A 53,611-nucleotide genomic window follows, 5' to 3' on the forward strand; every position below is an offset into this window, starting at 1 on the left:
AGGCGGTCGCCCTCGACGACACCGCCCGACAGGACCAGCCGGGCGCCGGCCAGTGCGATGCCCTCGGGCCGGGCCGCCGATTCGATTCGCGCGGTGGTCACGCGGTCACCTCCATGGAGAGCAGATCCCAGGCGAGCAGGCCCGCGCCCAGGGACGCGGCGGTGTCTTTGAGCATGGCGGGTACGACCTCGGGGGGCATCTGGAAGGTCAGCCGCTCGGAAACCGCTGCGCGCAGGGGAGCGAAGAGGGTGTCGCCGGCCTCGGCGAGCCCGCCGCCGACGATCACCGTGGACGGGTCGAGCAGGCTCTGGGCGAGCACGATGCCGTCGGCGAGGGCGTCCACCGCGTGCTGCCAGACCGCGACCGCGCGGGGGTCCCCGGCGTCCACCGCGACGGCGCAGGATGCCGCGTCGGCGTCGGGGTCCCCGCTGGCCCCGGCCCAGGCGCGGGAGACGGCGGAGGCGGAGGCGAGGGTCTCCAGGCAGCCCCGGGCGCCGCAGCCGCACTGCGGGCCGCCTGGGCGGACCACGACGTGGCCGATCTCGCCGCCGTAGCCGTGGGCGCCGGCCTCGATCCGGCCGCCGATGCCGATGGCGCCGGCGATGCCGGTGCCCAGCGCGATGAACAGGAAGCGTTCCACACCCCGCCCGGCGCCGAGGCGGCCCTCGGCGAGGCCGCCCGAGCGCACGTCGTGGCCGAGGGCGACCGGCATCGCGGTGCCGCCCGCCCCGGCCAGGCGCTCGCCCAGCAGCTTGCGCAGCGGCAGGTCCCGCCAGCCGAGGTTGGCGGAGAAGACCGCGATGCCGTTCTTCTCGTCGATCGTCCCCGGGACGGCGACGCCCGCCGCCAGCGGGGCGACGCCGAAGCGGCTGCGGCCCTCGTCCGCCAGATCGGCGGCGAAGTCGAGGATGGCGGCGACGACGGCATCAGTGCCGTGCTCCCGCCCGGTCGGTCGGCGTGCTTCGAACAGCACGGAGCCGTCCTGGGCGAGCAGCGCGGCTTTCATGCCGGTGCCGCCTACATCGAGTGCGATGACGTGCTTCACGGAGGACAGTTTCCCTTGGCTGGGTCGGAGAGGTCTAGTCCAGTTGTCGGATTGGTCTGGTCCAAAGTAGGTGAGCTTTGTCGCAGAACCATGTGGTGTGCGGCACTTTGCGCGGGCCCGGCGCGGGCGGTTTTCACGCCGTTTCATTGCGCATCGTGCAATGACCTCCGCACTTCGATAACTACCCGGCGGGGACGGCCCACAGGTGTGGACCACTGTGCACTGTGTTTGGCAGTGTTGCCGCCTCCCCCCTGCCGGATCCCCCCGTCCGGCTCCCCCGCTTCCTTTCACCCCCCGAAGGCGGTACCCGCGTTGATCAGACGCGCCCAGGCCCCCACCCGGCTGCTCGGCACCGCGCTGGCCGGAGCGCTGCTGCTCACCGGCTGCGGCGGCCAGGACGACAAGACCGTCACGCTCAAGCTGGTGGCGGCCGACTACGGCGAGGACGCGGCGACCAGCTCCAAGCTGTACTGGGACGACGTCGCCCGGCGCTTCGAGACCGCCAACCCGGGCATCAAGGTCGACGTCGAGGTGGCGAGCTGGACCGACATCGGCAAGCGGGTCGACGACCTGGTGGCCGCCGGCAAGTCGCCCGACCTGCTGCAGACCGGCGGCTTCGCCGACCAGGCCGTGGCGAACCGGCTGTACCCGGCCGGGGACGTGCTCTCGCTGGAGACCCAGGCCAACATCATGGAGTCGTTCGCACACGCCGGGCAGGTGCTCGGGACGCAGTACGGCATTCCGTTCGTCTCCTCGTCCCGGGTGCTCTTCTACAACAAGGCGGTCTTCCAGAAGGCCGGGATCACCCAGCCGCCGACCACCTGGAACGAGCTCCGGCAGGCCGCCGAGAAGATCAAGGCCAAGGTGCCCGGGGTCACGCCGTACGGGCTGCCGCTCGGCCCGGAGGAGGCCCCGGCCGAGTCGATGCTGTGGACGCTGAGCGGTGGCGGGAGCCTCTCCGACGACGTCGGCAACTACACCATCGACAGCGTGGAGAACCAGGCCACCTTCAACTGGCTGCGCACCAACCTGGTCGACACCAAGCTGACCAACCCCGACCCGGGGAAGACCAACCGCACGCCGATGTTCACCGACTTCGCGGCGGGCAAGGTCGCGATGCTGAACGGGCACCCGACGCTGCTGCGGATGGCCGCCAAGGGGAAGATCGACTTCGGGACGGCGCCGATCCCGAAGAAGGACGGGCTGGCGAAGACGGGCAGCCTCGGGGTGGCCGACTGGATGATGGCGTTCAAGGCGAACGGGCACCGGAACGAGATCCGGAAGTTCCTGAGCTTCGTGTACGCCAAGGACAACCAGCTCAAGTTCGACGAGACGTACAACCTGCTGCCGGTCACCCAGGACGCCTTCACCGAGGTGACCAAGGGCGGCAGGCACGAGGACCTCAAGCAGTTCGCGGCGGGGCTGACCAACGCGAGCTTCTACCCGTTCGGTGACCCGGCCTGGGCGGACGTCAGCAACCGGATCAAGACGGGCATCGGCGGGGCCGTGACGGGCGACGCCAAGCAGGTGCTGGAGGGGCTCCAGGAGTCCGCGGTGAAGGAGGCGGCCCGGGTCCGCAAGTGACGGATCCCGGGCCGGCCGGCGGGTGCGGCGGACGTCAGAGGGTGATGGCGTAGGCCTTGCGGAGGGTCTCGTGGACCGTCCAGGTGGTGCGGTCGCCGGCCCGCAGCACGGCGCAGTCGCCCGGACCGACCTCCAGGGTCGGGCCGCCGTCGATCTCGATGGTGGCCCGGCCGCTGAGCACCACGAACATCTCGTCGGCCTCGACGTCGGTGACCACGCCGGGGGTGATCTGCCAGAGACCGCGCAGCTGGCGGCCGTCGGGGGACTCGGAGAGCACGCGGCCGGAGACCTCGGGGGTGCCGGAGACGATCTGGGCCGGGTCGAGCGGGTCGGGTTCGAGGTCGGCGGTCGGGACGTGCACGGCGAAGCTGGGCGTCATGGGGCTGACGCTAACCCGGGCCGGCACCCGGCGGGGGGCGCAAGGTGTGTCCGGTCCCCGGGGGAGAATGACACTCCGTAGTGGTGGACGGAGGTGGGCGCGGATGGGTGCGGGCACGGACGGGCTCGACGAGCGGGACACGGCGGTGCTGGAGCTCGAAGGGCGGCAGTGGCGGACGGCCGGGGCCAAGGAGCGGGCGATCCGGGAGGAGCTGGGGCTCTCCAGTACGCGGTACTACCAGCTGCTGAACGCCCTGCTGGACCGGCCTGAGGCGCTGGCGCACGCGCCGGTGCTGGTGAACCGGCTGCGGCGGGTGCGGGAGGCGCGCCGCGCGGCCCGCTAGCCGGCGCGGGCCGTACGGCGCGGGCACGGGGCCGGCGACGGGGCCGGGGCGCGCGGCCGTTCGGGCGCGCGCGGGAGGGTCGGGCCCGGGAGGCTGGGTAGGGTCCCGGCATGGCTCTTGAGGAGATGGCGAAGCCGGGGACCGAGGCCGGGCGGACGGGGTTGGAGGCGATCCTCCGGGCGCCCCGGGAGGCGGTGGTGGCGCTCGATTTCGACGGGACGCTGGCGCCGATCGTGGCGGATCCGAGCGCGGCACGGGCGCATCCGGGGGTGGCGGGGGCGCTGGCGGGGCTGGCGCCCAGGGTCGGGGCGATCGTGGTGGTGACCGGTCGGCCGGCGGCCCTGGCGGTGGAGTACGGGGGGCTCGGCGCGGTCGAGGGCGTGGTGGTGCTCGGGCACTACGGGGCCGAGCGCTGGGAGGGCGGCGAGCTGACGGCGCCACCGGCGCACCCGGGAGTGGCGCAGGCACGGGCCGCGCTGGACGGCGTACTGGCGCGGGCCGGGGCGCCGGCGGGGACGTGGGTGGAGGACAAGGGGCGCTCGCTGGCCGTCCACACCCGGCGGACGGAGGCACCGGAGCAGGCGTTCGAGCTGCTGCGCGCGCCGGTGGAGGCGCTGGCCACCGAGCACGGGCTGGTGGTGGAACCGGGGCGGCTGGTGCTGGAGCTGCGGCCGCCGGGGGTGGACAAGGGGGCCGCGCTGACCGGTTTCCTGCGCGAGCGGGGCGCCCGGGCGGTGCTGTACGCGGGGGACGACCTGGGGGACGTGGCGGCCTTCGCGGCGGTGGAGAAGCTGCGCGGGGAGGGGCTGGCCGGGCTGCTGGTGTGCAGCGGGACAGTCGACGGCGACGCGCCGGTGCGCGAACTCGCCGACCGGGCGGACCTGGTGGTCGCGGGCCCGGCCGGCGTGGTGGAGCTGCTGACGGAGCTGGAGGCGGCGCTCGCCCGGCGGTGACGGCGCGGTGACGCGCGGCACCGGCCGGCGGCCCGCCGGCCGGTGCCGCGGCCGTCAGCCCAGTGCCGCCAGCTGGTCGAGGAACCACTGCTGGGGCGGCAGCGCCGTCGCGGCGGCGGCGAGGCGCTTGGTGCGGTCGGCGCGTTCGTCGGCCGGCATGGTGAGCGCCGTGTGCAGGGCCTCGGCGGTGGCGATGACGTCGTACGGGTTGACGGTCAGGGCGTCGTCGGCCAGCTCGGCGTGGGCGCCTGCCTCGCGGGAGAGCACCAGGGCGCAGCCGTGGTCGGAAACCACCGGGACCTCCTTGGCGACCAGGTTCATCCCGTCGCGGATCGGGTTGACCAGCGCGACGTCGGCCAGCCGGTAGGCCGCGAGCGAGCGCGGGAAGTCGTCGTTGACGTGCAGGATCAGCGGCTGCCAGTCCGCGGTGGCGAACTCCGCGTTGATCTCGGCGGCGAGCCGCTCCACCTCGGCGGTGTAGGCGCGGTATTCGGCGAGGTCGGTGCGGGACGGGTAGGCGAAGGCGATGTGGACGACGCGGTCCAGCCACTCGGGGCGGGTGCGGAGCAGGTGCCGGTAGGCCTGGAAGCCGCGGACGATGTTCTTGCTCAGCTCGGTGCGGTCGACCCGGACGACGGTGCGGCGCCCGCCGACGGCCTCGCGCAGGGTGGCGAGCCGTTCGTCGACGTCGGGGCGGTGGGACCGTTCGCGCAGGAAGTCGGCGTCGGCCCCCAGGGCGTGGACGCCGAGCCGGGTGGTGCGGCCCGCGTGCGTGACGGTGAGGGCGTCGCGGTCGACGGCTGCGCCGAGGACGGCCGCGCAGCAGTCGGCGAAGGCGAGGGCCCAGCGGCGGGTGAGGAAGCCGGCCCGGTCGGCGCCGAGGATGCCGGTCAGGACGCTCTCGGCGACGTCGTCCGGCAGCAGTCGGAAGTACTCGGGCGGGGCCCACGGGGTGTGCGAGAAGTGGCCGATGCGCAGGTCGGGGCGGGCGGCCCGGAGCAGGGCCGGGGCCAGCGAGAGGTGGTAGTCCTGGATCAGCACCGCGGCCCCGGGCGCGGCCTCGGCGGCGAGGGCGTCGGCGAAGGCGGCGTTGTAGGCGGTGTAGGCCTGCCACTCGACGCGGAACTCCGCGCCGAAGGAGGGGGCCGTCGGGGTGGCGTAGAGCAGGTGGTGGACGAACCAGAGGGTGGAGTTGGCGACGCCGTTGTAGGCGCGGGCGAAGGTCTCCGGAGCTATGTCGAGCATCCGGACCGCCTGCCCGCCGACCTCGTGGCCGGCGCGGTCCAGGCGGCCCTGGGGGGCCTCCCGGGCGGCCCGGCGGTCGGCGTCGCCGAGCGCCGCGCAGACCCAGACGGCGTGCGGGTCGTCGATCGCGGAGAGCCCGGACACCAGCCCGCCGCCGCCTCGGCGCAGGGTCAGGGTGCCGTCGTCCGCCGTGCCGAAGGACACCGGTCCCCGGTTGGAGGCCACCAGGACGGCGGCGGAACCGGTCGCACTCGAACGTTCGGTCGTGAGATCGCCCATGGTTGGCATGTTGCCGTGGGTCCGGGTCGGCAAACCCCCGCCCGGCCCCCGGACCTAACCGCCGTGGCGGTTCGCGTACTCGGGGACGGTGTGCATCGGGGGCCGTTCCACCGCGGTGACCGGGTGGGTGTGGGCGGTGAAGGCGCGGGTCCGCGGGTCGCGGGTGAACTGGGTGAGCAGCGGGTGGACGAGGTCGGCCGAGGCCTTCAGCCGGTGGGTGCGGTCGAGGCGTTCCAGGGCGGTGCGGTAGATGGTGGCGGCCATCCGGCCGAGTGCCTGGCCGTCCTGGTGGCGGTGGTGGCGTACGCCCACGTCCACCTGGGCGAGGGCGTCCAGGCCGGCGAACTCCAGGGCGTCCACCAGGAGGCCGAGCTCGACGCCGTAGCCGGTGGGGAACGGCAGCCGTTCGAGCAGTGAGCGGCGGGCCGCGTACTCGCCGCCGAGCGGCTGAACGAAACCGGCGAGTTCCGGCCAGTGCAGGTTGAGCAGCGGGCGGGCGACCAGCTCGGTGACCCGCCCGCCGCCGGAGGGGACGATGGCGGCGTCGCCGGTGGCGGAGCCGCTCGACGCCACTTCGAGCGGGCGGTCGTACATGGCCTTGACCAGCTGGATGTCCGGCTCGGTGAGCAGCGGGCCGATGATCCCAGAGACGAAGGTGGGGTCGAAGGCCCGCAGGTCGGCGTCGACGAAGCAGACGATCTCGCCGCTGGTGACCAGCAGCGAGCGCCAGAGCACCTCGCCCTTGCCGGGGGCGGCGGGCAGCCGGGGCAGGATGTCGTCGCGGTGGACCACCCGGGCGCCGGCCGCGGCGGCCGCGGCGGCGGTGCCGTCCACGGAGCCGGAGTCGACGACGACGAGCTCGTCGACCAGGGGCAGCTCCTCCATCAGCTCGCGGCGCACGGTGCGGACGATGTCGCCGACGGTGGCCTCCTCGTCCAGGGCGGGCAGCACCACGCTGACGGTGCCGGCCGGGCCCGCCGCCTGCTTGGCCTCCAGCAGGGCGCGCACCGGGCGGTCGGCCGCGCTCCAGGAGCGGCGGCGCAGCCAGGACGCCGCCTTCGGGAGGAGCGCGGGTGTCGGTTCGGCGGGCACGGAACTCTCCTCGGCGGATCGGGGTGGGACAGGGCATCTCGCGTGGCGGACGGTCCCGTTCAGGGTTGACGCCTTCGGATACAGTCTTCGTACAGCGATCGGACCTTCGCACGCCGGGGTCACCGCTGAGCAGGACCACAACTTCACAGAGCTCATCCAGAGGGACTGAGGGAACGGCCCGTTGACGTCCCGGCAACCTTCTCGCACGGCAGGCCTCGGGCCCCGGCGGGACAGGTGCCAATTCCGTCCTGTGGCGCGCCCGCGTCACGGGGAAGATGAGGAGAGAGGCCTCCGCCATCATGGCTATCGACACCGCCGCACCCGCACCCGCCACCGTTGATCTCGGCCCCGCCGTCGCACTGTCCTGTCGCGAGTGCGGTACCCGCTTCCCGCTCGGTCCCAGCTTCGCCTGCCTGGAGTGTTTCGGGCCGCTGGAGATCGCCTACGACTTCGGGAGCGAGGGCGCGGAGGAGCTCCGCAAGCGGATCGAGGCCGGTCCGGCGTCGATCTGGCGCTACGCGCCGCTGCTGCCCGTCCCGGCCGACGTCGCCGGCAAGCCGAACCTCAACCCGGGGTGGACCCCGCTGGTGAAGGCGGACAACCTGGGCCGCGAGCTCGGGTTCACCGCCCAGCTGCACGTCAAGGACGACTCGGGCAACCCGACGCACTCCTTCAAGGACCGCGTGGTCGCCTGTGCGATCGAGGCGGCGCGGGCGTTCAACTTCACCACCCTCTCCTGCTCCTCGACCGGCAACCTGGCCGGTGCGGTGGGCGCGGCGGCGGCCCGGGCCGGCTTCAAGTCCTGCGTGTTCATCCCGCACGACCTGGAGCAGGGCAAGGTCGTGATGGCCGGTGTCTACGGCGGCGAGCTGGTCGGCATCGAGGGCAACTACGACGACGTGAACCGCTTCTGCTCCGAGCTGATCGGGGACCCGGCCGGTGAGGGCTGGGGCTTCGTGAACGTCAACCTGCGCCCGTACTACGGCGAGGGCTCCAAGACGCTGGCGTACGAGATCTGCGAGCAGCTCGGCTGGCGACTGCCGGAGCAGATCGTCATCCCGATCGCCTCGGGTTCGCAGCTGACGAAGATCGACAAGGGCCTGCAGGAGCTGATCAAGCTGGGCCTGGTCGAGGACCGGCCGTACCGGATCTTCGGCGCCCAGGCGGCCGGCTGCTCGCCGGTGTCGACGGCCTTCAAGACCGGCCAGGACGTGATCCGGCCGGTCAAGCCGAACACCATCGCCAAGTCGCTGGCGATCGGCAACCCGGCCGACGGCCCGTACGTGCTGGACATCGCCCGCCGCACCGGCGGGGCCGTCGAGGACGTCACCGACGCCGAGGTGGTGGCCGCGATCAAGCTGCTGGCCCGGACCGAGGGCATCTTCGCCGAGACCGCGGGCGGGGTGACCGTCGGCGTGCTGAAGAAGCTGGTGGAGACCGGGCAGCTGGATCCGGCCAAGGAGACCGTCGCGATCAACACCGGTGACGGTCTGAAGACGCTGGACGCCGTCTCCGACTCCGGGATGACCGCCGTCATCCGCCCGACGCTGGCCTCGTTCCGCGACGCCGGCCTCGCGTCCGCCTGACCCACCCGCAGCCCCCCGCAGCCCGGCCGTTGCGCCGTTGCGCCGTTCCGCCCGAGGAGACCCCCATGAGCGCCACCGTCCGCATCCCGACCATCCTGCGCACCTACACCGGCGGCACCGCCGAGGTGACCGCCGAGGGCGCCACCCTGGGCGACGTCATCGCCGACCTGGAGAAGAACCACGCCGGGATCGCCGCCCGGATCCTGGACGACGCCGGCAAGCTGCGCCGGTTCGTCAACGTCTACGTCAATGACGACGACGTCCGTTTCGCGGAGGGCCTGGCCACCGAGATCAAGGACGGCGCGAGCGTCTCGATCATTCCCGCGGTGGCCGGCGGCTGCTGACCCGCCCCTTTCCGACCAGGTCGTTTATCGGCCGGGTCGTTTCCGACCAGGCCGTTCGCACGTACGGAATTCCGCTCTCCGTACGTGCGAGCGGCCCGTCGCATTCCGGCGGGAATATTTTTCGGTCCGGGGGAGTAGAGTGTCGCTCGTCCGGGAAGAGGGCATCCCCTCCCCCCTCGCTTCCGGTACTCGAATCCGTCCGCGCCCGTACTGCCGGTGTCTGTCCGGCCGCTGAGACCGGCGCCGGGGCCGTGACCGTGAAACATGTCAGGCAGATGTCAGAATTCTCGAAGGCATTTGGGTAATTCGTCCGCTATGTCCGGCGTGAAATGCCGATTTCCTCCCGCTTTGGCCTGGCCTGTCCCTTGACGGGCCGAGTGAATTCCCGGCGGTTGACCCTGTTGCAGAGGGCGTCGATCCGGATACATTCAGCCGCGGTCGACGCAATCACCCGCTCACCGGATGCCTTCCGGTGGTCTCCGCGGACGATTGTGGCGTGCACGGCTGCGCCCAGGGGGGGTTCCCCGGGCCGGCCTCAAACCAGACCCGGGCCCGCGACCTGCGGGCGCGTGAAGGGCCAGCACAGCACTAGGGGAGTTCGGAATGGCTCAGGGCACCGTCAAGTGGTTCAACGCGGAGAAGGGCTACGGCTTCATCGCGGTCGACGGTGGTGCGGACGTCTTCGTCCACTACAGCGCGATCCAGATGGACGGCTACCGCACCCTTGAGGAGGGCCAGCGGGTCGAGTTCGAGATCTCTCAGGGGCAGAAGGGCCCGCAGGCGGACATGGTCCGCGCCGCGGTCTGACCTTTCCGACCCCAGGAGTTCGGCTCGGCCCAATCGGCTGGTGCACCTCTTGCTTCACGACGGGCCCGTACGACATATGTCGTACGGGCCCGTCGGCATGTCCGACGAGGGCCGGCGCGGGCGGTCGGCGGAGGGCTCCGTGGCGGGTCGGCGGGGGGTTCGGCGAGGGCGCGGCGAGGGTCCGACGCGGGGTCGGCGCGGGGTCGCCGACGGGCCCGCGGGGGCGGCCCGCGGGGGCGGACGCGGCTCGCGGGTTGGGCGATTGGGCTTGCACTCGCCTACCCGGAGTGCTAATCATTGGCGTTAGCACTCACAGTGTGAGAGTGACAGCGGACCGGGTCGGTGAGGCCCCCGGGAGCGGTAGGGGAAAGGACCCCCGCACACCAGGGCCGTCCGTCGCGGGCACCCCTTGGTCCGAGCAGTCGACCGTGTCCCGGAGGACCACTTCTGATGGCCAAGATCATCGCCTTTGATGAGGAAGCTCGCCGCGGCCTTGAGCGTGGCATGAACCAGCTCGCCGACGCGGTGAAGGTCACGCTCGGCCCCAAGGGCCGCAACGTCGTGCTGGAGAAGAAGTGGGGCGCTCCCACGATCACCAACGACGGTGTCTCCATCGCCAAGGAGATCGAGCTCGAGGACCCCTACGAGAAGATCGGCGCGGAGCTCGTCAAGGAGGTCGCCAAGAAGACCGACGACGTCGCGGGTGACGGCACCACCACCGCCACCGTGCTGGCCCAGGCGCTCGTTCGCGAGGGTCTGCGCAACGTCGCCGCCGGCGCCAACCCGATGGCCCTGAAGCGCGGTATCGAGAAGGCCGTCGCGGCCGTCTCCGACCAGCTGCTGGCCCAGGCCAAGGACGTGGAGACCAAGGAGCAGATCGCCTCCACCGCCTCCATCTCGGCCGCCGACACCCAGATCGGCGAGCTCATCGCCGAGGCCATGGACAAGGTCGGCAAGGAAGGTGTCATCACCGTCGAGGAGAGCAACACCTTCGGCCTGGAGCTCGAGCTCACCGAGGGCATGCGCTTCGACAAGGGCTACATCTCCGCCTACTTCGCCACCGACCTGGAGCGGATGGAGGCGACCTTCGAGGACCCGTACATCCTCATCGCCAACTCCAAGATCGGCTCGGTCAAGGACCTGCTCCCGCTGCTGGAGAAGGTCATGCAGAGCGGCAAGCCGCTCGTCATCATCGCCGAGGACGTCGAGGGCGAGGCCCTGTCGACCCTGGTCGTGAACAAGATCCGCGGCACCTTCAAGTCCGTCGCCGTCAAGGCCCCGGGCTTCGGCGACCGCCGCAAGGCCATGCTCGGCGACATCGCCATCCTCACCGGTGGCACCGTGATCTCCGAGGAGGTCGGCCTCAAGCTGGAGAACGCCGGCATCGACCTGCTGGGCACCGCCCGCAAGGTGGTCATCACCAAGGACGAGACCACCATCGTCGACGGTGGCGGCGACAGCGACCAGGTCGCCGGCCGCGTGAACCAGATCCGTGCCGAGATCGAGAACAGCGACTCGGACTACGACCGCGAGAAGCTCCAGGAGCGCCTCGCCAAGCTGGCCGGCGGCGTGGCCGTCATCAAGGCCGGCGCGGCCACCGAGGTGGAGCTCAAGGAGCGCAAGCACCGCATCGAGGACGCCGTTCGCAACGCGAAGGCCGCCGTCGAGGAGGGCATCGTCGCCGGTGGTGGCGTCGCGCTGCTGCAGGCCGCTGTCGCGTTCGACAAGCTGGAGCTGGAGGGCGACGAGGCCACCGGTGCCAACATCGTCCGCGTGGCGCTGGAGGCCCCGATCAAGCAGATCGCGACCAACGCCGGCCTCGAGGGCGGTGTCGTGGTGGAGAAGGTGCGCAACCTCCCCGCCGGTCACGGTCTGAACGCCGCGACCAACACCTACGTCGACCTCATCGCCGAGGGCATCATCGACCCGGCGAAGGTCACCCGCTCCGCGCTGCAGAACGCCGCCTCCATCGCGGCGCTGTTCCTCACCACCGAGGCCGTCATCGCCGACAAGCCGGAGAAGGCCGCCGCGGCCGCCGGCGGCGGCATGCCGGGCGGTGACATGGACTTCTGATCCTCTCCGGATCGGTCGATTCCTGATCGCACGGGCGGTTCCCCTCGGGGAGCCGCCCGTGCGGCGTTGTGTCCGGCCCCGGTTTGGGACAATGGGCGGATGGCTGCCACCGCTGACGACATCGAGAACGCCCTGCACAACGCGCGGGCGCTGATCCTGGCCGACCTGACCGCGCGGGACGTGGCGGACGCCGCCGTGGTGTCGCTGGTGGAGAACGCCGTGACGCACCGCCGGTGGTGGCTCGAACAGTGGCCGGACGGCGCCGACTACGTGCTCGGTCTGGTCGCCCAGGACGTCCAGGACGCGCTGCTGGAGGCGTACGGCCGCTGGCCGCTCTGCACCTCCTGCGCGGCCGACGGGGACCCGCACGCGCTCGGTGTCGAGCCCGAGCTGGGGCCGGAGCCGCACTGGGTCTGCGGCAAGGCGGGGGTGGTGGTGGCGCCCGTCGGGGAGCTCGCCTGATCGTGACCGGCCCGGCTCCGGCGCTCCGTGCGCCGGGCCGGGCCTTTGCGTTCGATGCGTTCGTCGGCCGGGACGCCCCGAGCGGCCCGGTCAGCCGTCGAGCCGGCCGAGTTCGGCCGCCAGGTTGGCGCGGGCGGCGGCGTCGAAGCGCTCGTGGGCGGTGGGGGTGCGGTAGAGCGCGGGCAGTGCCAGGAGCCGGCGCAGGACGTCGGCGCGCCCGGCGCGGAAGTCCGGATCCGGGACGAAGGCGTACTCCTCGCGGACCGCGGCCGCGTACGCGGTGTAGGCCTGCGGGGCGCCGCCGAGGACGGCGAGGTCCGCGTCGCAGAGCACCTCGCCGTCGCGGTCGCCGGGCTCGGGACGGTGCGTGACGGTGAGCCGGACCAGCCGGGCGACCTCGGCGGTCCGCCGCTCGGACAGCCCCGCCTCGGTGAGCGCCCGGACGGCGAGGGCGGCGCTGCGCTCCTCGTTCTCGGAGCGGTCCGGGCGGTAGACCGCGTCGTGGAACCAGGCGGCCAGCCGGACGGTGTCCGGGTCGTCGGCGTGCGCGGCGAGCGCGTCCACGTGCCCGAGCACCGCCCGCAGGTGGTCGGTGATGTGGTAGCGGCGCTGCGGTTCGGCCCAGCGGCCCAGCAGGTCGCGCCCGTAGGGCGCGGGGTCGGCTGCGGCGCCGCAGCGCCGGAGCAGGGCGGTCCAGTCGGCGAGCAGGTCGGCGGGCGGCCCGGCGGGCAGGTCGGCCGGGACGGGGGCGGCGGGCTGGTTCGGCATGGGCTCATTCTGGCGGCTCCCGGGCGCGGAACGGCCGCGGATCGGCGGGCCCACTGGACCGCATATGTAGTTTGACGATATATGTAGTTCCATGACAGAACGAGCCATGCAGGAGCCGACGCTGCTTCTGCTCACCGCGCTGGCCGATGCGCCCAGACACGGCTACGCGCTCATCCAGGAGGTCACCGCGATCTCCGACGGCCGGGTGAAGATGCGCACCGGCACCCTCTACGGCGCGCTCGACCGGCTGCTCCAGCAGGGCCTGATCGAGGTCGCCGCCGAGGAGGTCGTGGACGGCCGGGCCCGGCGCACCTACGCGCTGACCTCGGGCGGCCGCGCCGCGCTGGCGGCCGAGGCGGGGCGACTGCGCGCGGTCGCCTCCGAGGCCGAACGCCGGCTGTCCATCGTCCTCTCCAGGGTCAGGGGGACCTTCGCGTGAGCATGCAGACCATCGGCCGGCCGATCGCCCTGCGGGCGGCGCTCCAGCTCTACCCGGCCCACTACCGCCGCGAGCGTGGTGAGGAGCTGGCCGCCGTCTTCGCCGACAGCACGGCGGAGGCGGACAAGCCCACCCTGATCCGGGAGGCGCTGGACCTCGCCGCCTACGGTCTGCGGATGCGCGCCCGGCTGACCTCGGCCTCGGCTGCCGGGCGGCTGCTGGCGCTGGCCGTTCCGCTGGTGGCCGGTACCGCCGCGGGCGTCGGCCTCCACCCGTGGGTCAGCGACCCGGACCTGATCGCCTGGCAGCTCGACGGCCCGCGGTCCTCGCTGCTGATGGTGCTGGCCCTGTTCGCGGCGCCGGTGGCCACGCTGCTGCTGGCCGTGGCGGCCGCGCTGGGGCAGTGGACGGCGGCGCGGGTCCTCTCGGCGGCGGTGATCGGTGTCGGTCTGCTGAACCTGGCGGACTCCCTCTCGATCGGGCACCCCGACGCGTGGTGGGTCCTCTACAGCTCCACGTCCGCGCTGCCGTTCGTGCTGTCCGGTCTGCTGGTGCTCCTCGCGCCGGGCGATCTGCTGGGCCGGCCGACCTGGCGGACCGGGGCGCTGGTGCCGCTGGGGGTGGTCGGCGGTCTGCTGGTGGTCGCGGCGCAGGGTGGCTACGACACCCGCTACCTGATGAACGACCCGTGGGCCGGCCTGCTGCTGATGGGTCCGCTGCTGCTGGTGGCCACCGCGGCGCGCGGGTGGCTGGTGCCGGCGGCGATCGGCCTGGCGGTGCTGCCGCTGACCGTCGCGTTCAGCCTCTTCAGCCTCTGGGAGTCGGCCGGTGGGATCTGGAACCTGTTGGCGGTCGGCGGGGCCGGCGCCGCGTTCGTGGCGGTGGCCGGGCTCGGCTGGCGGGGTCTCGAAAGCATGCGCCGGTCGGAGGCGTGACCGATCGGCCGCGCGGGTCTCGCCCGGGGCTTCGGGATGTGGCAGGCTGTCTGATATGTCTAGACCAATTTTCGAAGTCATCGCGCTGACGCCCCAGGACGCCCAGGCCGCCGAGTCGGGCGGCGCCGACCGGCTCGAACTGGTCACGGACATGGCCGCGGACGGGCTCACCCCGTCGATCGAGGACTTCGCCAAGATCCGCGCCGCCGTGGAGCTGCCGCTGCGCGTCATGCTGCGGGTCCGGGACGGCTTCGCGCCGGGTGACCCGGACGAGCTGCGGGCCCGCGCCGCGGCCCTGCGGGCCGAGGGCGCCGACGAGTTCGTCTTCGGCTTCCTGACGGCCGACGGCGCCGTCGACCTCGCGGCCACCGCGGCCGTCGCCGACGCGGTGGCGGGCTGCCGCTGGACGTTCCACCGGGCGATCGACCACAGCGCCGACCGGGCCGCCCTCCGCGCGGCCGTCGGCGCGCTGCCCGGGCTGGACACCTTCCTCACCTCGGGCGCGGCCGCCGGCGTGGACGCGGGCCGGGACGTGCTGCTGGCCGAGCTGGCCAGGGCCGGCGAGCCCGGGTACGGGCAGCGGATCCTGATCGGCGGCGGCCTGCGGGCCGAGCACCTGCCGGGCCTGCGGGCGGCGGGCTTCGACGGCTTCCACGTCGGCGGTGCGGTGCGGGTCGACGGCTGGCAGTCCCCGGTGGACGCCTCCAAGGTCGCCGAGTGGCGGTCCCTGATCGATGGCTGAGCGTGAGAGCGCCGACGGCTGAGCGATCGGCGGCCGGCGACTCGGCACGAAGAAGGGGACCGGCGGTATCCGCCGGTCCCCTTCGCGCTGCTCAGCCCAGCTGCTCGGGCAGCGGCTCGGCGTGCAGCACCGCCAGCCCGGAGACGGCACGGGTGAGCGAGACGTACAGGCGGCGCAGGCCGGTCCGCTCGTCCGGCTCGCCGGCCACCACCGCGGCCGGCTCGTCCAGCACCACGTAGTCGTACTCCAGACCCTTGGCCAGCGAGGCCGGGACGAGGGTCAGCCGGGCCTCGGCGCTGGTCTCGGCGCCGGGGGAGAGGTACGGCAGGCCGGCCGCGGTCAGGGCCTCGGCGAGCTGCGGGACGCGGGCGTCGGCGGCGATCAGGCCGGTCGAGCCCTCGTGCTCCAGCGCCCGGTGACAGGCCGCGACCACCGCCTGCACCAGCTCCCCGGCCGCGATCCGGCGGATCGTCAGCGAGCCGGGCGCCTCACGGACCGAGCTCGCCGGGGCGAGACCGGGGGCGATCGCGGGCAGCAGCCGGGAGGCGTAGGCGATGACCTCCTCCGGCACCCGGAAGCCCTTGGTCAGCTCCTCGATGTGGGCGGCCGGTTTGCCCAGGTGGTGCAGGGCGTCCGGCCAGCTCGCGGTGGCCCAGGGGGTGGTGCCCTGGGCGAGGTCGCCGAGGACGGTCGCCGAGCCGGTGGTGCAGCGCCGGCCGACCGCGCGGTACTGCATCGGCGAGAGGTCCTGGGCCTCGTCCAGCACCACGTGGCCGAGCGAGGGCGTGCGCTGCACCAGGTCGGTCGTCTCGTCCACCAGGACGGCGTCGGCCGGCGTCCAGCGGGCGGTCTTCACCGAGCGGCCGGGCTTGGTCCAGAGCACCGCCCGCTGCTCCTCGGGGGTGAGCACGCCCTCCGCGCACCGCGCCAGGAACTCCGGGTCGGAGAGCAGCCGGTGCACCAGCTTGGCCGGCTCGACCAGCGGCCAGCACTCCTTGACCACCGCCTTGACCGCCGCGTTGCGGGCCACCGCGTCCTGCACCCGGTCGTCCGGGGCCTCGCCGCCCTGCTCCATCTTCACCAGCACGGCGTGCGAGATCCGCTGCGGCAGGGCGTCCCGGGCCGCGCCGTAGCGGATGTCGCGGCCCTTCAGCTCCTCGACGATCTCGCCGAGCTCGTACACCGGCACGCGCCAGCGGCGGGAGCCGCGGACCACCACGCAGGGCTCGGTGGGCGTGGTGATGCCCGAGCGCACGGCCCGCCGCAGCACCTCGGCCATCCGGGCGTCGCCCTTCAACCGGGCCGCCTCGGCGCTGTCCTCGCCGCGCACCTCCACGTGCCCCACCAGCTGCTGCACGGTGGCCTGGGCCACCTCCAGCTCGCCGAGGGCGGGCAGCACCTGCTCGATGTAGGACAGGAAGGCGTTGTTCGGACCGATCACCAGGGTGCCGGTGCGGGCGAGCCGCTCGCGGTGCGCGTACAGCAGGTACGCCACGCGGTGCAGGCCGACGGCGGTCTTCCCGGTGCCGGGGGCGCCCTGGACGCAGACCGTGCCGGTGATGTCGGCGCGGACGATCTCGTCCTGCTCGGGCTGGATGGTGGCGACGATGTCGCGCATCGGGCCGACGCGGGGCTTCTCGATCTCGGCGGCGAGCAGCGCGGAGGAGGTTTCCGTCTCGGCCGGGTCGGTGAGGTGCTCGTCCTCGTAGGCGGTCAGCTCGCCGCCGGTGTAGCCGAAGCGGCGGCGCCGCTCGACGTCCATCGGCTCGGTGCGGCTGGCCCGGTAGAACGGCTGGGAGACCGGCGCGCGCCAGTCGATCACCATCGGGTCGCCGTCGGCGTCGTGGACGTGCCGGCGGCCGATGTAGAAGTTCTCCCCGCCGGAGCCCTCGGACATCTCCTCGCTGATCGCGTGCAGGTAGTCGAGGCGGCCGAAGAAGAGCGGGGTGTGCGAGAGGTCGGCCAGGGCGGCGATCCGGGCCTCGATCTGGTTGTGCAGGACGACGGCGGTGACCCAGGTACCGGTCACGTCGCTGATGTCCAGGGACTCGACGTCCTCGCGCATCGCACGCAGCGCGGAGCGGGAGGCGGCCAGGTGGTCGCGTTCGCGCTGGAGGGGGTCGGTGGTGGGGGTGGCGGGCACAGCGAACCTTCCCGGCTGCCCCGGACGCGGGTGCAGCGGATCGTTGGAGCTCACGGTGGGTACGGCCGACCGGTTGCCGAACGGACGGCGCCTCCCCCGGCTGCCTGCGTGACTCAGCAGGTACCACGGTTCGGGAGGGGGCAGACGGATGATCCTAGACCCGCGGGCCCCGGGGTTCCACCCCCGAGGCCCGGGGGGTGGCCCTCAGGGCCCGCGTACACCTGGAGGACGACCTACGTCCTGCTCGATACGGCCTTTGGGGTGATGTGTCCGGCGCGCCCGGAAACTACCGTGGAAGACATGAGCACCGTACACATCACGGCGCCGCGAGTGCCGTCCCAGAAGTCCACCCCCGGGCTCCCCGCCGGGGCCACCGCCGCGGCCGGCCCCGGCCGCCACCGCAGCCCGCTGACCAAGGCCGTCCGCAACGTCGGCATCGCCCTCGACACCGCCGCGCGCGTGGTCTTCCTCGGGCGCGACGGCGTCAAGTACTGAGCGTTGCCGGGAGCTACAGCACGTCGTCCGCGTCGATGATGCGGTAGGCGTAGCCCTGCTCAGCCAGGAAGCGCTGGCGGTGGGCGGCGAAGTCCTGGTCGACGGTGTCGCGGGCCACCACGGAGTAGAAGTGCGCCGAGTGGCCGTCCGCCTTGGGGCGCAGGACGCGGCCGAGCCGCTGGGCCTCCTCCTGGCGGGAGCCGAACGTCCCGGAGACCTGGATGGCGACGGTCGCCTCGGGCAGGTCGATGGAGAAGTTGGCGACCTTGGAGACGACCAGGACGCTGATCTCCTTGGTCCGGAAGGCCTCGAACAGCTTCTCGCGCTGGGCGTTGCTGGTCTCGCCCTTGATCACCGGCGCGTTCAGCACCTCGCCGAGCTCGTCGAGCTGGTCGATGTACTGCCCGATGATCAGCGTCTGGTCCTTCTCGTGCTTCTTGACCAGTGCCTCCACCACCCGGCGCTTGGTCGCGGTGGTGGCGCAGAACCGGTACCGCTCCTCGGGCTCGGCGGTCGCGTAGGCGAGCCGCTCGGAGTCGGTGAGGGTGACTCGGACCTCGCAGCAGTCGGCGGGCGCGATGTAGCCCTGCGCCTCGATCTCCTTCCAGGGCGCGTCGAAGCGCTTGGGGCCGATCAGCGAGAAGACGTCGCCCTCGCGGCCGTCCTCGCGGACCAGGGTGGCGGTCAGGCCGAGCCGGCGGCGCGCCTGGAGGTCGGCGGTGAACTTGAAGACCGGCGCGGGCAGCAGGTGGACCTCGTCGTAGACGACCAGGCCCCAGTTGCGGGCGTCGAAGAGTTCGAGGTGGGCGTAGACGCCCTTCCGCTTGGTCGTCATCACCTGGTAGGTGGCGATGGTGACCGGGCGGATCTCCTTGCGCGTCCCGCTGTACTCGCCGATCTCGTCCTCGGTGAGCGAGGTGCGCTTGACCAGCTCGTGCTTCCACTGGCGCGCCGAGACGGTGTTGGTGACCAGGATCAGCGTGGTCGACTTGGCCTCGGCCATCGCCGCGGCGCCGACCAGCGTCTTGCCGGCGCCGCAGGGCAGCACCACCACCCCCGAACCGCCGTGCCAGAACCCCTCGACGGCCTGGGCCTGGTAGGGGCGCAGCTGCCAGCCGTTCTGGTCCAGCTCGATGGGGTGCGCCTCGCCGTCCACGTACCCGGCGAAGTCCTCGGCGGGCCAGCCGAGTTTGAGCAGCACCTGCTTGATCTGGCCGCGCTCGGAGGGGTGCACGACGACGGTGTCCGGGTCGACCCGGGCGCCGACCAGCGGGGCGACCTTCTTGGAGCGCAGCACCTCCTCCAGCACGGGCCGGTCGGTGGTGGAGAGCACCAGCCCGTGGACCGGGTGCTTGGTGAGCTTGAGCCGGCCGTAGCGGGCCATGGTGTCGGCCACGTCCACCAGCAGCGCGTGCGGCACCGGGTAGCGGGAGTACGTGACCAGGGCGTCGACCACCTGCTCGGCGTCGTGCCCGGCGGCGCGCGCGTTCCAGAGCCCGAGCGGGGTGACCCGGTAGGTGTGCACGTGCTCGGGCGCGCGCTCCAGTTCGGCGAACGGCGCGATGGCACGACGGCAGTCGGAGGCCCTGGGGTGGTCGATCTCCAGGAGAAGAGTTTTGTCGCTCTGGACGATGAGCGGTCCGTCGTTCACGCGGGGAAGCCCTCCACTGGCTGACAGGTCTGTCGGGACGCAGACCCTCCAGTGTCGCGCATCGCGCGGTGAACCCGGGCGGCTACTTCCACTCGTGCACCGTGACCTTGCCCGTGCCGCTGCCGTCGGTGTCGTACTCGAAGAGCCCCACGGTGTCGTTGAGCTGGACGAAGGACTCGGACTGGCTCTCGAAGAAGACCGCCCCGCGCCAGGCCATGGCGCCGCCGGGGCCGGTGAAGCGGCCGATGCCGCTGCCGTGCCAGCTGTAGGTCTCGCCGCTCTCGCTCATGCCCACGCCCTGGCCCTCGCCGAACAGCGTGCCGTCCGAGCGCAGCTGCGACTCGTAGGTGGCGAACTCCTTGACGCCGACGCCGAGTACGTCGCCGGTCGCCTCGAACGAGACCTCGACCACGGGGTGCACGCCGTCCGTGGTGGCCAGCACCCGCCGGCCGGTGTCCGTGGTGGTCTGCGTGACTATCTGGTTGCCGAGCACGATGGCTCCCTTCGTGATCCCCCACCTTCCGGAGTACGCCGGGTACGACCGACTCGTCAACCGGTCGGCAGTGACCGGTGGGCGGATCGGTCGTTGTGCCGGGCATGAACAAGTCGAAGCGCGCCCTCACCGCTCTCGCCCTCCTCGGTTCGGCCTTCGCCGCGACCGCCTCCTCCGCCGGCTCCGCCCACGCCCTCGCGGGCATCGGCGAGGGCCCGGGCGGGCTGCTGGCCGCCCCCGCCTTCCTGCTCGCCGACACGGCCGGCGGCGGCAGCCTGCCGATCGGCCAGGGCGACATCTCGAAGCTGGCCGACAAGGCGATGGAGGAGAAGGCGAAGGAGCAGGCCGCCAAGCAGGGGCACTGACCGGGAGCGGGCGGTAGCCGCCGCCCTAGTCCTCCAGCTCCGCCACACCGGTGATCCGGTGCAGGGCGAACGTCCGGAGTTCGTCCGCGTGGTGGTCGAAGGCGGTGACGAAGCCGCCTTCGACCTTGACCGGGTCGATGATGCGCTGGCTGGCGATCCCCTCGGCGTTCAGGTAGCCGATCCACATCCGCTCACCGAGCAGGACGGCGGTCTGCAGCGAGGCGAGCGTCTCGGCCGCCGCGGTGCGGGGGAGCCGGCGCGGGTCGGGGGCGGGCTCGCGGCGGACGGCGGTGGCGGCGCGGTCGCCGGCCCGGATGGCCTTGATGGCGGCGGCGAGCAGGGTGTCGTCCGGTGTCGGCGGGCCGTCCGGCACCGGGGCGGGGGCCGAGCGCGGCGGGGTGCGGTGGCTGTCCGGGCGGGTGATCAGGACGTCGCCCTCGGCGGATTCGGCCGCGGGCGCGTAGCCCATGGTGCGCAGGGTGGCGAGCAGCACGTCCGGCGGGGCCTGGGAGGCCAGCACCGTCGGGGCGAGCAGGCGCAGCCGCAGGTCGGCGGAGCGCCGGTCGGCCAGGACTTCGCCCAGCAGCGCCGGGTCGTCGCAGCGCAGGTACGAGGACGCGGCGCCGACCCGCAGGATGCCGTGCCGCCGGGCCACGTCGTCGATCAGGTAGCTGAGCGGCTGCGGGACGGGCGTGCGCGAGTGCTGCTCCAGGAAGGCCTGGAGGTCGGCGGCGCTGCGGCCGGCGTCGAGGGCGCGGCGGACCGACTCGGGGGTGAACCGGTAGACGGTGGCGCCGCCCTTGGACTCGATGTCGGCGCAGAGCGCGAGCGCCTGGGCGAGCGGGGTGAGCAGCGGGCCGGGGGCGATCGCGGTGAGGTCCGGCTGGAGGATGACGTGGTCCAGCGGCTGCGGCAGCAGCGGGGCGAGCACCTCGGCGGGGTCGGCCTCGGCGGTGAGCAGCGCGCGGGCGGGCGCGGCCAGTGCGCCGCGGCCGGTGATGCCGAGCAGCTCGGCCTCGGCGAGGGTCCAGGCCGTGAGGTCGTCCCGCAGGTCGCGTCCCTGGCCGGTGGCCGTGGTCGCCCCGGTGCTGGTGGGGTGCCCGTTGGCGGCGGGCGGCGCGGTGACCGGTCCGCCGCGCAGCGGGCGCTGCCACCGCAGGGTGGGCAGCAGTTCGTCGGCGGTGGCGGGGGTGCCGGGCGGCAGCTCGGCGAGCAGCGCGAGGGCGGCGCGTCGCACGGACGGTGCCAGGGTGCGGTCGAGTTCGGGGCCGAGGGCGGCGCGCTGCTTGCCCTTGCCGTCCGGGCTGCCGGTGAGGCCGGGGACGCGGGTGGCGGTGAGCCAGCCGGCCGCCAGCAGGGCCCAGCGGTCGGCGGTGTCCTGCTGGAGCCAGCCGTCGAACGCCGGGGTGGGGCACCAGCGCTCGTCGGCCTCGCCGTCGGGGGCCAGCAGGCCTGCGGTGTAGGCGAGTTCGAGCCAGAACGCGGTCTGCTGCTCGGTGCTCTCCAGGGCCTGCGCGGTGCGCTTGAGGTCGCGGACGCCGAGCCCGCCGGCGCGCAGGGTCGGCGGCGGGTTGAGGCCCCAGAGGTCGAGCAGCTCCTCGACCGTCCGGACGGCGGTGTACGCCTGCCCGGCGGCGGCGCCGTCCACGGCCTGGGGGTCGCGCGGGGCGCCGGCCGGGGCCGGTTCGGGCTGGACGGGCTCGACCAGGCGGTGGGTGCGGCCGCCGCGCAGGTGCAGGGCGAGCTCCCGGGGCAGCACCACGCTTCCGGGGCTGCTCGGCAGCAGCAGGCCGCGGGCCAGCAGCCACTCGACCGGGCTCTGCGCGTCCTCCGCGGTGACCGGGCGGGTGGCGTCCGGGACGGTGCCGGTGGGCGGGCCCCAGACCAGGCGGTCCAGCAGGCGCAGGGCCGGCTCGGGGGCGGTGGCGAGCAGGGCGTCGCACCGGGCGCGGTCGGTGAACAGGTCGCAGAGCGCGGCGACGGCGGTGACCGGGTCGGGGGTGGCGGGCTGCCCGGCGGAGACCAGCAACTGCTGGATCCGGGCCGGGGACATCCCGGCGGTCGCGTCGGCGAGGGTCGGGCCGAGGCCGGTGCGGCCCGGGTTGGCGGCGGTCGGCGCCAGCGCCTCGCGGGCCGCGATGACCAGCCGCAGTCCGTTGTCGGGGCCCCAGAGCAGTGCGCGCTCGCGCAGGGCGGTCAGGGCGCGGGGCAGGGCGGCGGCGACGGCGGCCCGGTCGGCGGCGCTCAGCGGGGTGGCGCCCGGGTGCGGCTTGACCTTGGCGGGGCCGGTCAGCAGGGTGCGGACGGTGGCCGGGGAGGCGCCGTCGGGGGCGGCGGCCAGGGCCTCGGCGACCTGCAGGGTGAAGCGGTCCAGCCGCTCCAGGGCGCGCAGCGCGGAGGCGCGGGAGGAGAGCCGGGCGGCGAGCTGGGTGAGGTCGCCGGGGACGGGGTTGAGCAGGTCGGGGCGGGACCGGAGCAGGGCGGCGAGGTCGTCGTCCGCGCGGCTGCGGAGCTCCTCGGCGAGGGTGCGGGGGCCGGCGGGCGCTTTGCCGGTGCGTTGGGGGCCCTGCTGTGTGGTCATTCGACCTAGGTTAGTCGCGTCGGGTGTCGGTGGGGATCCGTCGTCGGAGGGTGGTTGCGCCGGTGGGCGGGGTGGTGGCGCCCGTGTTCGGGTCCGTGCTCGTGCCGCTGGGCGGGACGGGCTCGCGTGGGCGGGGGCCGGGTGGGTAGCGTCACGATCAGCGGGGATCCGAGGGGATCGGTGGAGCCTCGCGCGGTCCTTCGAGGTCTTCGGGGACGGGCTCGGGTGAGGCGGGGTGCTGGGTGATGGCGGACGGCGAGTGGTGGCGTAAGCGCGGGCCGTGGAGCGAGCCGTCGGGCGGCGGTGCGGGTGCTGCGGGCGGTGGGGGCGCCGGTGGTCCGGCGGACGAGGACAGCGTGTACGCGGCCGGCGCGCCGGTGGTGCCTGCGCGCCCGTCCTCCCCGCCGCCCTCCCCGTCCTCCCTGCCCCGGCCGAGGGCGTCGGCCGGGCCGGGTGACCCGGGCTCGCCCTGGGTGACGGAGTCGGTCCGGGACGCGCCGGCGGACCCGGACGCCCTGCCGCCGCCGCAGCTGTACGCGTCCGCCGACACGGGTGGCTGGGATCTGGTGATGCTCAACTTCTCGGACGGCCCGGGGGCGGCGATCAAGCCGATCCCGGAGCAGCCGACGGACGCCGAGGAGGCGGCGGCGGACACCGAGGCCGAGGCGCCCGCCGAGCCGTCCGCCGAGCCTGCCCCGGCCAAGGGCCGGAAGGCCCGCGGCAGGGCGAAGGCCGGGGGCGGTGGCCGGGGGAAGGCGCGGCCCGAGCCCGCCGGCAAGCCCCCGAAGCCGTCCGCGGCGGCCGGCCGCCGCCCGTCCCCGCTGCTGCTGCTCGCCTCGGTGACGCTGGTCGGCGGCGCCGTCAGCGGCCAGATCGTGGTGATGCTGGTGGGCTGGGCCCTCGGCTACATGTCACGGCAACTGAGCGATCTGACCCGGAAGTTCGCCGTGTTCGGCATCCCGCTGGCGACGATCAGCGGTACCAGTCTCTGGTACTGGGGCCGTGCGCAGGGCCGCTGGGGCGGGGGCCTCCAGCCCGGACAGCCGGCCGGCGAGATCGCCTGGTCGGCCGCCCCCGGCGTGATCCGGCTCGCGGCGGTGCTGTCGGCGGTGTTCCTGTTGGCCATGGCGCTGAAGAAGCGCGCCCAGCCGGAGGGTTGAGCCTTTCGTCGATGTACGGGGGAGTCAGCCGTCGGCGATGGCGATCCGGCGGCGGAAGGTCGCCGCGACGCCCAGGTGCCGGACGATCCAGGCGGCGACCGTGGCACGGGTGGCGGTGCCGGCGCCGGGCAGTGGGAGGTCGAAGGAGACGCGCGGGGCGGCCGCCGGCGGGCCGTCCTTGAGCATCGGGGCGCGGACGACCGTCCAGGCGGTGTCGGAGCTGCGCAGGACCGCCTCCATCCGGGCCAGGTCGTGGTGGATCTCCCGGTAGAGCCGGTCGACCACCAGGCGCGTCACCACCCGCTGGGCGAAGGGGAGATGGCCGGTCTCCAGCCCCGCCGAGGACATCACCACGAGGTGTCCCACCCCGCCGGCCCGGGCGGCGGACACCAACTCCCGCGCGCCGTCCGAGAAGACGGTGGTGGCCGTCCGGCCGGTGGTGCCGAGGGCCGAGACCACGGCGTCCTGGCCGGCCAGCGGTTCGAGCAGGGAGCCGGGCCGGCCGACGTCGGCCTGTGCGATGCGCGGGGTGCCGTGCGCGAAGGGCGGTAACCGGTCCGGTGTGCGGGCCACCGCCGTGACGGTGTGCCCGGCGGCCAGGGCGAGGTCGACGACCAGGCGGCCGGTGCGTCCGGTGGCGCCCACCACGGCGAGCTTCATTGAGTCCTCCTCGGAGCTGGGGTTCAGGGCTTCGGGTCGCGGTTCCCGGCGGGGTCCTCGGCGTCGGGGAGCGGTGCCGATCGGCCTTGCCATTCATTCAGACAGACTGTATGACTGAAACCAAGTGAACCACAGACCGACCGAAGGAGCGATGGCATATGGGAGTTCGCTACCCCGACCTGGCCGGAAAGGTCGTCGTGATCACCGGGGGCAGCCGCGGCATCGGCGCGGAGACCGCTCACGCGTTCGCCCGGCAGGGGGCGGCGGTCGCCGTCCTCGGGCGGGACGAGGCCGCCCTGGCCGCCGTCTCCGGGGAACTGCGCGCGGCCGGCGCCGACGCGCTCGGCCTCGCCGCCGACTGCACCGACGCCGCCGCGCTCGCCCGGGCGGCGGACCGGATCGAGGACGGGCTCGGCCCGGTCGACGTCCTGGCGGCGTTCGCCGGCGGCGACGGCTACCCCGTGCCGACCGTCCGGGAGACCGAGGAGCACTGGCGGGCCGTCCTGGACACCGACCTCACGGCCACCTTCCTCACCGTACGGGCCTTCCTGCCGGGCCTGTTGGAGCGCGGCAGCGGTTCGGTGATCACCATGGCGTCCACCGCCGGCCGGCTGCCCAGCGGCTCCTCCGCCGCGTACGCCGCCGCCAAGGCGGGGGTGCTGATGTTCACCCGCCACCTCGCCCTGGAGGTGGCGGGCGCGGGCGTCCGGGTCAACGCCCTGGCGCCGGGTGCCGTCCGGACGGAGCGGACCGCCGCGATGCCGCCCGAGGTGCGGGCGGCGGTGGCCGCCGCCCACCCGCTGGGCCGGCTCGGCGAACCGGCGGACATCGCGGCGGCCGCGCTCTTCCTGGCCTCCGCCGCGTCCTCGTGGATCACCGGGCAGACGCTGGACGTCAGCGGCGGGCGGGTCATCGTCTGACCGCTCCCGGCGTCCGTCGGCCCGGCCCGTCGGGGATACTGCCTGTTCACGAGGAGCCCGACGGCGGCGTCACCGGCGGCGGGGTGAGCGAGTGGAGGCGAGCGCGATGAGCCCCCGGTCCTACCGGATGGGACAGCGGCAGGCGGACGTGGACGGGACGCGCGCGCGGATCGTCGAGGCCGCGCGGGCCCAGCTGACCGAGAAGGGCACGCTGTCGCTGGACGCGGTGGCCCGGCGGGCCGATGTCGCGCGGGCCACCGTCTACTACCAGTTCGGCTCGAAGACGGGTCTGCTGGAGGCGATCTGCGACGCGCTCGCCGAGCAGGGCGGGATGGCCCGGATCGTCGAGGCCTTCACCCTGCCCGACCCCTGGCCGGCGGTGGACCGCTTCGTCGAGGTCATGGGCGGCTTCTGGGCGGTGGACCGCGTCTGCACCCGCCGGCTGCGCGCGCTGGCGGCCCTGGACGAGGAGGTGGGCCGGGTCGTGCGCGAGCGCGACGCCCGGCGGCGCGAGGGCGCCGAGGTGCTCACCGGCCGGCTCGACGGCGTTCCGCAGGACGCGGCGGCGGTGCTGTTCGTGCTCACCGGCTTCGAGACCTACGACGCGCTGGCGGGCGAGAACGTCGGCCTCGACGGCGACCTGCGGGCGGCCGTCCCGGGGGTGACCCGCATGGTGCGCGGCGCACTGGGCGGGCCGGCGGTCTGAGGAGTGCGGTCGGTGGGGCCCGCTCCCCCCCCGGGGGGGCTCAGACGACCGGCGCCGCGTTCGCCGGGGCGGGAGTCCACAGCGGGTCGCGGCCGGAGGCGGCGAGGGCGCGGTCGAACAGGGAGGAGTCGGCCGGCAGCGCCGCCGGGGCGGCGAACCCGCCGTACTGGCGGTAGATCTCGGCGTACTCCTCGACCACCCCGAGGACGGTTGCGGCCAGGTCGTCCGCGACCTCGGCCCGCTGGCCGGTGGCCCGGGCGACGTCCCAGCCGTGCACCACCAGCTCCTTGATCAGCATCCGCGCGATGGCCGTCGCGGGCATCGCCGTCCCGCCCAGGTCCACGTCCCCCTCCCAGACCGCCGGGTCGGCCCAGGCCGCCACGGCCCGGTCCAGCTGGGCCGCGTAGGCGTCGGCCCAGGCGGGGTCGGCGGTGAAGTCGCGTTCGGTCAGCTCCGGTGGCAGCGGCTCCCGGCGGGCCCGGTGCTCCAGGCCGTGGGACGTGTAGAGCACCCAGTGGTTGACCAGTGCGCGGGTGTCGAATTCCGCGCAGGGGGTGGGGCCGTCCAGGTGTTCGGGCCGGACGCCGTGGGCGAGGCGCGCGGCTTCCGTCGCGGCGCGGGCGAGGAGGGGGTGCAGCGGATGACCGTTCATGTACCGATCCTGGGCCGGCGGGCGGTGCGGGGTCTTGAACAAACGCGACGGCTAGCCTGGCGGCATGGCTTCACCCGACCTCGGCTCCGCCCGCCCCGGATCGCCCGGTCCCGGATCGCCCGGTCTCGGGCCCGGTGTGCTCCACCCCGGGCGGGCGGCGGGCGTGGTCGACCTGGCCCGGTACGAGCCCGCTCCCGGGCTGGCCCGCCTCGTCGAGTTCTACTGGCTGGTGCGCTGGGACCGTCGCGGCCTGCCGTGCCACGAGCAGAAGGTGCTCGCCCACCCCAACGTCCACCTGGTCTTCGAGGCGCCGCGGGCCGGCGTCTACGGGGTCGACCGGTCGCTGTTCGTCCGACGGTTGGAGGGGGCCGGGCACGTGCTGGGGGTGAAGTTCCGGCCGGGTGGGCTCGCTCCGTTCAGCGACCGTCCGGCGGCCGGGTTCGCCGACCGGGTGGTGCCGGCGGCGGACGTCTTCGGCCCGGCGGTCGACCGGCTCAACGAGGCGGTGCTCCGGGGCGGTTCGGAGCAGGTCGGGTCGGTGGACGCGTTCCTGCTCGCGCGGTTGCCGGAGCCGGTGGCGGACCCTTCGGCCGAGCTGACCGCCGCGATGGTGGAGCGCGTCACCGCGGGGTCCGATCTGCGCCGGGTGGACGAGTTGGCGGCGGAGTTCGGCGTCTCCGTCCGCCGGCTCCAGCGGCTCTTCGCCGAGTACGTCGGCGCGAGCCCCAAGTGGGTCCTGCGCCGCGCCCGTCTGCACGAGGCGGCCCGGCGCGCCGACCAGGGCCTGGACGTGGACTGGGCGGCGCTCGCCGCCGACCTCGGCTACGCGGACCAGGCGCACCTCACCCGTGACTTCACAGCGGCCGTGGGCATGCCGCCGGCGCGTTACGCCGCGGGCGGGCCGGGCTGAGCGGCCGACGGGCCGGTTCGGCCCCGCTCGCGCTCGACCCGCAGCGCGCCGAGCAGACCGGGGAAGGCCTCCTCGAACTCCTCGCGGCGCAGCGCGTTCATCCGCGAAGTACCCCGGTAGTACTGGCGGATGAGCCCGGCCTCGCGCAGTACGTGGAAGTGGTGGGTGGCGGTGGACTTGCTGACCGGCAGGTCGATCGTCCCGCAGGCGAGGTCCTCGGCGGCGGCGTCCAGCTCGGCGACGATCCGGCGGCGGACCGGATCGACCACGGCCTCCAGGACTTGTTGAAGGTCGATCTCCCGGACGTCCGGGTGTGGCGGGGTGCGGTCCCGCTGCCCGTTGCGCTGCGTTGTCACCATCGATGTCCCTGTCTCTCGCGGTCATGGTACGGCAGCCATCAAAGTACGACAGTCATCAAAGTTTGACAGCTGACGTACTTTCGGATTCAGTGAGCTGCGGCGGCGCGCACTCCGCACCGCCGTCACCGATCGGAAGGGGGCGATGCGCGATGGCCAGGACGGTGCGGTTCCACGAGCACGGCGGGCCGGAGGTGCTGCGGCTGGAGGACGTGGAGGTCGGTGCGCCCGGCCCCGGCGAGCTGCTGATCCGGGTGGACGCGATCGGGATCAACCGGGCCGAGGTGCTGTTCCGCAGTGGCACCTACATCGAGACCCCCCGGCAGTTCCCCGCCGGGCTCGGCGCCGAGGCGGCGGGCGTGGTCGAGGCCGTCGGGGCCGGCGTGGCCGGGTTCGAGCCGGGGCAGCCGGTCAGCGTGGTGCCCGCGTTCTCGATGAACGACTACCCCGTCTACGCCGAGCGCGCGATCGTCCCCGCGGCCGCGGTGCTGCACCGGCCCGCCGGTCTCGGCGCCGTCGAGGGCGCGGCGGTCTGGATGCCCTACGTGACGGCCTACGGCGCGCTGGTGGAGGTCGGCGGCCTGCGGGCGGGCGACACCGTCGTGCTGACCGCCGCCTCCAGCAGCGTGGGCCTGGCCGCGATCCAGATCGCCCGGCGGGTGGGGGCGGTGCCCATCGCGACCACCCGCACCCGGGCCAAGCGGGACGCCCTGCTCAAGACGGGCGCGGCCGAGGTGATCGTCACGGACGAGGAGGTCGTCTCCGAGCGCGTGCTGGCCCTGACCTCGGGCCGGGGCGCCGAGTTCGTCTTCGACGCCGTGGCCGGCCCCGGCGTGGCGGACCTCGCCAAGGCGGTCGCCCCCGGCGGCACGCTGCTGCTGTACGGGTGGCTGAGCGGCGAGCCGACCCCGTACCCGGCGTTCGAGATCGGCATGCCCGCGCTGAACATGCGCAGCTACACGCTGCACGAGACGACGCGCGACCCGGAGCGGCTGCGCCGCGCGGAGGCCTTCGTCGCCTCCGGTCTGCGCAGCGGTGCCTTCACCCCGGTGGTGGACCGCGTGCTCGGCCTGGACGAGATCGCCGAGGCCCACCGCTACCTGGAGGCCGGCACGCAGGTCGGCAAGATCGTGGTCACCGTCGACCACTGACGGGCGGTCCGCGGCGCACGACGGCCCCCTCGCTCCCGGGGAGCGAGGGGGCCGTGGTCATGGCTGCCGGCCGGTCAGTACAGCACGCCGGCGTAGCCCCAGGTGCCCGCGTACGCGCCGCTGAGGGCGTACGTCGAGTCGCTGGGGCGGTAGATGCCGTAGCTCATCCGGCCCTTGTTGAACCAGTCGCCGACCATCGGCCGGTCGCCCGCGTTGCCGAACACCGCGGTCGACACGGAGCCGTCGTCGTGACGCAGTGCGAAGGTCGCGGTGCTCGAACGGAAGATGCCCAGCTGGAAGTGGCCGACGCCGTCCCAGTCGCCGGCCACCGGGGTGTCGCCCGGGTTGCCGAACACGGCCGTGGTGACGCTGCCGTCGTCGTGCCGGACGGCGAACATCCCGGAGCTCGGCCGGTAGATCGCGAGCTGGGCGTGGCCGTTGCCGTCCCAGTAGCCGGGCACCGGGATGTCGCCCTGCTCACCGAACGGGACGGTGGTGGCGCTGCCGTCCGCGTGGCGCAGGACGAAGGTGCCGGAGCGGTAGAGACCGAGCTGGTCGTACCCGACGCCGTCCCAGTCGGCGACGGCCGGGAGGTCACCGGCCTGTCCCCACTGCAGCGTGGCCACGTCGGCCCAGCCGCCCTGGCCGGTGGAGCGCAGGGCCCAGAGGCCGTCGGTGAACATGCCGTTGGTCGCGGGCTTCCCGGCCGACCAGCGGCCGGCGATCGGCACCTCGCCGGGCACGCTGAAGTCGATGCCGACCCTGCTGTCGCCGGTCGCGGTCCGCGCGTGGTCGTCGGTGACGGTCAGTCGCACCTTGTACTGGCCGGGCTTGGTGTAGACGTGCTCGACGGGCTGGGAGCCGGGCAGGCCGGCGCCGGTGGCGCTCTGGCCGTCGCCGAAGTCGAGCGTGTAGGAGGACACCGGCCACGGGCTGCGGACCTGGTCGAGGTACACCGCGATGCGCTGGGCCTGCGGGGTGCGGTAGATCGACACGTTGGCTGCCAGCGGGCCGGCCGGCTGCACGTCGACCTCGGTGACGGCCTGCTTGACGAGGCCGTTGGTGTCCTTCGCGGTCAGCGTGGCGGTGTACTTGCCCGGGGCGTAGGTGTGGGCCAGCGGCAGGGTCGGCGCGGACAGGACGGGAGAGCCGTCCCCGAAGTCCAGGGTCGTCGTGGCCGGGTACCAGGGCGAGTTCGCGCCGCCGCTGAAGAGGACGTCCAGCGGGCGCCCGGGCAGGCCGTTGCTGTCGTCGAGCGACACGTAGAAGGGGTTCTGGCGCTCGACGGCGCCGCGGTCCTGGATGCCGCCGCCGGTACCGGTGTTGGGCACCAGCGGGTCGTCGACGCGCGGGTGGCCGAAGATGTCGGTGTCCAGGCGGCCGGGCGCGGTGGTGTCGGCCGAGTCCATCACCGGGGTGTCGGCGGTGGGGGCGACCTGGCCGCTGCCCGCGCCGTAGAGCTGGAACTTCGGATCGGTGGCGAGGTCGTGCTTGCCCTGGCCGACCGCGTTCGCGAAGTCGGTCGGGCTCCAGTACGCCGAGCCGTTCCAGGTGTAGGGGGCGCCGATGAAGGCGGGCGAGAAGACCACGTTGTAGTCGGCCCGGGTGCCCTCGGTGGATCCGGCCGTGACCAGCAGGCCGCTGCCGGGAGTGTGGCAGTACCCGGCGATGTTCAGGACCACGACGTTGTTCACCACGGTCGCGCCGGCGGAGTTGCCGTTCAGTGCGATCCCGGCGGCGCAGCCGTCGCCGATCGAGTTGCCGTTCACCACCGTGCCGGGGGCGTCGGTGATCGCGATCGCACCGCCCCGGTTGGCCAGGAGGGCGTTCGTGGTGACGACCGTCCCGGTGACACCCGCCTCGACGCTGACACCCGCTCCGCCGCTGCCCTCGATCCGGTTGCGGCTGACCGTGACGTCGCTGGTCTTTCCGGAGACGCGGATGGCGGGCCGGGGGTCGTTGTCCCGCAGCCTGCCCGAGTACTCGATGGTGGTGCCGTCGACGGTGATCCGCGCGGAGTCCGTGACGAGGACGGCCTCCTCGCCGGTCTCCAGGGAGAGGTGCTTGATGGCGATGTCGTGGACGCCGGCGAGCACGAAGGCGTGGGGCTGCTGTCCACCGTTGCCGAATACCTTGGTCGGTGGGGTCAGGGCGGGCTCGCCGAGGCCCTCGAAGGTGATCGGGTTCCTGGGAGTACCCGACTTCGTGAGCGTGACCTGCTCCAGGTAGTCGCCGCCGCCGTCGATGCGGACGGTCTGGCCGGGTTGGGCGGTGTCGGCCGCGGTCTGGATGCTGCAGAACGGCTGGCTCTGCGAACCCGGGCCGGTGTCCGAGCAGGCCTCGCTGCGGTTGTTGACGTAGAGATAGGTGGCCTCGGCGTGCGCGGCGACGGCCGGCAGTACGGAGCCGATGACGGTGGAGCTCACGAGCGCGGCGGCTAGGCCGACGCGGCGTCCGCTGGACACGACTTGGTTCCCCCAACAGCTGATGTGTAGGCGCGCCGGGCACCCCGTGCCGGACAGATGTGATGATCATCCGTTTGGCGCGCGTGGATCAGTATCCACAGCCGGCGGGCCTCTGTGTGAGGTGGGGGTGTGCGAATGAGCAGGACTCGTGAAGGGGTGTCGGCGTCTCCGGGTTCAACACTTGGGGCTCGGGGTGACTCCGTATCTCGGGTGAGAGGTGCCGATCCAGCCCCTGGTCGGGCCCGGCCGTCCTCGCTGCCGGCATGGCGGTGCTCGCCTTCGAGTGATCTCGGGTTGGGTGTCGGCGCGGCCGGGGGCCAGGCCGCCTTCCAGCAGTGTTGCCACCTCCTGCGGGAGGACTACGTCCCCGCCGTCATCGCCGGAGACGCCTGCCGCCGCGCCGCGAAGGAGTAGCGCCAACACCCGAGGCCCGGCCCGGACCTCGCTGCCGCGGCCGGAGTGGGAAGTCGGCGGGGCCGACTTCCCACTCCGCGGCTCTGTTGCGTTGGGGGCAAGTGCCCTGGCGGCCAGGGTTGTTCGGCGGCCCATCGCTCGGGCGAGCGAGGGGCCGGAAGGTGGTTCGGGTCGTGACGTGACCGAATCCGGCCGACTGTGCACCATCCCGTCCGTGGCGAACCGGGCTTGAAGGGTTCGTACGGCGTTCCTCGTCGATCGAGTCCAGCGGGGGAGTCGTACCTGGGGATCGCGGCGATGGGGCTGGGCGATGTCGGAGGCGGGGCCCCTGGAGTGTGGGGCCGGCTGGTTTCGTTTTATTTGTCGACCGGAAGAGCTTTTATACCTTGCTACCGTTGGGATTCACACCGGCCGGACGGAGGAGGGGCTGTGTTCACGGTGGAAGAAATCCCGGAATTCCGGATTGCGTACATGAGGCGCGTCGGCCCGTACGGGCCCGAGAATATCGCGCAGATGGAAAGGCTCAAGCAATGGGCTGTTGCGAACGATCTGCTCCGTGCCGATTCGGTGGTCATGGGGATCGCCCGGGACGACCCCGCGCGGACGCCGCCCCAGAGCTGCAGGTACGACGTCTGCCTCGTCGTGCCGGATGACACCGGGGCCCGGGATGGCGAGGTCGAGGACGGCCGGCTCGTCGGCGGCCGGTACGCGGTTCGCACGGTCGCGCACACCGCCGAGGGGTTGTCGCGCGCCTGGGCCGTCCTGTTCCGCGAGTTGACGGACGCAGGGTTCGGCCTCGACGTGGCACGGCCGGTCCTTGAGCGGTACCGCCCGGAGATGGTTGCGGCCCACCTCTGCGAGATCTGCGTGCCCGTGCTGTGAGAAGAGCCGACCGCTGCGTTCCGGATTGAGCGGGAGTGCTGTGACGAGGACGTCGGGATCTCGCGGCGATGAAGTGGAACTGAGGAACGACGGCGGCCCCTCGCTCGGGTGAGCGAGGGGCCGCCGTCGGTTCAGGTGGTGAGGTGGTCGAACTCGCCGGCTTTGATGCCTTGGAGGAACTTGGCGAACTTGGCCGGAGTGGTACGGACGATGACGTCGCCGGTGTCGGACTCGCGGAGTTCGACCATGCCGTCGGCAGCGCGCACCTCGATGCACTCATTGTTCGATGCGCTGTAGCTGGACTTCTGCCACTTTGAGTTACGCATTCGCGGCTTTCACTTCTTTCATGATGGATCGGATGAACTCTCGCGAGGCCTCTTCGGGCAGGGCGGTGGAGTCCAGGCGCGAGAAGATGACTCGATGCTTGGCCAGGTCAGCCAGCGAGTCAAAGAAGAGTGCACCCTGGGATACGTCCATCTGAATGGTGTCCAGCTCAGGAACAGGGCCTTCGGCGAAGGTGAGGTTCTCGCCAGCGCCAGGGAAGGTCTCGACAGCGAACGGTACGACCCGGACAGAGATGCCAGGTCGCTCGGAGTCTTCGAGGAGGGCGTCAAGCTGCTCGGCGAGAACCCGTGGGCCGCCGAACTGCATGCGCAGCGCAGCCTCGTGAACGAATGCCTGTAGGGGAGTCCTGCCAGAGCGAATGAGCTGTTGCCGCTTGATGCGAAAGGCGGTCCTGAGTTCGATCTCTTGCGGCGGGAGCGGCGGAACCACCCGAGCAAACACTGCAGATGCGTAGGCCTTGGTCTGGAACAAGCCGGGCATGTACGTGGTGGTGCTGACTGCGAGGCGAGCGGCGCGGCCCTCAAGTTCCGCGACATCAAGAAAGTCCGTCAGGAGAACTCCGCGATACTCCTCCCACCAGCCCTTTCGGCGGTCCGAGGCCATCTCGGCGAGCGCATCGATCAGTGGTTGGTTGGCGCAGCTGCATGCTGTGGCTACTGTGCGGAGCCGCTCAGGGCTGACGCCGATCTTCGCGGTCTCCATCTGAGTCATCTGCCCAGGGCTGATGCCCAGCATCTTGGCGAGCTGGCTGCCGCCAAGGCCGGCCTGTTCTCGCATTCTCCGCAGCTCGACGCCCAGCCGACGTTGACGCAGGGTCGGGTTGGTGCGAACAGCCATGGCGTCCTCTCGGCGGGCGGTGGGGCCAGTCTGCCGCGCTGGCGGCATGTGGGTCCATCCGGGGGGCTGGGGGTGCTGGCCACCCGAGAGTGAATTTTTCAGTACTCGCCTAAAACTTCAAGCCCTGTGGGCTATCGTCGTTCTCACATCGATCCGATGGATCGTCAGTAACGCCTGTTTCCAGGGCAGTAGGCGCCTGCTGCCCTCGCACCGCAGAGCAGCCATGCGTGGCATCCCGGTCCCGTTCTGGCTTGGCTCACGGCGACGACTCCGCCGGTCGACGAACCCCACCGCATCCTCTTTCCGGAGGTCCCTCATGTGTGCCTTCACGCTGCCCGAACCGCCCGACTGGTCCGCCGCCCGCGAGGAGCTGCGCGACGCTCTCGCCCTGGCCGCCTGGCCGGACGACCTCATCCACGACGCCGAACTCGCCCTGTGCGAGCTGTACATCAACGCCTGGCGTCACGGAGCCACCCCCGCCCCCACCGTCGTGGTCGTCCTCCACTCCGGCCGCACCCTGCGCGTCTCCGTCGCGGACGACAGCCCCGTCCTGCCCGAGCCGCGTCAGAGCGCCGACCCCTACGAGCTCTCCGGCCGGGGCCTGCACCTCGTGCGCTCCCTCACCCACCGCTTCGGTGCCGACCCCCGCAAGCGCGGCGGCAAGACGGTCTGGTTCGAGCTGGACGCCGCCGCGTGACCATCAACCGCACCCCGATCGCGCCCGACGACCCCCGCATGCGCGACTACACCCACGCCCAGATCACCACCCTCCTCGGCGAACTCCACACCCGAGGCGCCAGGTTCGGCATCCAGTGGGGCTCCGCCACCACCCACCACAGCACCGTCGACGGCCGCATCCTCGTCGACTTCGGCAACGCCCCCCTCGCCACCCTCCTCAACCTCCTCAACCTGCTGCGCGACACCGAGAGGAACGAGCCGTGGGAGTCCTGATCCCCCTGATCACCGAAGCGATCCACACCGAGCGCACCACCGTCGCCTACCTCGCCGTCGAACACACCCCCGACGCCACCGTCCAGCTCCGCCTCGCCGTCGACCTCGACATCCACACCGGCCCCGGCGAACAGCTCGCCCTCCCCCTCACCCGCGACCAGGCCCACGAACTCCTCCACGCCCTCGCCGCCCACCTCGGCCACCGCGTCCTCGGAATCCGCCGATGAGAACCGGCACCGCCGACTTCCTCATCGGCGCCGCCCTCCTCACCCTCCTCGCACTCGCCCTCACCACCGTCGCCCTCGGCGTCATCACCGCCCTCAAGATCAACGACGACCAGCAGCCCCCACCCCCGCCCATCACCCGCCACGGCCGCTGGGAACTGCGCCAACTCCCCGACGGCACCCACGAATACGCCTGGATCGCCCGCCAGGCCGGCCACTACGGCCCCGAAATCCGGGAACGACCCACCCACTCCGGCCGCCACCGCATACCCACCTGAGCGGACACCGCAGAGGCCCCCGCCCAACCCAGGGCAGGGGCCTCGCCGCGAACGTCAGGCGGCTCAGTCCTCCGGGAAGAAGAAGTCCTGCGTCTCCCGCCGGTAGGGCTGCGGGACGGCGGCCAGCCGCTGCGCCGGCCAGAGGTCGGAGCGCTCGCTCAGGCTCAGCGCGCCGCCCTGGCGGACCAGCCAGACGTCCTCGTAGTCGAGGTGCAGTACGGCGTCGCCCGTCACCTGGCCGAGCAGGCCGAGCGTCAGCCGGACGGTGTCGTCCTGCTGGCCGGAGATGTCGGTGTCCTTGTCGAGGCGGAAGGCCACCGAGACGGTCGCCCCGAATGGGCGGCCGCCGATCAGCGGGTCCCCCCACGGGATCGCCTTGGTCGCGACCACCCGGACCCAGGTGCCGTGGACGGTGACGGCGCCGTCACCGATCAGCGTGCCGGCGTCCTCCTCGGCGCCGAACAGGCCCTGCGGGCGGGCGATTTCGTCGAGCTTCCGGGCGACCTCGGACGCGGTGAGCGGCGTCACCAGGTCGAGGCTGTAGGCAATGGCCATGCTGGGCGTCTCTCTCGCTCTGTCTAGGGGTAGAAGTGGACGACGTTGCCGGTCGAGTCGATGACCTTGATCTCCTTGAGGCCCTCGATCGGCCAGTCCTGCAGCTGCTTGCGCATGGCGGCCGCGTCGACACCGCTGTCCGAGAGGTTCAGCACGATGCGATCGGCCTGCCCCGAGTCCACCTTCTTCTGGATGCCGGTGGAGATGGAGCGCGGGTTCGAGGCGGTCGGCGCGTAGCAGTCGAACACCTCGCCCTCGATGCGGTAGTCGGGGTTCTTGGTCGTCCCGGTGACGTTCGGGTTCTGCTCGACCTTGTAGCCGTTGCGCGCCATGATCTCGGCGGACTCGTTCTCCCGCTGGAACGCGCGGACGGTCGTCGAGTCGGCGTTCTTCGGGATGTTGGTGGTGTGCCCCTCCGGTGTCGCGGCCGGGTCCACCCCCTTCGACGGCTGGGTGTGCAGCTCGCTCGACGCGCTGCCACCGCCGCCGCCCTCGCCCTCCATGTGGACCCGGCTGGAACCCATGGCGTCCTTGCCGATCTCGCTCGCGCCCATGCCGGCCACGCCGAGGCCGGTGGCGATGACGCCGGCCGAGAGCACGCCGACCGGCACGCCCACGACCGCGCCGACGCCGGTGAGGTCCAGGCCGACGCCGAGGACCTCGCCGCCCGCGCCGAGGGTGGCGAGGGCGAGCCCGCCCGCGACCTCCAGGGCGGCGCCCGGGTTCTGCAGCATGGCGTTGCCGACCGAGGCGAGGTCCTCCACGGCGACCTGGCCGACGTCCAGCAGGAAGTCCCCCGCGTCGGAGAAGAAGTCGCCCACGCCGTCCCAGAAGCCCGGCTCCTCGGGAGCCTTGTCGCGCGCGGTGGCGACGGTCTTCGCCGCCGTGTCACCGGCGGACTTGAGCTGGCCGCGGGCGTTGTTCAGCGTGGCCTTCGCGCCGTTGCGGGTGCTCTCGCCGGGGTCGGTGAACGGCAGCTCGTGGCCGGCGTTCTTCTCCGCGTCCTGGTGGTCGCCCTTGGCCTTGCTGCTGGCGCTCTGGCCGGCGTCCCACTGCCGGATCGCCTCGGCCGCCTGCCCCTGTGCCCAGGTCAGGGTCGACTGGTAGGCGGTGAGCGCGGTGGCGGCGTTGTGGAAGCAGTCACCGGCCTCCAGCCACTTGCCCGGCTCGCCCTCGAAGGCCTCCCGGAAGGCGTCGCCGGCCTTGCCCGACCACCCCTCGACGGTGTCGATCTTCTTCAGGCCCTCGCCGGTCGAGTGCAGGGTGTCCCCGTAGCTCTTCAGCCAGGCACAGGTGGAGGAGATCGATTCCGGATCGCCCGGCACGAGCTCCTTCGGGTCGGACGTGCTGCCCAGTTCCTTCGCCATTACTTCGCCCCCGGGTCCTCGCCGCTGTCACGGCTGAGGGTTCCGTTCAAGTGGCCGACGACGTGTCCGTCGACCTCGCGGTAGGCCTTCACGGCGGCGTTCAGCCGCGCCGTGACGGACTGTGCGTCCTTGGCCAGGTTCTCCACGCCGAGCTCCCAGCGGGTGCAGAACTTCTCGACGACGTCGGCCAGGTGGCCGTGCCCGAAGTCCTCCTTCTTCGGGTCGAGGTCGCTGACCTTCTTGAACTGCAGCTTCGCCAGGGTGTTCGTGATCCCTGAGGCCGCGTCGTCCAAGGCACCCAGATCGACCTTGAATCCGTCTGCCATGAGTCCCTCCCCGTGTGTGCCGACCGGGCGCCGTGCGGACGCCCGGGATAGGTGACGCGGGCCCGGATGGTCCGGTTCCGGCCCGGTGTAGTGATCATTGTCCGATTCGGTGAAGACCGTCGGGCACCCGGCCCCCGCCGGCCCGGCGCGGCCCGCCTCAGGCCCCCAGGAAGCGCTGGAGCTCGGCGAGGACGAAGTTGGCCCCCGTGTACCCGATGCCCTGGAACCAGAGCTGGTCGTCCACCTCGAAGGCCCGGTGGGCGCGGACGGCGCCGAGCCCCTGCCAGCCGGGGGAGGCCAGCACGGCCCGGGTGCCGGCCCGTTCCGGGTCGCCGTAGGTGGCGTACAGCAGCAGGTCGCCGTCGGCCCTGGCGACCTGGTCCGCCGGGATCTCGACGTCGAACTGGTCGACGTTCTGCGCGTCCGGCCGGCCGAGCTGGACGTCGGCCAGCACCGTGCCGAGGAAGTTCTGCTTGGCGTACAGCCGGATGCCGCCGCCCTCGACGAACCTGACCAGGCTGATCCGGCGTCCGGACGCCTTGGCGTTGGAGAGCGCCTGGATCACCTGGGAGACGTGCCGCTGGTAGGAGCCGACGAAGGCCGCCGCCGCGTCCTGGCGGCTCAGCGCCTGCGCGTGCAGCTGGACGTTCGCCTTCCACGGGTAGCCGGTGGTCTGGGTCAGTACGGTGGGGGCGATCTCGCGCAGCTGGTCGTAGCGGCCGCCGTCGCGGGTCTGGTTGGAGAGGATCAGGTCGGGCCGCAGGGCGCGGATCGCGGCGAGGTCCGGGGCGCCGATGTCGCCGACCCGGGTGATCCCGGCGAGCCGGGAGGTGGGCCAGTAGTCGGGGAACCCGGAGTCCAGGGGCGCCAGGGCCGCGCCGACGGGGGTGATGCCGAGGGTCAGCGCGGAGTCCAGCTCGGCGGTGTCCAGGGTGACGACGCGCATCGGGGCGCCCGGCACGGTCACCGGGCCCGTCGCGGCGGTGACGGTGACCTCGGGCACCGGAGTCGGGCTCGGTGTGACGGTCGCGGCGGCGCTGTCGGCGGGCAGGGCGGTCTGCCGGGTGCTGCACCCGGCGAGGGCGGCGGCGCCGAGCCCCGCGAGCAGGGTGCGGCGGGTGATCGGGGGCATCGGCGGTCCTCGGCGGTCCTCGGGCGGGGCGGACAGGGAACGGGCGTGCCCGCGGTGGCCGCGGGCGCGTCGATTATGTCCGAAATGCCCGCTAGGCGTCCGCCTTCACCGCCCACGGCGCGCCCGGGACGACCAGCGGGGTGCCGGTCACCGGGTCCGGTACGACCACCGAGTCCAGGCCGAACACCTCGCGCACCAGCTCCGCCGTCACCACCTCGGCGGGCGGGCCCTGGGCGACGATCCGCCCGGCGCGCATCGCCACCAGGTGGTCGGCGTAGCGGGCGGCCTGGTTGAGGTCGTGCAGCACGGCGACGACCGTCCGCCCGCGCTCGACGTTGAGTCGCCGCACGAGGTCCAGCACCTCGACCTGGTGCGCGATGTCCAGGAACGTCGTCGGCTCGTCCAGCAGCAGGATGTCGGTGCCCTGGGCCAGCGCCATGGCGATCCAGGCCCGCTGGCGCTGGCCGCCGGACAGCTCGTCCATGCTGCGCTCGGCCAGCTCCGCGGTGGAGGTGCGCTGCAGCGCCTCGGCCACCGCCTGCTCGTCCTCGGCCGACCACTGCTGCCACCAGCTCTGGTGCGGCTGGCGTCCGCGCGAGACCAGATCGGCCACCGAGATGCCCTCGGGCGCGGTCGGGGACTGCGGGAGCAGCCCGATCTGCCGGGCGATCCTCTTGGTGGGGACGCGCGCCAGTTCGGCGCCGTCCAGCAGCACCGCGCCGCGCGCGGGCTTCAGCAGCCGGCCGAGCGCGCGCAGCAGCGTCGACTTGCCGCAGGCGTTCGGCCCGACGATCACCGTCACCCGGCCGTCCGGGACGGTCAGGTCCAGCCCCTCCACGACCGTGCGCGCCTCGTAGGCGAGGGTCAGGCCCCGGGCTTCGAGACGGTGGGCCGGCATCGGACGGGCGGACATCAGGAACCTCCACGGCGGGATCGGACGAGCAGCCACATCAGGTACGGCGCGCCGACCAGGCCGGTCACCACGCCGACCGGCAGCTCGGTGGGCGAGAGCAGCCGGCGGGCCAGCAGGTCGGCCAGGACGACCACCAGCGCGCCGGTCAGCGCCGAGCAGAACAGCGGGATCTGCGCCGAGCGGGCCAGCCGCAGGGCGATCTGCGGGGCCATCAGCGCGACGAAGTCCACCGGGCCGGCCGCGCCCGCCGCGCAGGACGCCAGCACGATGCCGAGCAGGCCCATGCCGAGCCGGATCCGGTCCAGCCGCAGGCCCAGCCCGACGGCGGTGGCGTCGTCGAAGGAGATCGAGCGCTGCGCCCGCGCCGCCCAGAGCGCCACCGGCACGGCGGCCAGCAGCACCCAGGCGAGCCGGCCGGCCTGGTCGTAGCCGGCGCCGTTGAGGCTGCCGGTCATCCAGACCTTCGCCGCCTGCGCCTGGAAGCCGTCGCCCTTGGTGAGGAAGACCGAGGTGAGCGAGGAGAGCGCGACGCTGATGCCGATGCCGATCAGCACGAAGCGCTGGGCGTGCAGCCCGCGCCGCCAGGCCAGCGCGTACACCAGCAGACCGGCCACCAGGCCGCCGGCCACCGCGGCGTACGGCACCTGGCCGGCCGAGCCGACCACCCCGTACGCCATCAGGCCGACCACCGTGGCGGTGGCGCCCCAGGAGACGGCGACCACGTCGGGGCTGGCCAGCGGATTGCGGGCGACGGTCTGGATCAGCGCACCGGCCAGGCCGAGGGCCGTGCCGACCAGCAGCCCGACCACCACCCGGGGCAGCCGGAACTCGCCGACCACCAGCTCGTGCGGGCTCGGCTGCCCCAGCACCACCTTCACCACCTCGGCGGGGGAGACGGTGGACTCGCCCAGGCAGAGCGAGGCGACCACGGTGGCGGCCAGCGCCAGCAGCAGGCCCAGCACCGCGGCGGCCGAGCGGCGGTGCAGCAGGAAGGAGGCGCGCCCGGCGCGCAGCACGGTGTAGCCCCGCAGGGAGACGGCGGACGCGCTCACGCGGCCACCACCTTGCGCCGCCGGACCAGGGCGACCAGCACCGGCACCCCGACCAGTGCGGTCATCACCCCGGCCGGCACCTCGGAGGGCGGGAAGAGCACCCGGCCGAGCGCGTCGGCGAGCAGCAGCAGCGCCGGGCCGAGGACGGCCGAGAAGGTGAGCACCCAGCGGTGGTCCGCCCCGGCCACCGCGCGGGCGGCGTGCGGGACGGCGAGGCCGACGAAGGCGATCGGGCCGGCCGCGGCGACCGCCGAGCCGGTCAGCACGGTCGCGCCGAGCGCGCCGACCGCCCGCACCAGGCCGGTCTTGGCGCCGAGCCCCTTCGCGGTGTCGTCGCCGAGCGCCAGCGCGTCCAGCCCGCGCGCCACCGAGAACACCAGCACCGTGCCGACCAGCAGGAACGGCAGCAGCTGCCAGGCCACGTCGGCGGTGCGCCCGGAGAGCGACCCGACGTGCCAGAACCGGAACTGGTCCATGGCGGCCGCGTCGGTGGTGAGCACCATCGTGTTGAGCGAGGCGATGAACGCGGACATCGCCGAGCCGGCCAGCGCCAGCTTGATCGGGGTCGCCCCGCCCCGGCCCCGGCCGGCCAGCCCGTACACCAGCACGGTGGCGATCACGGCCCCGGCGAAGCCGAACCAGACGTACCCGGTGAGCGTGGAGACGCCGAACGCCGAGATCGCCAGCACCACGCCGGCGGCCGCGCCCTGGCTGACGCCGAGGATGCCCGGGTCGGCGATCGGGTTGCGGGTGATGCCCTGCATCACGGCGCCGGCCAGACCGAGCGCCGCGCCCACCGCGAGGCCGACCACCGTCCGCGGCACCCGCAGCTCGCGGATCACCACGGCGTCGGTGGTGTCCCCGCCGTGCAGCAGGGCGTGCACGGTCTCGCCGAACGGGATGGTGCGGCTGCCGACGGCGAGGCTCAGCAGGACGGCGGCGGCCAGCAGGGTCAGTGCGGCGGCGAGCCACAGTATTCGGCGGCGCAGCAGCAGCCGCTTGCCGGGCGCGGGCGCGGACCGGGGTGCGGCCGTCGGCGCGGTGGTGTCGGTCATGGCTCTCTCTCGCAGATAGCTCAGGCAAACCTAAGTTCCACGGAGAAGTCGGAGCAAATCCTTCCGGAACTCCCGGCGCGAAGCCGGAGCAGCAGGGCCGGAGCCCGGCGGCGCGGCGGCGGTGTTGGATAGCCTGACGGTATGCCTGCGACTCCGGATGTCCCGCTCACCGTCGGCTTCGACCTCGACATGACCCTGCTGGACACCCGGCCCGGTATCCGGGCCACCTACCTGGCACTCGCGGCCGAGACCGGCGCGTACATCGACGCGGACCTCGTGGTCACCCGGCTCGGCCCGCCACTTCTGGACGAGATGCGCAACTGGTTCCCGGCCGAGCGGGTGTCGGCGGCCGCCGACCGCTACCGCGAGCTGTACCGGGACCACGCCTTCGCCCCCACCGTCGCCCTGCCCGGCGCGCACGCCGCGGTCGACGCGGTGCGCGCCCATGGCGGCCGGGTCGCGGTGATCACCGGCAAGTACGAGCCGAACGCCCGGCTGCACCTGGAGCACGCCGGGCTGCACGCGGACGCGCTGGTGGGGGACCTCTGGGCGGAGACCAAGGGCGTCGCGCTGCGCGAGCACGGCGCGACGGTGTACGTCGGGGACCACCTCGGCGACATCGTGGGTGCCCGGCACGCGGACGCCGTCGCGGTGGCCGTGGCCACCGGACCCTACGGGGCCGAGGAGCTGCGGGCGGCGGGCGCGGACGTGGTGCTGGCCGACCTCACCGGCTTCCCGGCCTGGCTGGCCGGGCACCTGGCCGGGCGCCCGGTCGGCTGACCGCGCGCCCCGGCGCGGGCCCGGGGGCGCCGGCGCGGGGGTCAGGCGTCGGCGTGCACCCGGCGGCGCTGGGCGCGGGCGGAGAGCAGCAGGCCGGTCAGGGCGAGCAGGAAGCCCAGCGGCATCAGCATGCTCAGCCAGTACGCGGCCGTCGGCAGCGGCGTCAGGTGCAGGAACAGCGGGACGAAGGTGACCAAGGTGGCGAGCGCGCCGAGCCCGAAGACGATCGCTCCGGCCTTGACGTAGGCGTCGCCGCGGTCGGCGCTCTGGCTGCTCACTGGGGTGCTCCTCTGCGGTCGGTCTGCCGCCCCAGTCTGGCAGAGGCCGCCGGTCGCGGCGGCGGTGGAGCGCTTCGCGGGCGACCCGTCCGGTCACGTTGCGCAGTTTCCCGGAAGCTGGGAGTTTTGATCCCTGCTGGGCGGGGGTATGCAGGCTGTGCCGAGGGGTGCGACAGGTGCGCCCCGTCTCCTCAGACCGGGGGTGTGAGCCAGTGGAAAGCGCGAAGTCGCGCCCCGGCCATGCCGATACCGGGTCGCCGGTGGCCACCAGAGCCCGGTACGGATCTTCCGCGGACCGCGGATGAGGCAGTGACGGACCGTTAGTCTGCTCCCCACAGCGTGCTGACCATGAGCGCCCCCACGGGCGCGGAGCCGAGGTCGGCCCGCCCTCCCACCCAGTGATCCCCGGCCAGGGCCGGGATCCCTCACACCCACATCGAGGACTGTTCGAGATGCCCACCGGCCAGGTCAAGTGGTTCAACGAGACGAAGGGCTTCGGCTTCCTTTCGCGCGACGACGGCGGCGACGTCTTCGTCCACACCAAGGCGCTGCCCGCCGGTGTCACCGTGCTGAAGCCCGGCCAGCGGGTCGAGTTCGGCGTGGTCGCGGGCCACCGCGGCGACCAGGCGATGGCCGTGCAGCTGCTGGACGCGCTGCCGTCGGTCGCCGCCGCCACCCGCAAGAGCCCGGACGACATGGCGGCGCTCGTACAGGACTTGATCACCATGATGGACGCGGTGCTGCCCGGTCTCCAGCACGGCCGCTACCCGGCCAAGCCGACCGGTCAGAAGCTGGCCGGTGTGCTGCGCGCGGTGGCGGACCAGTTCGACGTGTAGGCCGGTGCGGCCGGGCCCGGTTCGTCCGCGCCCGGCCGGCCGTTCTCAGGCGTCCAGCGCACCCGCGTCGAGCGGGGGCACCAGCCCCTCGGCGGCGGCCCGGGTGAGCAGCGCCCGCACGGCGGCGTAGCCGTCCTCGCCGAGGTCGGCGGTGAACTCGTTGACGTACAGGCCGATGTGCTGGTCGGCGACGGCCGGGTCCATCTCCTGGGCGTGCGCCAGCACGTACTCCCGGCCGGCCGACGGGTCCGCCCAGGCCTGCCGGACGGAGGCGCGGATCGCCTCGGTGATCGCGCGCAGCCGCTCGGCGCCCAGCGAGCGCTTGGCGATGATCGCGCCGAGCGGGATCGGGAGGCCGGTCTCCCGCTCCCAGGCCTCACCCATGTCGGCCAGGCTGCGCAGCCCGTACTGCCGGTACGTGAACCGGGCCTCGTGGATCACCAGACCGGCGTCCACCCGGCCCTCCCGGACGGCGGGCATGATCTCGTGGAACGGCAGGACGACGATCTTCCCCAGGCCGCCGGGCACCGCCTTGGCCGCCCAGAGCCGGAACAGCAGGTAGGCCGTGGACCGCTCGGAGGGGACGGCCACAGTCCGGCCGCTCAGGTCGTCGCCGGTCTCGGGGCGGGTGAGCACCAGCGGGCCGCAGCCGCGGCCGAGCGCGCCGCCGCAGGGCAGCAGCGTGTACTCGTCCAGCACCCAGGGCAGGGCGGCGTAGCTGACCTTGAGGACGTCCAGCTCGCCGCGCTCGGCCAGCCCGTTGGTGATGTCGATGTCCGCGAAGGTGACCTCGGGCGCCTCCGCACCGGGCACCAGACCGTGCGTCCAGGCGTGGAAGACGAAGGTGTCGTTCGGGCAGGGCGAGTGGGCGATGCTCAGCCGTTCAGCCACGGCGGGCCTCCTTGGACGTCGTCAGAAGCTCCGGGTAGGGGAGCGCGGCGAAGGCCCGCTCCAGCGCGGCCAGGGCCTCGCCGATCCGCCAGGCGGCCCGGTCGCGGGGGCCCACCGGGTTGGACACGGTGCGCAGCTCGAAGGCCGGCACCCCGTGCCGGGCGGCGGCCTCGGCCACCCCGAAGCCCTCCATCGCCTCGGCCACCGCGCGGGGGTGGCGGGCGATCAGGGCGGCGGCGCGCTCGGCGCTGCCGGTCACCGTCGAGACGGTGAGCACGGTGCCGGTGACGACGGTGGGAGGGGCGGCGGCGTCGTCGGTGGCAGCGGCGCCCAGTGCCTCGGCGGCGAGCGCCACGGCGGCCGGGGCGGGGGTGTGCAGGACCGTCCCGAAGCCCAGCTCGGTGACGTCGGCGAAGCCCTCCGGGGTCTCCGCGCCCAGATCGGCGGCCACGATCGCCTCGGCGACCACGGTCGCGCCGACCGGCGCCCGCGGGGCGAACCCGCCGCCGATGCCGGCCGAGACCACCAGGTCGTAGCGGCCGACGGCGAGCACGGCGGACGCGGCCGAGGCGGCGGCGGCCGGGCCGACCCCGCCGGCCAGCACGTCCACGGTGACCCCCGAGGGGTGCTCGGCGCGGTGCAGCTCACCGCCGGGCACCGGCACCGGGCCGGGCCCGGCGACGTCCTCGGCCCGGCCCAGGCCCCGCAGCACGGCCGAGGCCTCGGCCGGCACCGCGACGACGACGAGCAGCCGACCCCACCCGGGGGCCGGCTGCTCGTCGTCGTGACGTGCGGGAAGGCGCGCGGTCATCGGACGGCCGGTCAGGCGTCCTGGGTGTTCAGCTGGAAGTACCAGACGCCGTAGATCGCGTCCGGCTGCTTCGGGTCCGACTCGACCACGGTGACCAGGGTCTTGCCGGTGGCGTTGAGGGCCTTGGAGGCCGACACCGAGCCGGAGTAGGTCGAGCCCTTGGCGGCGGAGGCGAGGATGAAGCGGCCGCCCTGGGCCTGCTGGCCGCCGTTGGTGTTGGCCCACCAGCCGCGGTCGGCCACGTCCGGGGTCACACCGAGACCGAGCTGGTCACTGGCGACCACGTCGGAGCTGGGGAGCTTGCCCGCGTCCAGGGCCTGGCTCGCCTTGTCCTGGCACTCCTCCTGCTGCTGCTCGGTGAGCGGCTTGCCGTCGTTGAAGCAGAACGGCCCGACCTCCATGGAGGAACGGCCGACCGTGAGGGTCACACGGTGGCTGGAGGGTTCTTCCTGGCCCGTCGCGTAGGCGATGGACCCGCCGACCGTGCCGGCGCCGATCACGACGACGGCGCCGACGGCGGCGATGACACGGGTGCTGAGGCTCATGCGTCAGAGGCTACCGGGCTTTGCCGATCACGCTACGCGGGGGTCGGCAACCGCGTGTTGCGGCCGGCGGACCTACGCCACGCGCGGTGCGGCCGCGCGCCGCCGCACCCCCACCTTGAACAGCGAGCGGACCGTCCAGAGCAGCACCAGGCCGACCACCGCGGCCGCCACCGAGAGGCCCAGTGCGCCGTCCAGCGGCAGCAGGATGCCGACCGCGCCGCCGGCCACCCAGGACAGCTGGAGCAAGGTCTCCGAGCGGGCGAAGGCCGACGTCCGCACCGACTCCGGGACGTCCCGCTGGATCAGCGCGTCCAGCGCCAGCTTGCCCAGCGAGGCCGCCACCCCGGACGCCGCGGCGACCACCACCACCGTCACCACGCCGTACCAGAGCGCTGCGGCGGCCGTCGCGCAGGTGGCCAGCAGCAGCATCGCGGTGACCGTCGCCTCCGAGCCGCGGGTCCGCAGCCAGGAGCCGAGCACCGACCCGAGCGCGTTGCCGGTACCGGCGGCCAGCGCCACCAGGCCGAGGGCCAGGGTCGGCTGCAGCCCGCCGATCGGGTCGTCGCGCAGCAGGAACGCCAGGAACATCACCAGGAAGCCGACCAGCCAGCGCAGCGCCGACATCGCCCGCAGGGCCAGGATCACCGACGGGCCGACGGTGCGCAGGGACGCCTTCGGGACCGTCGCGCCCGTCGCCGCCCCGGCGGCCTCGCCGTGCACCTCGGCATGCAGGACGGCCCGCTGCTCGCCCTTGGCGGAGTCCACCTTGTGCGGCAGGTGGAAGGCCATCAGGGTGCCGACCACGAAGACCAGGAAGGCGCCGCGCAGCGGCCAGCCCGGCCCGATCAGGTGCAGCAGCCCGCCGACCCCCGCCGCCACCATGGTGGCCAGCAGACCGGCCAGGGTGACCCGGGAGTTCGCCTTCACGAGTGACAGCCGGCTCGGCAGCAGCCGGGGCACCACCACGCTGCGCACCACCCCGTACGCCTTGGACGCCACCAGGACGCCCAGTGCCTCCGGATAGAGCGCCAGGCCGCCGCCGGCCACCGTGCCGGCCATCGTCCACGCCAGCACCGCGCGGGCCAGCATCGACATCGCCATCGCGGCCCGACGGCCGTGCGGCAGGCGGTCCAGCAGCGGGCCGATCACCGGGGCCAGCAGGGCGAACGGCGCCATGGTGATCAGCAGGTAGAGGGCGACCCGGCCGCGCGCCTCGCCGGTGGGGACGGAGAAGAAGATGGTGGACGCCAGCGCGACGGTGATCAGCATGTCGCCGAAGGAGTTCAGTGCGTGCAGCTCGATCAGCTTGGCCAGACCGGACTCCCCGGCGCCCTCGGCGGAGGTGGCCCGGCGGATCCGCCGGCCGGTGCCGTGCACGACCTTGCCCGTCCGGGAGCCGGCGGCGGAGGCGGTGCGGACCAGGAAGTTACGGCGCGGCTCCGCGGTCCCGTCGAGCTCCGCGGTCCCGTCGAGCGCCGCCCCGTCGGGTTCCGCGGTCTTGTCGAACTCCTCGTCGACCGGCCGGTCCGGGTGTTTCACGAGATCCACCGGCGGCCCCTCGCCGTCCGGTCCGGGCGCCGTCGAGACGCCCACCGGCTGCGGTTCGCCCGCAGCGAGGGCCGGAGCCTGCTGTCGCGGCACGGCGTTCGCCTCGTCGGGGCTGCCGGCCTGCGAGGCGCGCAGTGCGTGCTGCGACGGTTTTTCGTCCGCCACAAGCCCATCCTGCCCCAGAATCGGTTCTGCGACGCGGGATTCCGGTCCGCTCGGCGCGGCCCTTCCGGGGTCGGCGGCCGCCCCGGACTGTGCCGGGTGGCCGACCGGCGGGTAGCCTGCCCAGGGTCCGCCCGAACGCGCACCGGACTCCGGGGGACCGGACGAGCGGCGCGGCCGGTATCCGTGGCGGCCCGTGGTCGCGCAGAATGGTCGAGGGACACCGAGCCGCGACGGAACAGGGCAACACGCCGTGGGCAACAGAAGAACTGGGAGAGAATCGACGCCGTGAGTGCTGCGATGCGAAGCCGTACCCCCGATCGGCTCTGTGCCGAGGCCGTCGAACTCGCCCGGCAGGCAGCGGACGAGGCCGTCGGAGCAGAGACCGTAGGGGCCCACCTCGGCGTCCAGGCGGATGCCGACCGCGTCGTCACCCACACCTTCGAGTGCCTGGACGCGGCATACCGGGGCTGGCACTGGGCCGTCACCGTGGCCCGCGCCCCGCGCGCCAAGAACGTCACCCTGGACGAGGTCGTGCTGCTGCCGGGCGCCGACGCCGTCCTCGCGCCGCAGTGGGTGCCGTGGAGCGAGCGACTGCGTCCCGGCGACATGGGCCCCGGGGACCTGCTCCCCACCGACGCCGACGACCTGCGCCTGGAGCCCGGCTGGACCGGCGAGGACGAGCCGGCGCCGAACTCCGCGGTCGCGCTGGCCGCCGACGAGGACGTGATCGTCTCCGACCCGAACGTCCAGCCCGCGCCGGCCCGCGCCCAGATCGGCGCCCTCGCCGAGGAGCTCGGCCTGGGCCGCAGCCGGGTGCTCTCCCGGCTCGGTCTGCACCTGGCCGCCGACCGCTGGGAGAAGGCGCACGGCCCGCAGACCCCGATGGCACAGGCCGCGCCGGCCTCCTGCGCGAGCTGCGGCTTCCTCGTCCCGATCGGCGGCTCGCTCGGTCAGGCCTTCGGCGTCTGCGGAAACGAGTTCGGCCCGGCCGACGGCCAGATCGTCTCCTTCGCGTACGGCTGCGGCGGCCACTCCGAGGCGGCCGTCATCCCGGCCCCGCCGGCGCCGTCCGAGCTGATCCTGGACGAGCTGGTGGTCGAGCCGCTCCAGCTGCACCCCGACCGCACCTCCGGCTCGGTGGAGCCGGACGGCCCGGCCGAGGAGCTCGGCCACTCCTGAGTCCGGTGGCGCCGACCCCGCCCCGGCGGGGTCGGCGGCGGGCCGTCGTCCCGCACCGCCGAACACCGGCCACGGTCCGGGCCCGCCCCACCCCGGTCCGCCGGGGGTGCCCGTACGGGGGAGAATGCCCCCCGTACGAAGTACAGGGCGGCGGAGGGTGGCAGTTCCAGTGGAACCTCGGATCATCGGCAGCGGTACGGACGAGCACCACGCGGACCCCTTCGGCAGCGCCACACTGCGCCGCCGGGTGCTGGACGCCTGGGCCGCCTCCCCGGCCCGGTTCCGGGAGGACGCCAACGCCGAGGAGGAACTCGCCCTCGGCGGCTACCGCGACCGGCTGGTCGTCGAGTTGGCGCAGAACGCCGCCGACGCGGCGGCCCGCGCGGGCGGCGCCCCGGGCCGGCTGCGGCTCACCCTGGCGGACGGTGTGCTGGCCGCCGCCAACACCGGCGCCCCGCTGGACGCCGCCGCCGTCGAGTCGCTCTCCACCCTGCGCGCCTCCTCCAAGCGCGCCGACGAGCAGCCCACCGTCGGCCGGTTCGGCGTCGGCTTCGCGGCCGTCCTGGCCGTCACCGACGAGCCCGCCGTGCTCGGCGCCGCCGGCGGCGTGCGCTGGTCGCTCGGCGAGGCCCGCTCGCTGGCCGAGGCGCAGCCCGCGCTCACCGAGGAGCTGCGCCGCCGCGACGGCCACGTACCGCTGCTGCGCCTGCCGTTCTCCGCCGAGGGCCCGGCTCCCGACGGCTACGACACGGTCGTCGTGCTGCCACTGCGCGACGCCGCCGCCGAGGACCTCACCCGCCGGCTGCTGGCCGGGATCGACGACGCCCTGCTGCTCACCCTGCCCGGCCTCGCCGAGATCGTGGTGGAGACCGAGGAGGGCACCCGCACCCTCACCCGCGGCGCGACCGAGCCGCGCCCCGACGGCGCCACCGAGCCGGGCCCCGAAGGGGTCTTCGAGGTGACCGTCACCGACGACGCCGGCGGGCGGCTGCGGCGGACCGTCTGGCAGACCGCCGGCGCCTCCGGCACCCTGGACGCCGCGCTGCTCGCCGACCGCCCCACCGAGGAGCGCGCCCGCCCGTACTGGACGGTGACCTGGGCCGTCCCGGTCGCCGTCGACGGCAGCCCGCAGCCGACCGGGATCGCCCCCGTGCTGCACGCGCCCACGCCCAGCGACGAGCCGCTCGGCCTGCCCGCGCTGCTGATCGCCTCCTACCCGCTGGACTCCACCCGCCGGCACGTCGCCCCCGGCCCGCTCGCCGACTTCCTCACCGAGCGCGCCGCCGACAGCTACGCCGACCTGCTGCGCGCCCGCGGCGGCGACCTCGGCTCGCTCGGGCTCGTCCCCGGCCCGCTCGGCCAGGGCGCGCTGGACAACGCACTGCGGGCGGGGATCCTCTCCCGGCTGCCCGGCACGCCGTTCCTGCCGCACCCGGCGCCGGTCGAGGAGGGCACGCCCGCGCTGCGGCCCCGGGACGCCACGGTGCTGGAGGGCGCGGACGGCTCGGTCGTCGAGGCGCTCGCCCCGATCTTCCCCGGGCTGCTGCCGGCCGGCCTGGAGCGCCGCACCGAGCTGCGGGTGCTGAACGTGCGCCGGGTGCCGCTGGCCGAGGTGGTCGACCAGCTCGGCGGCCTGGACCGTGAGCCCGCCTGGTGGCGCAACCTCTACGCGGCGCTCGGCGCGGCCGACCCGGAGGCGCTCGGCGCGCTGCCCGTGCCGCTCGCCGACGGGCGGACGATCACCGGTCCGCGGCGCGTCCTGCTGCCCTCGGAGGACGCCGACTGGGCGGCCTTCCCCGGCTACCCCGAGGCGTTGGCCGGCGCGCTGGCCCTGCTCGATCTGCGGCTGGCCCACCCGGAGGCGGCGCACCCCCTGCTGGCCAAGCTCGGCGCCGGCACCGCCACCCCGGCCGGCGTGCTGGACACCCCCGAGGTGCGGGCCGCCGTCGCCCGCTCCTACGAGCTGGCCGAGGACGACCTGGACGCCGCCACCGACGTCGCCGACTCGGTGCTCGCCCTGGTCAAGGCGGCCGCTCCGGCGGTCGGCGAGCACCCGTGGCTGGCCCGGCTGGCGCTGCTGGACGACGAGGGCGAGCCGGCCCGCGCGGGTGAGCTGATCCTGCCGGACAGCCCGTTCGCCGCGCTCGCCCGGGAGGAGGACGCCGGCTGGGTCGACGACGACCTGCTGGACCGCTGGGGCCCCGAAGTCCTGTCCGCGGTCGGCGTGTTGGCGGACTTCGTGCTGGTCCGCGCCGAGGACGTGGTGCTCGACCCGGACGACCTGGAGCGGCTCGACCCGACCGCCCCCGCCGACCGCGCGGCCGGCGGCCACCCCACCGGGCTGCTGGACGAGGCGCCCGACGGCCTCGCCGAGTGGGCCGAGGACGCCCTGGAGGCGCTGCACGCCGACGACGCCGACTCGGTGGGCGTCCCGCCGGTCGCCGCCGAACTGCTGGCCGTGCGCGACCTCGACCTGGTGGACGACGACGCGTGGCCGCAGGCGCTCGCCGCGCTCGCCCGCCCGCCGTACCGGGACGCCGTGGTCAACCCCGTCCGCACCCTGCTGCCCGACGGCTCGTACACGGACCTGCCGCCGTACACCGCCTGGTGGCTGCGCGACCACCCGGTGCTGGACGGCCGCGAGCCGGCCGGGCTGCGCGCGGCCGGCGCCGACCCGCTGCTGCGCGGCCTCTACGACGAGGCCCGGACGACGCTGGACGAGCAGTTCCTGCACGCGCTCGGGGTGCGCACCACGCTGGCCGCACTGCTGGCCGAGCCGCACGGCCCGGACGAGCTGCTGGACCGGCTCACCGATCCCGCCTCCAAGCTGGGCCACCGCCAACTGCACGGCATCCACAGTGCGTTGGCCCGGGTCGAGGCGGACCGGATCGACCCGCTGGACGCCGTCCGGGCGCTGCCGCCGCTGGATCCGGAGACCGGCCGCCGCCCCGCGCACACGGTGATCGTGGACGCCACCGAGGCGGTCGTCGCCGACGCCCCGGACCTCGTCCAGCTGCTCCACGCGTACCCGCTGCTGCCGGTCGCCCCGGCGCTGGCCGCCGACCTCGCCGAGCGGCTGCACGTCTCGCTGGCCAGCGAGGTGGCCGGCGGCCGGGTGCTCTCCGAGGGGCAGCTGCACCGGGTGCCCGCCGTGGTCCGCGAGCTGCTGCCCGGCTGCCCGGTCGCGTACGAGGAGCACGAGGAGCTGCTGGTGGTCGGCCCGGACGGCGAGGAGGCCGCCGTGGACTGGCGGTGGGACACCTCGGCCGGTACCCCCGAGGCGCCCTACGACCCGGACGCGGCCGAAGCCGCCGACGAGGACGACGAGTTCGAACTGCCGCCGGTGCCGGGGCTGCTGCACGCCGCGACCCCGGAGGGGCTGGCGGCCGGTCTGGCCTGGTCGGTCGGGCAGTGGCACCGCCGGTTCGAGGTGCTGGCCGCGCTCACCGAGCCGGACCGCGCCTACGAGCTCTCGGCCGCCCGGGACTTCGAGGGCTGACCGGGCTGGCGGGCCGGCGGCCGGTCGGACCCGGCCGGGCGCGGGGTGCCCGGTCGGTGCCCGGCCGGGGCGGTCCTCGCGCCGGCCCGGGCGGCCGCGCCCAGCCGCCGGTAGAGGCCGACCGTGACGGCGAGCCAGACCGCCCCGACCGCCACCGGCGCGGCCCTGCGCAGCCACGGGCCCGGCTCGATCAGCTCATGGGCGCCGACCAGCGCGAGGCCGGTGACCCCGGCTGCGAGCAACCCTCCGAGGAAGGCGCTGAACGCCTCCAAGTCCCCACCCCTGCGCGCCATTCGTGACCCCCTTCGGGGTCAATCATCGGCCTTGCGCCGCATGATCCGCCAGGTGACCTCCAGCAGCAGCCCGGCCACCAGGGCGATGCCGACGCCGATCCACGGGTCCCGGGTGCCGGAGAGCGAGAGCTGGAAGAAGTCCGACAGCCAGGGCACCGTCAGCACCAGCGTGAACGCCCCGCCCATCGCCGCGATCAGCAGCAGCCGCCACCAGTTGTACGGCCGGGCCACGATCGCCAGCACCCACATCGCCACCAGGAACAGCGTCAGCGTCGCCACGCTGGTGTCGGACTCCAGGTCCGTGGCGTGGTCGGCCCGGGCCAGCGCGTACGCGGTGAAGGTGGCCGTGCCGGCGATGATCCCGCCGGGGACGGCCAGCCGCAGTACCCGGCGGACGAACCCCGTCCGGGCCCGCTCGTTGTTGGGCGCCAGCGCCAGGAAGAACGCCGGGATGCCGATGGTGAGGGTGGAGAGCACCGTCGAGTGCCGGGGCAGGAACGGGTAGGGCGAGTGCGTGAAGATCACCAGCAGCGCGAGCAGCACCGAGTAGACCGTCTTCACCAGGAAGAGCCCGGCCACCCGCTCGATGTTGCCGATCACCCGCCGGCCCTCGGCCACCACCGAGGGGAGGGTGGCGAAGGAGTCGTTCAGTAGCACGATCTGTGCGACGG

56 protein-coding genes and 1 riboswitch (1 of these 57 cut by a window edge) are annotated in these 53,611 nt (G+C 73.7%); of the genes, 27 read left to right on the forward strand and 29 right to left on the reverse strand.

Going from position 1 to position 53,611, the window contains the following annotated elements; genetic code table 11:
• Positions 1 to 97 precede the first annotated feature (97 nt).
• A complete protein-coding gene (locus ACFVYI_RS10180) occupies positions 98 to 1,045 on the reverse strand; it encodes an ROK family protein (protein ID WP_387883002.1) in 948 nt (315 codons plus the stop codon).
• 312 nt (positions 1,046 to 1,357) lie between these two features.
• On the opposite strand from ACFVYI_RS10180, the gene ACFVYI_RS10185 reads away from it, so the two are divergent.
• Positions 1,358 to 2,629 carry an extracellular solute-binding protein gene (locus ACFVYI_RS10185; RefSeq protein WP_387883004.1) on the forward strand — a complete coding sequence of 424 codons (1,272 nt, stop codon included), beginning with the start codon at positions 1,358 to 1,360 and terminating at the stop codon, positions 2,627 to 2,629.
• A gap of 34 nt (positions 2,630 to 2,663) precedes the next feature.
• On the opposite strand, the gene ACFVYI_RS10190 is transcribed toward ACFVYI_RS10185, so the two are convergent.
• The gene (locus ACFVYI_RS10190) at positions 2,664 to 3,008 is read right to left on the reverse strand and encodes a cupin domain-containing protein (protein WP_387883007.1); all 345 of its coding nucleotides are present in this window, start codon (positions 3,006 to 3,008) and stop codon (positions 2,664 to 2,666) included.
• A gap of 103 nt (positions 3,009 to 3,111) precedes the next feature.
• On the opposite strand from ACFVYI_RS10190, the gene ACFVYI_RS10195 reads away from it, so the two are divergent.
• Both ACFVYI_RS10195 and otsB read left to right on the forward strand, forming a co-directional pair.
• Entirely contained in the window at positions 3,112 to 3,351 is a 240-nt protein-coding gene (locus tag ACFVYI_RS10195; protein WP_387883010.1) for a DUF3263 domain-containing protein, read from the forward strand.
• A 110-nt stretch (positions 3,352 to 3,461) separates the two neighbouring features.
• Positions 3,462 to 4,304 carry a trehalose-phosphatase gene (gene otsB / locus ACFVYI_RS10200; RefSeq protein WP_387883012.1) on the forward strand — a complete coding sequence of 281 codons (843 nt, stop codon included), beginning with the start codon at positions 3,462 to 3,464 and terminating at the stop codon, positions 4,302 to 4,304.
• A 54-nt stretch (positions 4,305 to 4,358) separates the two neighbouring features.
• Here otsB and ACFVYI_RS10205 read toward each other — a convergent pair whose 3' ends face one another.
• Positions 4,359 to 5,828, reverse strand: coding sequence for a trehalose-6-phosphate synthase (locus ACFVYI_RS10205; protein ID WP_387883014.1), 1,470 nt, complete (start codon positions 5,826 to 5,828; stop codon positions 4,359 to 4,361).
• A 54-nt stretch (positions 5,829 to 5,882) separates the two neighbouring features.
• The gene (locus ACFVYI_RS10210; protein ID WP_387883016.1) at positions 5,883 to 6,920 is read right to left on the reverse strand and encodes a glucosyl-3-phosphoglycerate synthase; all 1,038 of its coding nucleotides are present in this window, start codon (positions 6,918 to 6,920) and stop codon (positions 5,883 to 5,885) included.
• Between the two features lie 149 nt (positions 6,921 to 7,069).
• A riboswitch (SAM riboswitch) is annotated at positions 7,070 to 7,202 on the forward strand.
• Between the two features lie 17 nt (positions 7,203 to 7,219).
• Between ACFVYI_RS10210 and thrC the strand changes: the two genes are divergently transcribed.
• The 5 genes from thrC to ACFVYI_RS10235 all read left to right on the forward strand — a co-directional run bounded on the left by thrC (position 7,220) and on the right by ACFVYI_RS10235 (position 12,192).
• Complete coding sequence (gene thrC, locus ACFVYI_RS10215) at positions 7,220 to 8,506, forward strand: threonine synthase (protein ID WP_387883017.1); 1,287 nt, start codon at positions 7,220 to 7,222, stop codon at positions 8,504 to 8,506.
• 65 nt (positions 8,507 to 8,571) lie between these two features.
• Positions 8,572 to 8,850, forward strand: coding sequence for a ubiquitin-like small modifier protein 1 (locus ACFVYI_RS10220; protein ID WP_387883020.1), 279 nt, complete (start codon positions 8,572 to 8,574; stop codon positions 8,848 to 8,850).
• Between the two features lie 603 nt (positions 8,851 to 9,453).
• Entirely contained in the window at positions 9,454 to 9,657 is a 204-nt protein-coding gene (locus tag ACFVYI_RS10225) for a cold-shock protein (RefSeq protein ID WP_030289665.1), read from the forward strand.
• A gap of 450 nt (positions 9,658 to 10,107) precedes the next feature.
• A complete protein-coding gene (gene groL / locus ACFVYI_RS10230) occupies positions 10,108 to 11,730 on the forward strand; it encodes a chaperonin GroEL (protein WP_387883023.1) in 1,623 nt (540 codons plus the stop codon).
• Positions 11,731 to 11,829: 99 nt separating this feature from the next.
• Complete coding sequence (locus ACFVYI_RS10235; protein ID WP_360624918.1) at positions 11,830 to 12,192, forward strand: hypothetical protein; 363 nt, start codon at positions 11,830 to 11,832, stop codon at positions 12,190 to 12,192.
• Positions 12,193 to 12,282: 90 nt separating this feature from the next.
• Here ACFVYI_RS10235 and ACFVYI_RS10240 read toward each other — a convergent pair whose 3' ends face one another.
• On the reverse strand, positions 12,283 to 12,960 hold the full coding sequence (locus tag ACFVYI_RS10240; RefSeq protein ID WP_387883025.1) for a hypothetical protein: 678 nt from the start codon (positions 12,958 to 12,960) through the stop codon (positions 12,283 to 12,285).
• Between the two features lie 91 nt (positions 12,961 to 13,051).
• Between ACFVYI_RS10240 and ACFVYI_RS10245 the strand changes: the two genes are divergently transcribed.
• The 3 genes from ACFVYI_RS10245 to ACFVYI_RS10255 are packed head-to-tail and all read left to right on the forward strand — an operon-like array spanning position 13,052 to position 15,076.
• Positions 13,052 to 13,399: a PadR family transcriptional regulator gene (locus ACFVYI_RS10245; RefSeq protein WP_387883028.1), complete on the forward strand. Its 348-nt coding sequence runs from the start codon at positions 13,052 to 13,054 to the stop codon at positions 13,397 to 13,399.
• Entirely contained in the window at positions 13,396 to 14,334 is a 939-nt protein-coding gene (locus ACFVYI_RS10250) for a hypothetical protein (RefSeq protein WP_387883030.1), read from the forward strand. The genes ACFVYI_RS10245 and ACFVYI_RS10250 overlap by 4 nt, the downstream gene beginning before the upstream one ends.
• Positions 14,335 to 14,389: 55 nt before the next feature.
• Complete coding sequence (locus ACFVYI_RS10255) at positions 14,390 to 15,076, forward strand: copper homeostasis protein CutC (protein ID WP_387883032.1); 687 nt, start codon at positions 14,390 to 14,392, stop codon at positions 15,074 to 15,076.
• 91 nt (positions 15,077 to 15,167) lie between these two features.
• Here the strand turns inward: ACFVYI_RS10255 and ACFVYI_RS10260 are convergent, their stop codons facing one another.
• Positions 15,168 to 17,219, reverse strand: coding sequence for a HelD family protein (locus ACFVYI_RS10260; protein ID WP_387883034.1), 2,052 nt, complete (start codon positions 17,217 to 17,219; stop codon positions 15,168 to 15,170).
• Positions 17,220 to 17,519: 300 nt separating this feature from the next.
• On the opposite strand from ACFVYI_RS10260, the gene ACFVYI_RS10265 reads away from it, so the two are divergent.
• Entirely contained in the window at positions 17,520 to 17,714 is a 195-nt protein-coding gene (locus ACFVYI_RS10265) for a hypothetical protein (protein ID WP_387883037.1), read from the forward strand.
• A 13-nt stretch (positions 17,715 to 17,727) separates the two neighbouring features.
• Here the strand turns inward: ACFVYI_RS10265 and ACFVYI_RS10270 are convergent, their stop codons facing one another.
• Complete coding sequence (locus ACFVYI_RS10270) at positions 17,728 to 19,365, reverse strand: DNA repair helicase XPB (RefSeq protein WP_387883038.1); 1,638 nt, start codon at positions 19,363 to 19,365, stop codon at positions 17,728 to 17,730.
• 82 nt (positions 19,366 to 19,447) lie between these two features.
• On the reverse strand, positions 19,448 to 19,858 hold the full coding sequence (locus tag ACFVYI_RS10275; protein ID WP_387883041.1) for a hypothetical protein: 411 nt from the start codon (positions 19,856 to 19,858) through the stop codon (positions 19,448 to 19,450).
• A 104-nt stretch (positions 19,859 to 19,962) separates the two neighbouring features.
• On the opposite strand from ACFVYI_RS10275, the gene ACFVYI_RS10280 reads away from it, so the two are divergent.
• Complete coding sequence (locus ACFVYI_RS10280; protein WP_387883043.1) at positions 19,963 to 20,223, forward strand: hypothetical protein; 261 nt, start codon at positions 19,963 to 19,965, stop codon at positions 20,221 to 20,223.
• 25 nt (positions 20,224 to 20,248) lie between these two features.
• Here ACFVYI_RS10280 and ACFVYI_RS10285 read toward each other — a convergent pair whose 3' ends face one another.
• Positions 20,249 to 22,804: a helicase-associated domain-containing protein gene (locus tag ACFVYI_RS10285; RefSeq protein ID WP_387883046.1), complete on the reverse strand. Its 2,556-nt coding sequence runs from the start codon at positions 22,802 to 22,804 to the stop codon at positions 20,249 to 20,251.
• Between the two features lie 245 nt (positions 22,805 to 23,049).
• On the opposite strand from ACFVYI_RS10285, the gene ACFVYI_RS10290 reads away from it, so the two are divergent.
• Positions 23,050 to 23,964 (forward strand): hypothetical protein, encoded by a 915-nt coding sequence (locus ACFVYI_RS10290; protein WP_387883048.1) that lies wholly within the window; start codon positions 23,050 to 23,052, stop codon positions 23,962 to 23,964.
• A 24-nt stretch (positions 23,965 to 23,988) separates the two neighbouring features.
• Here ACFVYI_RS10290 and ACFVYI_RS10295 read toward each other — a convergent pair whose 3' ends face one another.
• Complete coding sequence (locus tag ACFVYI_RS10295) at positions 23,989 to 24,624, reverse strand: NAD(P)-dependent oxidoreductase (protein WP_387883051.1); 636 nt, start codon at positions 24,622 to 24,624, stop codon at positions 23,989 to 23,991.
• Between the two features lie 158 nt (positions 24,625 to 24,782).
• Between ACFVYI_RS10295 and ACFVYI_RS10300 the strand changes: the two genes are divergently transcribed.
• Positions 24,783 to 25,544 (forward strand): SDR family NAD(P)-dependent oxidoreductase, encoded by a 762-nt coding sequence (locus tag ACFVYI_RS10300; protein WP_387883053.1) that lies wholly within the window; start codon positions 24,783 to 24,785, stop codon positions 25,542 to 25,544.
• Positions 25,545 to 25,650: 106 nt separating this feature from the next.
• On the forward strand, positions 25,651 to 26,250 hold the full coding sequence (locus ACFVYI_RS10305; RefSeq protein WP_387883055.1) for a TetR/AcrR family transcriptional regulator: 600 nt from the start codon (positions 25,651 to 25,653) through the stop codon (positions 26,248 to 26,250).
• A 40-nt stretch (positions 26,251 to 26,290) separates the two neighbouring features.
• On the opposite strand, the gene ACFVYI_RS10310 is transcribed toward ACFVYI_RS10305, so the two are convergent.
• Complete coding sequence (locus tag ACFVYI_RS10310) at positions 26,291 to 26,902, reverse strand: TIGR03086 family metal-binding protein (protein ID WP_387883058.1); 612 nt, start codon at positions 26,900 to 26,902, stop codon at positions 26,291 to 26,293.
• Between the two features lie 64 nt (positions 26,903 to 26,966).
• On the opposite strand from ACFVYI_RS10310, the gene ACFVYI_RS10315 reads away from it, so the two are divergent.
• Positions 26,967 to 27,812 (forward strand): DUF6597 domain-containing transcriptional factor, encoded by an 846-nt coding sequence (locus tag ACFVYI_RS10315; protein WP_387883060.1) that lies wholly within the window; start codon positions 26,967 to 26,969, stop codon positions 27,810 to 27,812.
• Here ACFVYI_RS10315 and ACFVYI_RS10320 read toward each other — a convergent pair.
• Positions 27,788 to 28,171, reverse strand: a complete 384-nt coding sequence (locus tag ACFVYI_RS10320) for an ArsR/SmtB family transcription factor (protein ID WP_387883063.1) — start codon at positions 28,169 to 28,171, stop codon at positions 27,788 to 27,790. The two genes, ACFVYI_RS10315 and ACFVYI_RS10320, sit on opposite strands and share 25 nt — an antisense overlap.
• Before the next feature lie 149 nt (positions 28,172 to 28,320).
• Here ACFVYI_RS10320 and ACFVYI_RS10325 point away from each other — a divergent pair, with 149 nt between their 5' ends.
• Positions 28,321 to 29,319: a zinc-dependent alcohol dehydrogenase family protein gene (locus tag ACFVYI_RS10325; protein ID WP_387883066.1), complete on the forward strand. Its 999-nt coding sequence runs from the start codon at positions 28,321 to 28,323 to the stop codon at positions 29,317 to 29,319.
• Positions 29,320 to 29,393: 74 nt separating this feature from the next.
• Here ACFVYI_RS10325 and ACFVYI_RS10330 read toward each other — a convergent pair whose 3' ends face one another.
• On the reverse strand, positions 29,394 to 31,784 hold the full coding sequence (locus ACFVYI_RS10330; RefSeq protein ID WP_387883069.1) for a PKD domain-containing protein: 2,391 nt from the start codon (positions 31,782 to 31,784) through the stop codon (positions 29,394 to 29,396).
• A gap of 843 nt (positions 31,785 to 32,627) precedes the next feature.
• On the opposite strand from ACFVYI_RS10330, the gene ACFVYI_RS10335 reads away from it, so the two are divergent.
• Positions 32,628 to 33,080, forward strand: coding sequence for a GyrI-like domain-containing protein (locus ACFVYI_RS10335; protein ID WP_387883072.1), 453 nt, complete (start codon positions 32,628 to 32,630; stop codon positions 33,078 to 33,080).
• Positions 33,081 to 33,211: 131 nt separating this feature from the next.
• Here the strand turns inward: ACFVYI_RS10335 and ACFVYI_RS10340 are convergent, their stop codons facing one another.
• Both ACFVYI_RS10340 and ACFVYI_RS10345 read right to left on the reverse strand, forming a co-directional pair.
• Positions 33,212 to 33,406, reverse strand: coding sequence for a DUF397 domain-containing protein (locus tag ACFVYI_RS10340; RefSeq protein ID WP_387883075.1), 195 nt, complete (start codon positions 33,404 to 33,406; stop codon positions 33,212 to 33,214).
• The gene (locus ACFVYI_RS10345; RefSeq protein WP_387883078.1) at positions 33,399 to 34,262 is read right to left on the reverse strand and encodes a helix-turn-helix domain-containing protein; all 864 of its coding nucleotides are present in this window, start codon (positions 34,260 to 34,262) and stop codon (positions 33,399 to 33,401) included. The genes ACFVYI_RS10340 and ACFVYI_RS10345 overlap by 8 nt, the downstream gene beginning before the upstream one ends.
• A 316-nt stretch (positions 34,263 to 34,578) precedes the next feature.
• Here ACFVYI_RS10345 and ACFVYI_RS10350 point away from each other — a divergent pair, with 316 nt between their 5' ends.
• From ACFVYI_RS10350 to ACFVYI_RS10365, 4 genes are read left to right on the forward strand one after another with little or no spacing between them, the layout of a single operon-like run.
• Positions 34,579 to 34,959 (forward strand): ATP-binding protein, encoded by a 381-nt coding sequence (locus ACFVYI_RS10350; RefSeq protein ID WP_387883080.1) that lies wholly within the window; start codon positions 34,579 to 34,581, stop codon positions 34,957 to 34,959.
• On the forward strand, positions 34,956 to 35,213 hold the full coding sequence (locus ACFVYI_RS10355) for a hypothetical protein (RefSeq protein ID WP_387883083.1): 258 nt from the start codon (positions 34,956 to 34,958) through the stop codon (positions 35,211 to 35,213). The genes ACFVYI_RS10350 and ACFVYI_RS10355 overlap by 4 nt, the downstream gene beginning before the upstream one ends.
• Positions 35,201 to 35,440 carry a hypothetical protein gene (locus ACFVYI_RS10360; RefSeq protein ID WP_387883085.1) on the forward strand — a complete coding sequence of 80 codons (240 nt, stop codon included), beginning with the start codon at positions 35,201 to 35,203 and terminating at the stop codon, positions 35,438 to 35,440. The genes ACFVYI_RS10355 and ACFVYI_RS10360 overlap by 13 nt, the downstream gene beginning before the upstream one ends.
• Entirely contained in the window at positions 35,437 to 35,715 is a 279-nt protein-coding gene (locus ACFVYI_RS10365; RefSeq protein WP_387883088.1) for a hypothetical protein, read from the forward strand. The genes ACFVYI_RS10360 and ACFVYI_RS10365 overlap by 4 nt, the downstream gene beginning before the upstream one ends.
• 63 nt (positions 35,716 to 35,778) lie before the next feature.
• On the opposite strand, the gene ACFVYI_RS10370 is transcribed toward ACFVYI_RS10365, so the two are convergent.
• The 7 genes from ACFVYI_RS10370 to ACFVYI_RS10400 all read right to left on the reverse strand — a co-directional run bounded on the left by ACFVYI_RS10370 (position 35,779) and on the right by ACFVYI_RS10400 (position 42,115).
• Complete coding sequence (locus ACFVYI_RS10370) at positions 35,779 to 36,270, reverse strand: SitI3 family protein (protein ID WP_387883091.1); 492 nt, start codon at positions 36,268 to 36,270, stop codon at positions 35,779 to 35,781.
• 23 nt (positions 36,271 to 36,293) lie between these two features.
• Positions 36,294 to 37,637 carry a putative T7SS-secreted protein gene (locus tag ACFVYI_RS10375; RefSeq protein WP_387883093.1) on the reverse strand — a complete coding sequence of 448 codons (1,344 nt, stop codon included), beginning with the start codon at positions 37,635 to 37,637 and terminating at the stop codon, positions 36,294 to 36,296.
• Entirely contained in the window at positions 37,637 to 37,963 is a 327-nt protein-coding gene (locus ACFVYI_RS10380) for a hypothetical protein (protein WP_387883095.1), read from the reverse strand. Before ACFVYI_RS10380 ends, ACFVYI_RS10375 begins: the two co-directional genes overlap by 1 nt.
• Before the next feature lie 157 nt (positions 37,964 to 38,120).
• The gene (locus tag ACFVYI_RS10385; protein ID WP_387883097.1) at positions 38,121 to 39,095 is read right to left on the reverse strand and encodes an ABC transporter substrate-binding protein; all 975 of its coding nucleotides are present in this window, start codon (positions 39,093 to 39,095) and stop codon (positions 38,121 to 38,123) included.
• A 91-nt stretch (positions 39,096 to 39,186) separates the two neighbouring features.
• Entirely contained in the window at positions 39,187 to 40,008 is an 822-nt protein-coding gene (locus ACFVYI_RS10390; RefSeq protein WP_387883099.1) for an ABC transporter ATP-binding protein, read from the reverse strand.
• A complete protein-coding gene (locus ACFVYI_RS10395) occupies positions 40,008 to 41,060 on the reverse strand; it encodes a FecCD family ABC transporter permease (protein WP_387883102.1) in 1,053 nt (350 codons plus the stop codon). The genes ACFVYI_RS10390 and ACFVYI_RS10395 overlap by 1 nt, the downstream gene beginning before the upstream one ends.
• Positions 41,057 to 42,115: a FecCD family ABC transporter permease gene (locus tag ACFVYI_RS10400; RefSeq protein WP_387883104.1), complete on the reverse strand. Its 1,059-nt coding sequence runs from the start codon at positions 42,113 to 42,115 to the stop codon at positions 41,057 to 41,059. The genes ACFVYI_RS10395 and ACFVYI_RS10400 overlap by 4 nt, the downstream gene beginning before the upstream one ends.
• Positions 42,116 to 42,256: 141 nt before the next feature.
• Between ACFVYI_RS10400 and ACFVYI_RS10405 the strand changes: the two genes are divergently transcribed.
• Positions 42,257 to 42,895, forward strand: coding sequence for an HAD family hydrolase (locus ACFVYI_RS10405; protein ID WP_387883107.1), 639 nt, complete (start codon positions 42,257 to 42,259; stop codon positions 42,893 to 42,895).
• Between the two features lie 41 nt (positions 42,896 to 42,936).
• On the opposite strand, the gene ACFVYI_RS10410 is transcribed toward ACFVYI_RS10405, so the two are convergent.
• Positions 42,937 to 43,173, reverse strand: a complete 237-nt coding sequence (locus ACFVYI_RS10410) for a hypothetical protein (protein ID WP_387883109.1) — start codon at positions 43,171 to 43,173, stop codon at positions 42,937 to 42,939.
• Positions 43,174 to 43,625: 452 nt separating this feature from the next.
• Between ACFVYI_RS10410 and ACFVYI_RS10415 the strand changes: the two genes are divergently transcribed.
• The gene (locus ACFVYI_RS10415) at positions 43,626 to 44,009 is read left to right on the forward strand and encodes a cold-shock protein (RefSeq protein ID WP_360624836.1); all 384 of its coding nucleotides are present in this window, start codon (positions 43,626 to 43,628) and stop codon (positions 44,007 to 44,009) included.
• A gap of 45 nt (positions 44,010 to 44,054) precedes the next feature.
• Here ACFVYI_RS10415 and ACFVYI_RS10420 read toward each other — a convergent pair whose 3' ends face one another.
• The 4 genes from ACFVYI_RS10420 to ACFVYI_RS10435 form a co-directional block, all read right to left on the reverse strand.
• The gene (locus ACFVYI_RS10420) at positions 44,055 to 44,900 is read right to left on the reverse strand and encodes a 1,4-dihydroxy-6-naphthoate synthase (RefSeq protein WP_387883112.1); all 846 of its coding nucleotides are present in this window, start codon (positions 44,898 to 44,900) and stop codon (positions 44,055 to 44,057) included.
• Positions 44,893 to 45,711, reverse strand: coding sequence for a futalosine hydrolase (locus ACFVYI_RS10425; RefSeq protein ID WP_387883114.1), 819 nt, complete (start codon positions 45,709 to 45,711; stop codon positions 44,893 to 44,895). The genes ACFVYI_RS10420 and ACFVYI_RS10425 overlap by 8 nt, the downstream gene beginning before the upstream one ends.
• A gap of 11 nt (positions 45,712 to 45,722) precedes the next feature.
• Positions 45,723 to 46,256 (reverse strand): hypothetical protein, encoded by a 534-nt coding sequence (locus ACFVYI_RS10430; protein WP_387883117.1) that lies wholly within the window; start codon positions 46,254 to 46,256, stop codon positions 45,723 to 45,725.
• Positions 46,257 to 46,328: 72 nt separating this feature from the next.
• Complete coding sequence (locus ACFVYI_RS10435) at positions 46,329 to 47,678, reverse strand: MFS transporter (RefSeq protein WP_387883351.1); 1,350 nt, start codon at positions 47,676 to 47,678, stop codon at positions 46,329 to 46,331.
• A gap of 588 nt (positions 47,679 to 48,266) precedes the next feature.
• On the opposite strand from ACFVYI_RS10435, the gene ACFVYI_RS10440 reads away from it, so the two are divergent.
• Both ACFVYI_RS10440 and ACFVYI_RS10445 read left to right on the forward strand, forming a co-directional pair.
• Complete coding sequence (locus ACFVYI_RS10440; RefSeq protein ID WP_387883354.1) at positions 48,267 to 49,148, forward strand: DUF3027 domain-containing protein; 882 nt, start codon at positions 48,267 to 48,269, stop codon at positions 49,146 to 49,148.
• 169 nt (positions 49,149 to 49,317) lie between these two features.
• Complete coding sequence (locus tag ACFVYI_RS10445; RefSeq protein ID WP_387883119.1) at positions 49,318 to 52,647, forward strand: sacsin N-terminal ATP-binding-like domain-containing protein; 3,330 nt, start codon at positions 49,318 to 49,320, stop codon at positions 52,645 to 52,647.
• Here ACFVYI_RS10445 and ACFVYI_RS10450 read toward each other — a convergent pair.
• Both ACFVYI_RS10450 and ACFVYI_RS10455 read right to left on the reverse strand, forming a co-directional pair.
• Positions 52,611 to 52,940 carry a hypothetical protein gene (locus ACFVYI_RS10450; protein ID WP_387883122.1) on the reverse strand — a complete coding sequence of 110 codons (330 nt, stop codon included), beginning with the start codon at positions 52,938 to 52,940 and terminating at the stop codon, positions 52,611 to 52,613. The two genes, ACFVYI_RS10445 and ACFVYI_RS10450, sit on opposite strands and share 37 nt — an antisense overlap.
• Before the next feature lie 18 nt (positions 52,941 to 52,958).
• A protein-coding gene (locus ACFVYI_RS10455; RefSeq protein WP_387883125.1) for an HAD-IC family P-type ATPase crosses the window boundary here: on the reverse strand, positions 52,959 to 53,611 show its 3' portion. The gene runs 1,849 nt beyond the window's last position; only the last 653 of its 2,502 coding nucleotides appear in the window; its start codon lies off the right edge, out of view; its stop codon occupies positions 52,959 to 52,961.

The organism is Kitasatospora sp. NPDC058218, assembly GCF_042882445.1.
In the GTDB taxonomy this organism is placed as follows: domain Bacteria; phylum Actinomycetota; class Actinomycetes; order Streptomycetales; family Streptomycetaceae; genus Kitasatospora.

What these genes read in the sequence shown, in the direction of transcription:
- ACFVYI_RS10190 (WP_387883007.1), bottom strand. Translation starts at nt 3,008, where the DNA reads ATGACGCCCAGCTTCGCCGTGCACGTCCCGACCGCCGACCTCGAACCC.
- ACFVYI_RS10195 (WP_387883010.1), top strand. Translation starts at nt 3,112, where the DNA reads ATGGGTGCGGGCACGGACGGGCTCGACGAGCGGGACACGGCGGTGCTG.
- otsB (WP_387883012.1), top strand. Translation starts at nt 3,462, where the DNA reads ATGGCTCTTGAGGAGATGGCGAAGCCGGGGACCGAGGCCGGGCGGACG.
- ACFVYI_RS10205 (WP_387883014.1), bottom strand. Translation starts at nt 5,828, where the DNA reads ATGGGCGATCTCACGACCGAACGTTCGAGTGCGACCGGTTCCGCCGCC.
- thrC (WP_387883017.1), top strand. Translation starts at nt 7,220, where the DNA reads ATGGCTATCGACACCGCCGCACCCGCACCCGCCACCGTTGATCTCGGC.
- ACFVYI_RS10220 (WP_387883020.1), top strand. Translation starts at nt 8,572, where the DNA reads ATGAGCGCCACCGTCCGCATCCCGACCATCCTGCGCACCTACACCGGC.
- ACFVYI_RS10225 (WP_030289665.1), top strand. Translation starts at nt 9,454, where the DNA reads ATGGCTCAGGGCACCGTCAAGTGGTTCAACGCGGAGAAGGGCTACGGC.
- groL (WP_387883023.1), top strand. Translation starts at nt 10,108, where the DNA reads ATGGCCAAGATCATCGCCTTTGATGAGGAAGCTCGCCGCGGCCTTGAG.
- ACFVYI_RS10235 (WP_360624918.1), top strand. Translation starts at nt 11,830, where the DNA reads ATGGCTGCCACCGCTGACGACATCGAGAACGCCCTGCACAACGCGCGG.
- ACFVYI_RS10240 (WP_387883025.1), bottom strand. Translation starts at nt 12,960, where the DNA reads ATGCCGAACCAGCCCGCCGCCCCCGTCCCGGCCGACCTGCCCGCCGGG.
- ACFVYI_RS10245 (WP_387883028.1), top strand. Translation starts at nt 13,052, where the DNA reads ATGACAGAACGAGCCATGCAGGAGCCGACGCTGCTTCTGCTCACCGCG.
- ACFVYI_RS10255 (WP_387883032.1), top strand. Translation starts at nt 14,390, where the DNA reads ATGTCTAGACCAATTTTCGAAGTCATCGCGCTGACGCCCCAGGACGCC.
- ACFVYI_RS10265 (WP_387883037.1), top strand. Translation starts at nt 17,520, where the DNA reads ATGAGCACCGTACACATCACGGCGCCGCGAGTGCCGTCCCAGAAGTCC.
- ACFVYI_RS10280 (WP_387883043.1), top strand. Translation starts at nt 19,963, where the DNA reads ATGAACAAGTCGAAGCGCGCCCTCACCGCTCTCGCCCTCCTCGGTTCG.
- ACFVYI_RS10285 (WP_387883046.1), bottom strand. Translation starts at nt 22,804, where the DNA reads ATGACCACACAGCAGGGCCCCCAACGCACCGGCAAAGCGCCCGCCGGC.
- ACFVYI_RS10290 (WP_387883048.1), top strand. Translation starts at nt 23,050, where the DNA reads ATGGCGGACGGCGAGTGGTGGCGTAAGCGCGGGCCGTGGAGCGAGCCG.
- ACFVYI_RS10295 (WP_387883051.1), bottom strand. Translation starts at nt 24,624, where the DNA reads ATGAAGCTCGCCGTGGTGGGCGCCACCGGACGCACCGGCCGCCTGGTC.
- ACFVYI_RS10300 (WP_387883053.1), top strand. Translation starts at nt 24,783, where the DNA reads ATGGGAGTTCGCTACCCCGACCTGGCCGGAAAGGTCGTCGTGATCACC.
- ACFVYI_RS10305 (WP_387883055.1), top strand. Translation starts at nt 25,651, where the DNA reads ATGAGCCCCCGGTCCTACCGGATGGGACAGCGGCAGGCGGACGTGGAC.
- ACFVYI_RS10310 (WP_387883058.1), bottom strand. Translation starts at nt 26,902, where the DNA reads ATGAACGGTCATCCGCTGCACCCCCTCCTCGCCCGCGCCGCGACGGAA.
- ACFVYI_RS10315 (WP_387883060.1), top strand. Translation starts at nt 26,967, where the DNA reads ATGGCTTCACCCGACCTCGGCTCCGCCCGCCCCGGATCGCCCGGTCCC.
- ACFVYI_RS10320 (WP_387883063.1), bottom strand. Translation starts at nt 28,171, where the DNA reads ATGGTGACAACGCAGCGCAACGGGCAGCGGGACCGCACCCCGCCACAC.
- ACFVYI_RS10325 (WP_387883066.1), top strand. Translation starts at nt 28,321, where the DNA reads ATGGCCAGGACGGTGCGGTTCCACGAGCACGGCGGGCCGGAGGTGCTG.
- ACFVYI_RS10340 (WP_387883075.1), bottom strand. Translation starts at nt 33,406, where the DNA reads ATGCGTAACTCAAAGTGGCAGAAGTCCAGCTACAGCGCATCGAACAAT.
- ACFVYI_RS10345 (WP_387883078.1), bottom strand. Translation starts at nt 34,262, where the DNA reads ATGGCTGTTCGCACCAACCCGACCCTGCGTCAACGTCGGCTGGGCGTC.
- ACFVYI_RS10350 (WP_387883080.1), top strand. Translation starts at nt 34,579, where the DNA reads ATGTGTGCCTTCACGCTGCCCGAACCGCCCGACTGGTCCGCCGCCCGC.
- ACFVYI_RS10365 (WP_387883088.1), top strand. Translation starts at nt 35,437, where the DNA reads ATGAGAACCGGCACCGCCGACTTCCTCATCGGCGCCGCCCTCCTCACC.
- ACFVYI_RS10370 (WP_387883091.1), bottom strand. Translation starts at nt 36,270, where the DNA reads ATGGCCATTGCCTACAGCCTCGACCTGGTGACGCCGCTCACCGCGTCC.
- ACFVYI_RS10375 (WP_387883093.1), bottom strand. Translation starts at nt 37,637, where the DNA reads ATGGCGAAGGAACTGGGCAGCACGTCCGACCCGAAGGAGCTCGTGCCG.
- ACFVYI_RS10380 (WP_387883095.1), bottom strand. Translation starts at nt 37,963, where the DNA reads ATGGCAGACGGATTCAAGGTCGATCTGGGTGCCTTGGACGACGCGGCC.
- ACFVYI_RS10385 (WP_387883097.1), bottom strand. Translation starts at nt 39,095, where the DNA reads ATGCCCCCGATCACCCGCCGCACCCTGCTCGCGGGGCTCGGCGCCGCC.
- ACFVYI_RS10390 (WP_387883099.1), bottom strand. Translation starts at nt 40,008, where the DNA reads ATGTCCGCCCGTCCGATGCCGGCCCACCGTCTCGAAGCCCGGGGCCTG.
- ACFVYI_RS10400 (WP_387883104.1), bottom strand. Translation starts at nt 42,115, where the DNA reads ATGACCGACACCACCGCGCCGACGGCCGCACCCCGGTCCGCGCCCGCG.
- ACFVYI_RS10405 (WP_387883107.1), top strand. Translation starts at nt 42,257, where the DNA reads ATGCCTGCGACTCCGGATGTCCCGCTCACCGTCGGCTTCGACCTCGAC.
- ACFVYI_RS10415 (WP_360624836.1), top strand. Translation starts at nt 43,626, where the DNA reads ATGCCCACCGGCCAGGTCAAGTGGTTCAACGAGACGAAGGGCTTCGGC.
- ACFVYI_RS10425 (WP_387883114.1), bottom strand. Translation starts at nt 45,711, where the DNA reads ATGACCGCGCGCCTTCCCGCACGTCACGACGACGAGCAGCCGGCCCCC.
- ACFVYI_RS10430 (WP_387883117.1), bottom strand. Translation starts at nt 46,256, where the DNA reads ATGAGCCTCAGCACCCGTGTCATCGCCGCCGTCGGCGCCGTCGTCGTG.
- ACFVYI_RS10440 (WP_387883354.1), top strand. Translation starts at nt 48,267, where the DNA reads ATGCGAAGCCGTACCCCCGATCGGCTCTGTGCCGAGGCCGTCGAACTC.
- ACFVYI_RS10450 (WP_387883122.1), bottom strand. Translation starts at nt 52,940, where the DNA reads ATGGCGCGCAGGGGTGGGGACTTGGAGGCGTTCAGCGCCTTCCTCGGA.